Here is a 57,671-nt window from a genome sequence, read left to right on the forward strand (position 1 = left end):
CTAAAAACGTACAGCAACGTATTCGTAACGTGTTCCCGCATAATGGTTTTAAGTCTAAAGGCTCAAAGAAAGCGTAATCGTTGAGAGTTACGCGTTAGCTGGTCAATTCTCATACTAAGTTAATCCTTCATTTCTCTTAAATCTCCGCATACTGTTCTCACCCTCAACAAAGAGAGAGCAGTATGAGATATCTAGTATTACTATTGTGTTTTTTATCCCCAGTCGCTTTTCCCGACGATGCATTGGTTAATCCTGTAGCTAAAAAGATAAAAGTCACCGTCATGAAAAGGCTCAACAAGAGTAATGTTGATTTCGAGGGTTATTGCGATCTGATGATTGAGATGAAGCACTCTAAAGGTTATGCAAGAATCAAAAAGGTGAGAACGTCTGGAGATAGTAAAGTTTGCAAGCAGGCGAAAAAACACCTACCGACGAAGAAAAGGTTCAAATACAGCTTTCCAGAAAAGTATATCCGGCTACATATCACACACTAGCCACTCTCAACGCACTATAACTAAATATCCTTAATTTTATTGAAACAATTTCGTGAACCAATCTCTAATTTCTATTAATATTAGTTTTGTTATAAAGGCAGGATATGCCGATACAAGAGCATTTACGGCAAAGGAAAGTCACGGTTGTTGTTAGCAAATAAAAGTTATACCCCTGAAGTAGTTGAGATCTCAAGGAAGGTCTCAATCAATGTTGAAGCTCGCTTTAATCGATGGTTAATCTCACCTGAATATAAGCTCGCACAATCTACAGTAGACACGTTACTAAGTTTGGAAAATAGGTATTGTGATAGTGTCATATTTGATGAATCTGACCGCATATCTCACCATCAACGTATTTTATTGCGCTGCGAGCAGGATAGAGTCAATGCTCATCGTGAAAAAGTCGACGCGAAGCAACAAACCTTACGATACGTTATCGATGATGTCAGCAATGCCGCTTCTGCGCTAATGCTTGAGAAGCTTCAAGGTACCTTAATAAGTTCGTTGTTTTCAGACTTACCCGATTACAATCAGTTCGCTAGTGTTGCGTATTCGCCATCTTTAAACTTTTCCAAACTCCATGAAATATCCGCGAAAAGTAGGCCATTGAGCTCAAGTTTAATCGAGTTTGTTTCCAATCAAGAGTTTGCAGATAAATATGGAAAGAAATCTAAGGTAATTCTCGATCCAAAAGTTGCAGCACGACAAATAGGAATAGAAAATTGTCGTTTATTGTTCCCATTGTTAATGAGTCAACAGCTGATTAAGTGGAATGATGGCAACATTAAACACATCACACCTAAGGTTTGGCAACACTTGGTCGTGACGTCAAATGCGACTCGAATTCGACTTCAAGAAACGTCGGTTAAAGATCCTAACGTAGGCATTTTACTTGGTGTGTTGAGAGTTCTGCCTTTGTTTTTAATTTGTAACCACTTTTCTTCAACGTTTGAAGACGCATTGGTAAAAACGATGCTTGGTTATCGTGAAGCAAGTGACAAGCATGACGAATATTATGCTTGTACTGAGGTGATGCCAAACACACAGTTTCTTGAATCAATGGTCGAGCAGCTAGAGCTTAAGCTACTAAAAAACCTCGTTGAATTTATAGATTGGAGCCCTGGAAATCAGTTCATCAAGAGGGCACTTCTAGAGGAAGTGAATGACATTCCAGTACTTGAGCGAACGGTTTATGGTGCAGCTTTGGCTCAAGGTAGAAAATATTCTGTTTTCGAGGCGTTAGATAATAGTGAACTATTTAACGTTAAGCACCGACCTTATTGGTTTTCAACTGTTCAAATGTCTATCGCGACGATTGAGCAGATGCAAGATAAAGTACTGGGAAAGCTTACGGTGAACATGTAATAAAAAGAGAGAGTCTCATTAATGTCGCTCTCTTTTTTGTTGCGCTGTAACTTTATGTGAATGTCTTGTTTTGGCGCTAAACAGTAGGATTACACTCTACTTAACTGACCACTTCGAAGGTAAACGACTCTTGCTTTGCTATTGCGTGTTTAACAGGGATACCAAGGCGCTGGCAAGTCATCAGAACTTTCAATTTCCTGTCGGCAGGAGCGTGCTCTGACAGAATCACCGAGCTTAGGCACTCTCTATTAAGGTAGAGTTTATTTCCGATCATCTCGTCATCAGGTAATACCCAGCGGTATTCCTTTTCATAACGCCAATTAGAATGCTTAATTTTGAATATCTCAGCTCCCAGTCTTGATGTTTGTAAACCTCTTAGCGATGCCGGGCGGAACATATTCGGTTCGTCTTCATACTGGACTTCAAAACAGTTGAGATTGGCCTCACCGTTATAGCAGTTGAGATCATACTCGATACACATGCCTTTAAAGTTGTCACCATACTGCGACCATAGTATTGGGTGGTCGCTCGACTGAGAGAAACACATGATCTTAAAGTTTTGTTGAAGCTCTTTGTTGAATACGTGGTTAGATTCAAAAGGGTTATTAAAAGTTTTAGCGTAATCAAACCACAACGAACACTCGGAAATAGATTGTATGTTTCTGTCGTGGAGCGATCTGAACTTATAAAGTTTAGGCAACATATCAAACACCTAGTTTACAAAATTGCCTGATGTTAACACTTTAATTTATTTTTAAGGATTGAATGCATAGCACTTGATTGCTTAATCACCAAATTTATTCATATAACTGTTTGATAGATCAAAATTTAAACACGAAGTAGTAGCCTGTTAAAGTGGTTTATTTTGCGTTAGGACAAAGCTTTCAAGTTGTAACTTTTTACAGAAGATACAACGTAACTTTATTTATGGTTGAATTGAATTGTCAAAGTAGAGGTCGAGTAGGGAAATAGGTGATCAAAATTAAAGCCGAGCTTTAAAAGGACGGCTTTAGTAGTATTGAGCCTACGAGTGAATCAAGTTTAGAAGTGGTACCTTGCACCTAGGTAAGCGGTTTGAGGTGACACATCGATGGATTCAATTTCAACGTTTGCATAGCGGTAACCAATATGGATATCGATGTTGTCTGTTACCATCGCACCAAGCTCAGCACCAACTTGGTAGGCTGCTTCAGACTTAGAGTCTGATACTCCAAAAGCTTTCGCTTCCATATCCATAGAGCCAACACCGGCTAATAAAGATACATACAGATCTAATACGTCACCTTCAACAATAAACTTTGGTTTAATGTTTACGAAGAAAGCATGGCCTTCAATATCCATTAAGTCGTTATAGCTAACTTTTCCGATTTTTCGGTACTCGGCTTCTAGCCCCAGTTTGACGACATCATGTGTATTGAATTCGTAGCCTCCAACCAAGTTATAGCTAAAGTCTGATAGATCAGATGAATCTTCAATGGCGCTGCCACGATATTCTAATTCAGTTTCATTATAAAAGCCGATATCAACACCAGCATAAAAATGACCATGCTCTCTAGGTGAGTTTTCGTTTTCACTAGCAAGCGCCTGCGAGCTGATGCCAAAAAAAGCGGTGAATAGCGATAGGGCGATTGTACTGATTTTCATGTAAAGCCTTCTAAGATAATAAGTTATTCTGTTCCAGAATATGTTAACAAACAAAAGATACTCTAACTAATTGAGAACTAGCCTAAAGATCTGATTTTAAAGACTTGTTGGTAATAGAAGTGTCATTATCGCAGTTATGAGACAAGTTAATATAGTCCAGACAGAGGTTAATAGAATTTATGTTGCACTGTAACTTACGATTAGCCAAGTCGTTTATAGAAGTTCGTTTTGGATGGCAACGCAGTTTGGTAACAATGACCGTTGGGCATCAGAAAATTCAAAGTTAGTGGTTTGAAAAACGAGTACGGATGTTACTGATGACGTTGATAGTTGATTCAATTTGGTGAAGAACAAGCCAACATAGGTAAACAAGACTAGATGATTCGGGAGTTCGCTTGGTCTTTTGGGACCGTTAAATCTAGCGAACAAGAGTAACCAAGTCTTTTCAGTTTATTGGTAGTACGGACAATAGACCGAGAGTTAGTGGAAGCGTTAATCATCTAGGTTCTTTTGGTAAGCAAAATCAGGGTAATAGCTTTTAACACTCAACCAGCAGAGACTCTGGACTAACTTTGGAGAGGCATCCGTAATTAGAAGTCTTAATTAAGTTTGAGCAGACATGTGATAAAGCCATCACGATTTAATCCAATTAACGCGGAGTCAAAGCCAGCCAGTAATTAAATAGATAGATTCATGCGGCGCTATACGTAAAATTACGCGAGTAACAGGCCCTGAAACCTCTCAGATTTCAATCTCCTTTTTTGGTGCGTATTATGTATATTATGTTAAATGGTGTTTGGTATTTATAAGGCAGGTATCTTTGTGCGATGTCCTGCCTCTTGTTTATCTACCAAATCGATGTTCTATTTAACAGTAAGGCTATTTACCATAAAATACCTAATAAACATATTTCCTAATCTTCGATTAAGAATACGTTTATTAGACTTCAAACATTAATCGATCAATTGCTTCTGTGATCTCTTTAGTTCTTACTGGCTTGGTCACGAAATCATTCATGCCGACATCTAAGCACGAACATTTGTCTTCTACTGATGTGTGTGCTGTTAGCGCAACGATTGGTGTTTTGATGTTTGCGTCTCTCATGTATTTGGTTGTGGTTAATCCATCCATGACCGGCATCGACACATCCATTAAGATAATGTCTATTGATTCGTTGCCTCTTTCAATAAAGCCAATCGCTTCTTCACCATTACTTGCGATGAAAACCTCGTGGCCTTGTCTTGTAAGGATTAACTTTATCACCATTTGATTCGTTGGATTGTCTTCGACAACTAACACGGAATAACGGCTTCTTAACTCTCGTGAAGATTCGTCTTCTTTGTTAGCCAGATTATTCGTAACTCTAGTAAGCACTGGCAACTGTACTTCGAATTTGGAGCCTTTTCCAGGCTCACTCTTTACCGATATGCGCCCGCGCATCAGTTCAACCAGTCTTTTAGTGATGGCCAAGCCTAAACCTGTGCCACCAAATCTACGTGTGATTGTGCTATCAGCTTGCACAAATGGACTGAACAGCGACGAAAGTTGTTGCGAGCTAATGCCAATCCCTGTGTCTTCCACCGTTATATAGAAAGAGCTCTGCTGGTACTTTATAGAAACATGGACATGCCCACGCTCAGTGAACTTAATCGCGTTACCGATCAAATTAAATAGGATCTGTGCCAAGCGACTTGGGTCGATGTAATGAAGTTCACCTTCAGGGATATCGCTAGTTACTGTTAGCGGCAAACCTTTATCGTCTGCTGTCTTCTTTTGTTCAGATAATACAAAAGTTACAGTGTCTCTTACGTTGCTCCATTGAGGAGCCAACGAGAAACACCCAGATTCAATCTTAGAAAAATCCAATACGTCACTGATAATTGCCAGCAATAGCTCAGATGATGTGCTCATATTAAGCAGTATAGACTGTTGTTCTTCGTTCAATGATGTGGATTTTAGGGCGTCTATTAGGCCAATTATGGCATTTAGCGGTGTTCTTAATTCATGACTCATCATCGCGAGGAATTCAGACTTGGCCTTGTTGGCTCTTTCTGCGTCTTTTCTTGCTGTGACAAGCTCTGCGGTACGTTCTCGAACGGTTGCTTCAAGCTTTTCTTTGTTCTCAATATCGAAAACAGCACGCTCTATCAACGGTCGAAAACGGTTTAGTGTGGCCTTAGTTTCAATACTAAAGTGCTTGGTATTCGAGTGGATAAAGATGATGACGGATTGTGTTAGTCCGCTATCGATACCAGTAATTAGAACAGAGTTGATTTGATCGAGGATAATGGGATGTAAGGAATTGAATTCACCCAGAGACTTGGGTTCAAAAAGGATGGCGCATTCTCCATTGATCACTCGAGATAACTTGCCACAATCACTCCAATTCATCTGTTCGAAGACTTTGTTATTGCTTAGCAGGGTTTTGAAACTGCCTTCGTTCCCTACCCTTGATACCACGATAAAGTCATCAAACTTAATGTATTTTTTGAGCACGAACTCGAGACTGGAGAATATCTCAGATATGTTACTTGCCTTACTGATCGCAGAGATGGTTGATAAGATCACCCTGTTCTCTTCAGCCAGCTTTCGCTCACGGGCTTTTAGTTTTTGCAGTTCAATACGTGCTTCTTGCAGCGCTTCTTGACCTTCAGAACCCATTACTTTTTCAACCTATAAAACGTTGCAGACGATACCATTAAATTCCCGTGTGCATTCTCGCCACCAGAGAGCCTGCCTTGTTCACCAAACGTAAATGGACATATGTATGGGAGCCCATTAAGTGCTTGATTTATTTGGTCACAAACCTCATCCATATCTTGTTTAAGGTTCAACATTGGGCCTGCACAAAAGATATTGATCGCCCCTAGTTTCTCTTCAAGATCCATGTCGTTGTAGTATGAGGAGTGAATGATATTCGCGGCGCGGCTAATCAACTGCTGCTTAGACCCTTGCATCAGGTAGATGGTGTCGCCTTCACTGATGTCTGTGAACAGCTCAATCCCATTACACTCCGTCTCTCTGATCGAATGAGACAATTTGAAATATGGGTAATCGTAAGAAGAGCCGACTTTCCTGCCTAATGGGTAGACTGACGACTTTTCGAATATGTAGCCATCATCACTGCCATCTAAGTGGAAATTAGTCCATTCGTTGTAAACGGTGACGGCTGGCCTGTGGTCTATCTCCAACAAAATTCGGTTTCTTACTTTGGTCACGGTGCCTGAATACCGCGTAGGCGTATGACCCGCGCTGAAAGAGGAATAGATGGACTGAGACGCAAACACTACCGTTAAAGACACACCATTTATAGACAGCGACTCTTCGGTGAAGATACTCCAATTTCCGGAAACCTGATTGTCTGCAGCACTGCCACCAATAATTGGCACTTCAGTACCAAATTTCTTATCGATAGCCGCCATCACCTTTTCTTCGTTACCCGGTGTGGAATGCAGCAAGATAAGATCAGGAATTTCACCTTCTCGGTTGGCGTTCTTGAGTGCTTTGTCTATCGCGCTGAAGGTACTGCGGTCTATGGAGTCGCTGAAATGTTCGATTCCCGTACCATAGGCGTTGATCCCCGAGTCATGAATAATGAGGACGCCAATGACTGGACCAGAATGAAAACCAGTTTCGGTCATAATGCCGTGACAAGTAGTACAGCCATGTATGGGAGTGTTCGGGAGAGCATCTACGAAATATCTCTGCACAGCGAGTGTCGAATACTCTTCTGTGCAGTAGCAAATAAGACAAGCAATATCGTCAGGGTTTTCCACCCCGCTGAGCAACTCATCTACTGCGATTTTATCGTCTAGGGAGTAAGAGACTTTTGATAGAAATTTCATAGATTCTGGGTAACTTTATTAATGCTCTCTTTATAACACTTTAATGCATTGTGTTTCACTGATTTGGTACATGTTTCTATCAAAAGAACCGAGGTGTGCCCCAGTTTCTCTCTGTTACTCCTTAGAAAGGTTTACAGAAAACGTGCTCACCTGTTGTGGAAATGTAACCGTTATTGAGGAGGTCTTATCACTAGTTTGTAACAGCCAATTTGATGGTCCTTTTTCTTCCAGAATTCCGCTTTCATTATAGCTAATGATAAATTTGCCAGTTTTAGATGTTTCGATCGAATACCCTAGGTTATTGCTTGAAACTGAAACATTATGATTATCAATACCAAATTTACAAGGTTTTGAAATTATACAGTTTACTGTTTCGTTATTATCGTATGTTACTGTTCTCCAAGTAAATGCAGCTATTAAAATAACCAACATGACGATAATTTGAACAAGCCTGCCTTTTGTTAGCTTTTGTGCCGCCATTATAATCTTTACTCCTTGTTACAAAGTTCAAAGTTTTTAAATAAAAATCCAATTCCAGACCAAGCGTAAGGTTACTACTCTGTCATTGATTTGTTAATTCAAGTATAGTGTCGCGTTGAAAATGCCACTTTTTTTTAAAATCAGCAAGTGGAAATAAAGCCCTGAATAGGCTGAATTTCCTTTTCTAATTTGGGTGGCATTACGACGTGAGTCGTGTTGGAAGTAAAGTGTAGTAAATAAGAAATTGGAAGCATGCAAATGAGCCAAGAAAAGCAGCTTGAACAAAACTACAACTATACGGTCGTCCGTCAATTTACCCTAGTTACAATTTTGTGGGGTATTGTCGGTATGGGCGTTGGTGTTTTGATTGCCGCTCAATTAGTTTGGCCACAGCTAAACTTTGATACGCCGTGGTTGACGTACAGTCGTTTACGTCCCCTGCATACTAATGCGGTTATTTTTGCGTTCGGTACAAGTGCGCTGTTTGCAACATCATATTATGTTGTACAACGTACCTGTCAGACGCGTCTCTTTGGTGGCCCTCTCGTAGCCTTTACCTTTTGGGGTTGGCAAGCGATTATCCTGTCCGCTGCAATTACTTTACCGTTAGGTTTAACCTCTGGTAAAGAATACGCAGAACTTGAATGGCCAATCGATATTGCTATTACTCTTGTGTGGGTAGCTTATGCGGTCGTGTTCTTCGGAACCATGATTAAACGTAAGACATCGCACATTTACGTAGCAAACTGGTTCTTCGGAGCCTTCATTATCACGGTTGCCGTGTTGCACATCGTTAACAGCCTAGCTGTTCCTGTCTCTGCGTTTAAATCGTACTCGATTTATTCCGGAGCGATCGATGCAATGGTGCAATGGTGGTACGGACACAATGCGGTAGGCTTCCTATTGACAGCTGGTTTCCTAGGCATGATGTACTACTTCGTTCCTAAACAAGCTGGTCGCCCTGTTTACTCTTACCGTTTGTCGATTGTTCACTTCTGGGCTCTCGTGTCTCTGTATATCTGGGCTGGTCCTCACCACCTACACTACACTGCACTTCCTGACTGGACTCAATCTCTAGGTATGGTTATGTCTTTGGTTCTGTTTGCTCCATCTTGGGGTGGCATGATCAACGGTATTATGACTCTATCTGGTGCGTGGCATAAGCTTCGCTACGACCCAATCCTACGTTTCCTAATCGTTTCTCTATCATTCTACGGCATGTCGACTTTCGAAGGCCCAATGATGGCAATCAAAACGGTTAACGCACTATCTCACTACACGGACTGGACTATCGGTCACGTTCACTCTGGTGCGTTAGGTTGGGTTGCAATGGTTTCTATCGGTTCGGTTTACCACTTAGTTCCTAAACTATTTGGTCAAGAGCGTATGTACTCTGTATCCCTAATCAATGTTCACTTCTGGTTAGCAACGATTGGTACGGTTTTCTACATTGTAGCAATGTGGATCTCTGGCGTGATGCAAGGTCTGATGTGGCGTGCAGTTAACTCTGACGGTACATTAACTTACAGCTTCGTTGAATCTGTAGAAGCGTCTTACCCGTTCTACTTTGTACGTTTCTTAGGTGGTTTCATCTTCCTATCTGGTATGTTCTTAATGGCATACAACACGTACAAAACTGTTTCTGCACCTAAAGATAGCCTTAAAGCTATCCCTCAACCGGCTTAAGGAGATTTAGAATGAGCTCAAATTCAAATAATCGCCATGAGTTGGTAGAGAAGAATGTTGGCCTACTAGCGATTCTTATCGTTATTGCTATCAGTTTTGGTGCTTTAGTAGAAATTACCCCACTTATTTTCCAAAAGCAGACTACTGAACCTGTAGAAAATCTACGTGTTTACTCTGCTCTGGAAATGGAAGGTCGTGATATCTACATTCGCGAAGGTTGTAACGTATGTCACAGCCAAATGATTCGTCCTTTCCGCTCTGAAACTGAACGTTACGGTCACTACTCTGTAGCTGGCGAAAGCGTTTGGGAACACCCATTCCTATGGGGTTCTAAGCGTACTGGTCCTGATTTAGCGCGTGTTGGTGATCGTTACTCTGATGAGTGGCACCGCGTTCACCTTATCGACCCTCGCGAACTTGTTCCTGAATCAAACATGCCTGGTTTCCCATGGCTTGCTGAGAATGTACTTGATGGCAAATTGACTAAACAGAAGCTTGAAATCTTCCGTAATCAATTTGGTGTTCCTTACACAGACGAACAAATTGCTAACGCTAAACAAGATGTTGAAGGAAAAACAGAGATGGATGCAATCATCGCTTACCTTCAATCGCTTGGCCACGCAATGAAATAAGGAATAATTATGGACATTATTACATTTCAAAGTGTTTGGACTGTTACTGTTTTTGCTTGTTTCATCGGCATCGTTTGGTGGGCTTTCGGTAAAAATCGTAAGTCGCGCTTCGACGAAGATGCAAACCTAGTGTTCGCTGATGAAGCACCTGCGAAAGATAAAAATCAAGGAGTGACGAAGTAATGAGTACATTCTGGAGTATTTGGGTAACAGTAATCACAATCGGTACATTGATTGGCTGTGCAGCCTTACTTCGTTGGTGTTCCAACGATAAAACAGGTGTAGAAGAAGGTCAGGATATGGGCCATGAATACGATGGTATTCGTGAGCTTAATAACCCGCTACCTAAATGGTGGACATACCTTTTCGTTAGCACAATTGTGTTTGCAGCTGTTTATCTAGCTCTATACCCAGGCCTTGGCAACTTTAAAGGTCTACTAGGTTGGACGAGTTCAAACCAAACAGTTCGTAGCGTAGAAGAGTCTCGCTCTGCAATCGCTGCTGCGCAAGCAAACAAACAGTTAGACGCATACGCGAAAGAACTTGATGATGCTGACACCTACTTTGGTGAAGCTTTCAGAAAGCTAGCTCACGACGAAAACGGTCTACGTTCTGTCCCTGACATTGCATCAGATGCCGATGCAATCAAAGTGGGCCAACGTTTGTTCCTACAAAACTGTTCTCAGTGTCACGGCTCTGATGCACGTGGTCAGAAAGGTTTCCCGAACCTAACTGATGACGCATGGCTATATGGTGGTGAACCACAAGCTATCGTTACTACCATCATGCATGGTCGTGTCGGTCAAATGCCAGGTTGGAAAGACGCTCTTGGCGAAGAAGGCGTAAAAGAAGTAGTTAGCTACACGCTTAGCCTTTCTGGTCGTAGCGTAAACGCACGTGAAGCAGAGGCTGGTAAAGCGCGCTTTGTAGTGTGTGCAGCCTGTCACGGTACTGATGGTAAGGGTAACCCTGCTGTTGGCGCACCTGACTTGACTGACCGCGACTGGCTATTTGGCGATTCTCGCGCTGATGTGACGGAAACAGTCATGTACGGACGTTCTGGTGTAATGCCGGCTTGGAAGGACATCCTCGGTGAGGATAAGGTTCAGCTCGTCTCTGCCTACGTCTGGAGCCTCAGCAACTCAGATAAAGAGTAACATAATAATAACAGCCCCTTCTTAAGGGGCTGTCTTTCTTTTACAGTTATAACCTTAAGTGTTTGTAAAAATTAGTTTTATTTCATTGTATATATTGAGAATAATAATATGGAACAACCTTGGTATAAGCAGTTTTGGCCGTGGTTTTTGATCTTCCTAACCGTTGGCGTTTCTATGCTAACATTGGTTCGAGTCGCGATACTTACCAACCATTCAGTTAACGTTGTCACTGAAGATTACTATAAAAAAGGTAAAGGTATTAATGTCGACATTTCGAAAGTAAATGTTGCTAAAGAGCTTGGCTTATCAGCTTCAGTTAGCGAGAAAGGTAACTCAGTTATCATTACTCTCGACAAAGGCAAACTAGACCACTTCCCTGCTATTAGCGCAATGTTCGTGCACCGAACGCTGCCTGACCGTGATTTTACTCAGCTACTGACCGCTGATGCGAGAGGCAACTACACGTTGACTCTGGATCATGAAATGCAAGGTCCATGGTTTATCGAGCTTTCTCCGCATGATTCTGAATGGTTAGTGCAAGGTCGCATGAACTTCCCTATTGATACTCCTACTCAACTAACGAACTAAATCTTATGTGTGAATCCTGTTATCACTGCGGTGAAGATGTACCAGCGGAAACGGATTTTAAAGTAGAAATCTTAGGATCGGTGCGACCTATGTGTTGTCCGGGTTGCGAAACCGTAGCCCAGACAATCGTTGATAGCGGTCTGGTCTCTTACTACCAATATCGTACCGCTCCAGCTGAAAAAGCGGATCTCGTGCCAGAGCAACTTCTGGCACTCAGTCATTACGACAACGAAGATGTTCAATTGGAGTTCGTCCGTAACTCTGAAAACACCTCTGAAGTGACATTGTCACTAGAAGGTGTCTCTTGTGCTGCTTGTGCTTGGCTTATTGAAAAGCAAGTCTCTTCAGAGTTAGGGGTTGTTAGTATTCGTGTTAATACCACGACTAACCGCGCCCTGCTCAGTTGGGACAACACTCAGACGAAACTGAGCGAGCTGTTGTCTGCAATCCATACCTTAGGCTACAAAGCCGCACCTTTTGAGGCTGATCAACAAGAAGCCGCCTATCATCGATCGATGAAGAATTATCTCTATCGTCTTGGCATTGCTGGTTTAGCAACCATGCAGGTCATGATGCTGGCTGTTGCGCTTTATCTTGAAGTCTTTGGTAACCTTGAGCCCGAATTCAAAAGCTACTTCCGTTGGGTGAGCTTAATCTTTGCAACACCGGTTCTGCTCTACTCTGCATTGCCTTTCTATATCAACGCGTGGCGTAGCCTCAAAGGTCGAACATTGGGTATGGATGTACCTGTGTCGATCGCTCTTTTGTTTGCCTACGTTGCAAGTTTGGTCGCAACGGTGACAGAGAAAGGTGAAGTATTCTTCGAATCTATCTCGATGTTTACCTTCTTCCTACTGCTTGGTCGTTTCCTTGAAATGCGCGCTCGTCGTAAAGCCGCCGCTGCTAGTGGTAACCTGCTTAAGCTCGTTCCTGCTATGGCAACAACGTTAGATGGCGAACAAGTTCCAGTCAAAACCTTAAAAGTTGGCGACCAAATTCGCGTTCTACCGGGTGAGCACATTCCTGCCGATGGCAAAGTATTGTCTGGCAGAGTTCATATCGATGAATCGATGCTGACTGGCGAATCTATCCATGTGGTCAAAAACGAAGGCGATACCGTCTTTGCTGGTACATTGAATGGTGATGAATCATTTGAATTGGAAGTAATGACGTCAAAAGCGGATTCGGTTATTTCCAATATCGTTCGCCTGCAAGACGAAGCGCAATTGTCTAAACCCCGCATTGCAGAAATTGCTGATGTTGTGGCTCGATACTTTGTTGCGGTGATCTTAATCATCTCATTCGGTACTTGGTTTTACTGGCACCAAACACGACCAGAAGACGCTTTCTGGATCATGCTTTCGGTATTGGTCGCAACGTGCCCTTGTGCTCTGTCACTTGCAACACCGACGGCGATTACTTGCTCAACGTCTCGCATGGGTAACTTCGGTATTTTGCTGCGCAAAGGCCACGTATTCGAAACCTTGTGCAAAGTAAATCACTTGATCATCGATAAAACAGGTACATTGACTGAGGGTGATATTCGTATCAGCCAAGTTGAAACCTTCGCTGAACTTGATAAAGACACTTGTCTCAAAGTAGCGGCGAGCCTGGAACAACACGCTAACCACCCTATCGCTAAAGCGTTCAAGACTCATCTTTCTGATGAGATCGAAGTAGAGTCAGTTAATAACGTGATTGGTTCAGGTATCACTGGTGAGTGGGATGGCCAAGAAGTTGCGATTGGTAGTAGTGAATTCATTCTAGGTGAAGCTCAACCATCGGAAAGCAACGGCATTTACTTGTCGATGGCGGGTCGTCATATCGCTACATTTACTTATGAAGATCCAATCCGTAAAGAAAGCATCGAGTTTATTAAGCAATTTAAAGAAGCGGGCATCAAAACAACTCTGCTTACTGGCGATTCTTTGATTAACGCGAAGCCTGTTGCTGAAGAGATTGGTATTACTGATATTGTTGCTAACGCGAAACCTGAAGATAAACTTGCTTACCTGAACTCTCGAGATGCAAGTGACATTACCATGATGGTTGGCGATGGCATTAACGATGCCCCTATTCTTGCAGGTGCCCACCTTTCTGTCGCTATGGGCGGCGGTACAGACGTGGCGAAAGCTTCTGCGGATATGGTGTTACTGGGTGATAAGCTCGATAGATTACTTAAGTCGCGTACTTTGGCGTTAAAAACACGTAAGATAATTCGTGAAAACCTAGCTTGGTCATTAGGATATAACTTACTTATCCTTCCATTGGCTGTCGCGGGTTTGGTTGCTCCATACATTGCCGTTGTGGGCATGTCTGCCAGCTCTATTATTGTTGTGTCTAACTCGTTAAGGCTTTTAAAAGAGCAAGGTAAATAATGGAAAGTTTATACATCCTGATCCCCATTGCGATTGTACTGGTGTGCATCGCTGTTGGTATTTTTCTATGGGCGGTGAAGAGCGAACAGTTTGAAGACCTAGAACGTCAAGGTCACAATATACTGTTTGATGAAGACGAAAAGGCTCACAACCATTCTGATAGTAAACCTGTCAAGAATGAGAAAGCTAACAGCGAAAGCCAAACTAACGTAGACAAAAAGAACGATGACGCCTGATTGGATCGGAGCCTTTGTTGTTGGATTGATCGGCGCAGGCCATTGCATGGGAATGTGTGGTGGTATTGCGTCGCTTCTTTCGATTGGCAACAGTAAACCTTCCCCTGTTATTCCCCTACTTTATAACCTAGGGCGCTTGCTAAGTTATGCCGTGATTGGTGGTGTGATTGGCGGTGCAATCTCTTCGATAGGTCAGCTAAGCGATTTTAACGCTCTGCTAGGTTGGCTGCGATTATTTGCAGCTGGCTTTATGATCGTCTTAGGTTTGTATATCGGTAAATGGTGGTTCGGCTTGTTGTTCTTTGAAAAAGTCGGGCAGAAACTATGGCGCTATATCTCTCCTTTAGGTAAATCATTTCTACCCTTGAAGCACTCTAGCCATGCTTTGCCGTTTGGCTTTATTTGGGGTTGGCTACCATGTGGCTTAGTTTACTCAATGCTTACGTGGGCGGCCGTATCAGGAAGTTGGTACAACGGTGCCGGTATCATGCTTGCTTTCGGTTTAGGTACGCTTCCAGCAATGCTCACAGTAGGCATGGGCGCTAATTTCCTCAAAAAACTGCAACAAGCTTACTTATTTCGCCAACTAGGCGCAATTTTAATCCTCATTTACGGTTTCTATACCGGTTATATGGCACTACAGCACATTATTTATACCGTATAGCCATTCTTTAAATCCGGTTTTTTTACTACCCAACTGGATAAAGGAATGCTAAAATATTGACGTATATCAAATAGTGAAAGATTGTTATGATTTCTGAAAAGCCTGTGACGAAACGTGTTCAGTCTGGTGGCTGTGCGATCCATTGCCAGGATTGTAGTATTAGCCAGCTCTGTATTCCGTTTACTTTGAATGAATCTGAACTCGATCAACTTGATCAGATCATTGAGAGAAAAAAGCCTATTCAAAAAGGCCAAGAGTTATTTAAAGCCGGTGACGAGCTTAAATCTCTATATGCTATTCGCTCTGGAACGATCAAGAGCTACACGATTACCGAGCAAGGTGATGAGCAGATTACTGCATTCCACCTAGCGGGCGATCTTGTTGGCTTCGATGCGATTACTGGTGACCAACACCCTAGTTTCGCACAAGCGCTAGAAACTTCTATGGTATGTGAAATCCCATATGAGATTCTTGATGACCTATCAGGAAAAATGCCTAAATTGCGTCAGCAAATTATGCGCCTGATGAGTAACGAGATTAAAGGTGACCAAGAAATGATTCTGCTTCTTTCTAAGAAGAACGCGGAAGAGCGCCTTGCTGCATTCCTTTACAACCTTTCTACTCGCTTCTCTCAACGTGGCTTCAGCCCGCGTGAGTTCCGCCTAACGATGACTCGTGGTGATATTGGTAACTACCTTGGTTTGACTGTTGAAACAATCAGCCGTCTTCTAGGTCGTTTCCAAAAAGCAGACATCTTGAGCGTTAAAGGCAAATATATCACTATCGAAGATCACGATGCGTTGATGGAACTTGCTGGCGTTTCAAAAGAATAGTCTAGATATCAATGATGTAGTTCAATAATGAGCTACATCATGTTTCTCTCTTAAAACCTCTTATATTTCTCTTAATCTCTCCATAACTACGCTACATTATTTATATGTTCGGTCTGAAAAGTAGGCTTAGTTATGAGTATCTATAACAAAATTTTAGTTGTCGCAGACATTAATCACGATGAGCAGCCTGCTCTATTTCGTGCTATCCAACTTGCTAAGAAAAGCACCTCAACAAGCCACATCACTTTCTTTTTGTCGATATACGACTTCTCGTATGAAATGACATCTATGCTCTCTATCGATGAAAGAGACGCAATGCGCAAAGGCGTAATTCATCAACGCGAAATTTGGATGAATAAAGTCGCAGAACCTTACCTAGATGATTCTATTGAATTTAATGTACAAGTGGTTTGGCACAACCGCCCATACGAAGCGATCATTGCCGAGGTTTACAGTGGTGAGCACGACATCTTAATCAAAGGCACGCGTAAGCACGATACCTTGGAATCTGTCATCTTTACTCCAACCGATTGGCATTTATTGAGAAAGTGCCCTAGCCCAGTGCTATTGGTTAAAAACGATTTCTGGCCAGATCACGCGAAGATTTTTGCTTCAGTTCATGTAGGTTCTGAAACAGAAGCTCATTTAGAGCTTAACGATACGATGGTCGACAGATTGCTAGAGATCACCGGTCGTTTGGATGCGGAACCGTTCTTGGTGAATGCCTACCCTGTGACACCTGCGAATATTACCATTGAACTGCCAGAGTTTGATCCAACGTCTTATACCGATGCGGTTCGTGGCCATCACTTAACGGCAATGAAAGCATTGCGCCAGAAGCACGGTATGTGTGAAGAACAAACTGTGGTTGAACAAGGCTTGCCAGAAGATGTTATTCCTCGCGTCGCTTCTGAAAATAACGCTGCGATGGTGATTCTGGGTACAACGGGTCGTACTGGCTTGTCTGCCGTGTTTATTGGTAATACCGCGGAACATGTTATCGATAAGATTAACTGTGATGTGTTGGCTCTTAAACCGTCTGGTTACGTCAGCCCACTAGACCCTAACCTTTCGAAAGGTTAGGTCAGGGATAGTTTAACTTATAAAAAAACGCCTCAAGCATTGCTTGAGGCGTTTTTGTTTGTCTGTTGTAGGCGCATCTATTGCTCTACAACGATTATTCTTATTATACGTTCGTTACGTCGATGAACATTGACTCATCGATGTTAGAAGATGAAATTTCAGCTTCTTCGAATTCGTATGCTTTGCGGTCTTCACTACGGTCCAGTGGAAGGTTCACGAAGTCAAACAGCTCGCGGTCAGCCAGTTGGCTTGGACTTACGTTCTGGATTGACTTGAAGATCTTCTCAACACGACCTGGCGTTTTCTTATCCCAATCAATTAGCATCGCTTTAATGTTCTGACGCTGTAGATTCTCTTGAGAGCCACATAGGTTACAAGGAATGATTGGGAACTCTTTATGTTCTGCGTATTTGATTAGGTCCGTTTCACGACAGTAAGTCAGTGGACGAATAACAACGTTACGACCATCATCTGAACGAAGCTTTGGTGGCATAGCCTTTAAGCGCGCACCGTGGAACATGTTTAGGAACATGGTCTCAACGATGTCGTCTAGGTGGTGACCCAGAGCGATCTTAGTTGCACCAATCTTCTCTGCGAATGAGTACAAAGTACCACGACGAAGACGAGAACATAGGCCACACGTTGTTTTACCTTCTGGCACTTTCTCTTTAACCACTGAATACGTGTCTTTATCTACGATGTAGTAAGGAATGTTCAGCGTTTCAAAGTACTCAGGAAGAATGTGTTCAGGGAACCCAGGTTGTTTTTGATCTAGGTTTACTGCCACAACATCAAATTTGATCGGTGCTGCTTCACGTAAACGTAGCAAAATATCTAACATCGCAAATGAATCTTTACCGCCACTAATACATGCCATTACTACGTCATTCTCTTCGATCATGTTGTAGTCGATGATGGCATTTCCAACATTTCTTCTCAGACGTTTCTGAAGTTTGTTGAATTCAAGTGTTTCTTTTCTATTATCGTTTTGGTTCATTGCGACTCTCACACCGTCGTATTACCGACTGTAGATTGCTAGTGGGACTGTTTTAGGGCGTGGATTATACGGATTTTTATTTAATGTTGAAATAGTAACGGCAGGATAAACAAGCTGAGTAATAGAAAGATTCTGCTTTTATTGTTCGATAAGCTCCCTAGCTGGTAGAGAAACGCGGTTTCACATGCTCTCGGTTGGTATCGCAGATAAAGAAAAGCAGCCTGATCTAATTCGATGAGGCTGCTTTAAGATATGTCGTAAAAGCTTAGGGGAATGATTCCGCTAAGCTTTTACTTCACTAACAATGATTCCGTTAAAAACTATTGCGCGGGAATGTACGGTAATACGCGAACTGTTGGTTCTGGTAACGTGATGCTGTCACTTCCATGAAGTTCTTCTAAGGTGAATTTCGCTCGCCCTTCTTTGATTGGTAGTTGCTTACCATTTGAAAGCTCGATGTTGCCTTCCAGCTTATTAGCGAACTCTAGCGTTAACCCTTGGATATCTGGCGTGAACCAACCAGAGAACATGCCGCTGACGTCTTCAAGCATCGCCTGCATCTGTGGCAATAGATTTTCTATCTGTGTAACTTCAACAGTTCCAACTAAAGGCTCTTGAGTCATCACGACCAAAGAATACGCACATTCTTGTTCTTGAGTTTGTACAAAGATAAGAGGGTTTGCTGAACGAAGGTTTTGATCTACCGGTAGAAGCAGTTCATTGGCTGGAGAGACTTTTAGCTCTTCGTAGTGCTCTTCTTTTTCCATCCAAGCTTTGCTGATGTGACAGGTTTGCTGAGCTTGTTGATCAACAAAGAAGACCGCAACTTTGACATCATCATGCCCTTCTTTGGTGTTGTTTTTCAGCTGAGTATAAAGCTTAGAATACGTGAACATGTATTCTTGCGCTGTAGCAGGAAGAGAAACCCCAAGGCTTAATGAGGCTAATAAAGCGAGTGCTGTCTTTTTCATTATTATAATCTTGTCGAAGTTGAGCGTTTATAAATAGAAAGAGCAGCCAATGAGCTGCTCTTTTTGTGATATTACTTGGTATAAGCCGACTATCGAAGGCAACCAAGTTGGTATCAAAATGAGTTACTTTTTCCAGTATACCTCGTTGTGACGGATCATAGCTTGTAAATCAGTCACATAGTCGGAACCTCGCTCAGAATATTTTAACAAGCCATTGGTGAGCTCTGTCGCCGTTGCGGTTGTTAAAAGATCATCACCTTGGGCAGCAAGTTTTGCACGAATCGCTCTTAGATCGGCGTAAGCACGATTACGATTAAGGTTCATGAAGTAACGATGTACGGATTCTTGGCTTGAAGAGAATGTGGCGACTTCATGCGAGCTACCTTCGTTACGTTGTAGCGGAACAAGGCCACAACCTTTGGTATAACACCAATGTCCAAAATAGTTGTTCGCTTTGGTGGCGAAACGCGATGTTCCCCAAGCCGACTCATTCGCAGCTTGTGTCAGTACAAGTGCCTCTGGCAGCACATTCACGCGGTTAAGCATCTCTGTCAGCCATACTTGATCTAAACCTTCACTAGGTACAGGCAAGCTGTATAACTTCCCTAACCTTTTCGCATAAGACGCGTCTTCAGAATCAATACTGCTTAAACCGGACTCAGAGAGCTTAGTTAAAAACGCGCGTTCTTTGGTGATACGTTTGTTTTCGATATTGATACTTGGACGTAGGAACGAAAAGAACGTGTCCTTTTTCTCATTCACATCTTCGATGGCCGCAAAGTTCGGTGTGCTCGAAGAAACCGTCAAGTCACCAAACTGGTCAGTTGAGTTGGAGCTCTGCTCTGTCGTTCGTCGACGTTCTTCTTCTTGGTAAATATAAGGACCAATCATTGAAATAGAGCCAACAAGAGCCAGTGCCGTCACTTTAAGCGCAAGTGATTTGCTTGTGCTTGCCTGTGTGTCTTTATGCATCGAACACCTGTGGGTTTTTGTTATTGTCGTCGTTATTGCTATCGTTGTTATCGTCATCGCTCTTTGGACGATCTGAAGCAATCAGTTTCAACTTGATGCCAAACATTTCACGGTAAAGAATCCCTTTCACGTGGAAGAAGAAAGGTAAAACGAAGATAAGGCCAATGCCGTACATCATTGCCGCGACGATGAACATCAGCATTACTAATAGGTAGATAGAAGCAACGGTGAAGATTTTTTTGTTGACAGCACGCAGAGAAAGCAGCAGCGATTGCATTGGCGGCACTTTCTTATCACAAATCAGCAGAATCGAATGGCTGAACGCCAGTGAGAAGTAGATAGACAAGAACGGCAGAATCATACCTGCGATGCCTTGAAGCATTAGGCTAAACAAAGTCACTAGAATAACCGGAACCGTAAACTGCAAACCTTTACCGATGTGGCGTACTTTGGTTTGTAGGCCAGCGGCGTGACTCATTGCCATTAAACAGATACCCGCATAGATAGGCGCACTGATCACTTCATAGCTAAAGTTCGCGATAAAAATCGATTCAACGATTTGTGGCGTAAACGACTCTGGGTCGATAACTGCATCTAAGATAACCGCGGGATCACCAAGCTGTAGTTTTAGTGCGATATAAAAGATAGCGAGTTGCACAAACATCAAAGCAATAATCGCTGGGGAAAACGAAAGAAAGTGACTTATCGTATGTTTCCAAGCTTCTTGGAATACAGCCGTTGCTTTGAGCTCATAATCGCCAGAAAGTGCACGGTTGATACTACCGCCCAAATTAAAATCTTTTTCGATGTCGTTGTTCATATTGATACCTAGGTGTGCCGATTAAGCGAAGCCACCTAACTTATTGATAAAAAATTACCTTCATTATACTCATATGTCGGATACAAACTAAAATATGAATCTGTAACAAGGCTTGCTTTTGCGTCTTGATGGTTAATAATTAGACACTTGTTAGGGTGTAAACCCAGTAAATAACAGTATGGTAAAGGATGTTTACTTTTACCTGCGAAATTTTTTATCTTCGAAAGGTAAAAAATGCTTTGAATTCACGTTTTTGGTGATTATGATGCGCGCCTTAAAGGTGTATAGCAACAGGTCTCAAATAGAACCAAGGTGGAGAAAAACAGACGTTGAACGCTAAAAAATCAGTAGGAAAGCCAGTAGTACAGCTAACTGGCATCAGTAAAAGTTTCGATGGTAAGGAAGTCATCGGCAATCTGGATTTAAACGTAAATCATGGTGAGTTTCTCACGATTTTAGGCCCATCAGGTTGTGGTAAAACAACCGTGCTAAGAATGATTGCGGGTTTTGAAACGGCAGATAGTGGTCAAATACTATTAGCTGAACAAAACGTAACCCAAGTTCCTGCTGAACAAAGGCATGTAAACACTGTATTCCAAAGCTATGCCCTATTCCCGCATATGACCGTTTTCGACAATGTGGCATTTGGCTTACGCATGCAGAAAGTTCCAAACAGCGAGATTGAACCTCGTGTAATGGATGCTTTGAAAATGGTGCGCCTAGAACAAATGGCACAACGAAAGCCACACCAGCTATCTGGTGGCCAACAGCAACGTATCGCAATCGCTCGTGCTGTCGTTAATAAGCCTAAAGTTCTTTTGTTGGATGAATCTCTATCTGCTCTGGATTACAAACTACGTAAACAGATGCAAATCGAGCTGAAACAATTACAACGCCAACTTGGTATCACGTTCATTTTTGTAACGCATGACCAAGAAGAGGCGCTGTCTATGTCTGACCGTATTATTGTTATGCGTGATGGCGTGATTGAACAAGACGGAACACCAAGAGAGATCTACGAAGAGCCTAAGAACCTATTTGTAGCGCGTTTCATTGGTGAAATTAACGTATTCGAAGCGACAGCGAAATCTCGTCAAGATGAAAAACGCATTGTTGCGACAATCGAAGGTGAAGAGTCCATTATCTATCACGATAAAGACGTCACACCGGGTCAAAAACTGCAAGTATTGCTTCGCCCTGAAGATCTTCGTATCGAAGAAATTAAAGAGTCTGAGCAACGCGGTATTGTTGGCCATATTGTCGAGCGAACCTATAAAGGCATGACATTAGATTCAGTCGTAGAACTTGAATCTGGTATGCGTGTCATGGTTAGCGAATTCTTCAACGAAGATGACCCTGATGTTGATCACTCACTGGGCCAAAAAGTTGCAGTAACTTGGGTTGAGAGCTGGGAAGTGGTATTAGAAGATGAGCAAGAAGTTTAATTTACAAAACGCAATTGTTGCTTTAATCACAGGTTGGTTAGTGCTGTTCGTGATGATTCCAAACATCATGATTATCGGTACTAGCTTCTTAACTCGTGATGAAGCGAACTTGATCGAGATGACCTTCACTCTCGATAACTACGTGCGTTTGGCTGACCCGCTGTATTTTAAAGTGTTGATGCACTCTTTCTATATGGCAATTGTCGCAACCCTACTTTGTTTGATTATTGGTTACCCGTTCGCTTACATCGTGGCAAAAATGCCTGCGAAGTGGCGTCCAATCATGTTGTTCCTAGTGATAGTGCCATTCTGGACTAACTCTTTGATTCGTACATACGGATTGAAAATTGTACTGGGTACGCAAGGTGTCTTGAACAAAAGCTTGTTAGCGCTCGATATCATTGATAAACCGCTACGTATCATGTACTCAGAAACCGCAGTAATGATCGGTTTAGTGTACATCCTACTTCCGTTTATGATTCTGCCGCTGTATTCAGCGATTGAAAAACTGGACGATACGTACTTAGAAGCGGCTAAAGATTTAGGTGCGAACAAACTGCAAACGCTATTGAAAGTTGTACTGCCCCTAACAATGCCGGGCATTATCGGCGGCTGTTTATTAGTACTACTGCCAGCGTTAGGTATGTTCTACATCTCTGACTTATTAGGCGGAGCTAAGAACCTATTGATTGGTAACGTGATTAAGAGCCAAGTGCTCAACGCTCGAGACTGGCCGTTTGGTGCAGCGACGAGTATCGCACTGACCATGGCAATGGCTGTGATGCTGTATGCCTACTACCGAGCAGGTAAGCTATTGAATAAGAAAGTGGAGCTAGACTAATGGGGCGCACAGTTAAGTTCAGCTTTATGGCGCTGGTATACGCCTTTCTATACCTACCTATTATCGTATTGATTGCTAACTCGTTTAATGCCAATAAGTTTGGTATGAAATGGGGTGGCTTCACGACTAAATGGTATGACGCGCTTATTAACAACGACAGCCTAATGCAGGCTGCGTGGCACTCGATCAATGTAGCGGTGTTCTCAGCAACAGCCGCAACGATTGTCGGTAGCCTTACAGCAGTAGCCCTATTCCGTTACCAATTTAAAGGTAAAGGCATCGTAAATGGCATGCTGTTCATCGTAATGATGTCTCCAGATATCGTAATGGCGATTTCGCTTCTTGCGCTATTCTTGGTAATGGGTGTTCAACTTGGGTTCTTTACCCTACTTGCTGCTCACATTACCTTCTGTCTACCGTTTGTTGTAGTAACGGTATACAGTCGCTTGAATGGCTTTGATGTGAAGATGCTAGAAGCAGCAAAAGACTTAGGTGCAAGTGAATGGACGATTCTAAAACAGATCATTCTGCCTCTTGCTAAGCCAGCGGTTGCTGCGGGTTGGTTATTGAGCTTCACTCTGTCTTTGGACGATGTAATCATTAGCTCTTTCGTAACCGGCCCAACGTATGAAATCTTACCACTGAAGATTTACTCAATGGTTAAAGTGGGTATCTCTCCTGAGGTAAACGCCCTAGCAACAGTGATGTTAGTGGTGTCGTTAATACTGGTGATCATTTCTCAGTCATTAGCGAGAGAAAAAATCAAGTAAGTCTCCTACTCTATATAGAGACTGGCTTGATTAAGAAGTTAAGAGACTTCAAGTTCAAAAAAAGTGTTAATCATAAACAGAATGGTAAATTGCCATTCTGTTTTTCTATCTACTGCCTTCGGGCAACGTTTAGTTTGGAGCTAACGTCAATGAAAAAATGGGCTACTCTATTAGCTGGTAGTGCATGTGCGCTTTCAATGTTATCTGCACCATCATTTGCAAAAGATAACAAAGAATTGGTATTCATGAATTGGGGACCTTACATCAACAGTGAGATTCTAGAACAGTTCACTGATGAAACTGGTATCAAGGTGATCTACTCGACTTACGAGTCGAACGAAACCCTGTACGCAAAGCTAAAAACACACAACAAAGGCTATGACCTAGTTGTGCCGTCGACTTACTTCGTATCTAAGATGCGTGACGAAGGTATGCTACAAAAGATCGACAAAACTAAGCTGAACAACTTCAAGAATCTAGATACTAACTATCTAGATAAGCCGTACGACCCAAGCAACGACTACTCTATTCCACACGTAGTTGCGATCACAGGTCTTGCTGTTAACACTGACATGTACGATCCAGAAGATTTCCAAAGCTGGGCTGATCTATGGAAGCCAGAGCTTGAAGGTCAACTGATGATGATGGACGACACTCGTGAAGTGTTCCACATCGCACTGCGTAAGTTAGGTTACTCTGGTAACACAACCAACGAAAAAGAGATCGACGAAGCGTACGCTGAGCTACAAAAGCTTATGCCAAACGTTCTAGTATTTAACTCAGACAACCCAGGCGCGCCTTACATGTCTGGTGAAGTGGGTCTTGGTATGCTGTGGAACGGTTCTGCTGCTGCAGCGCAAAACGAAGGTCTACCAATCAAACTGGTTTTCCCTAAAGAAGGCGGTATCGGTTGGGTTGATAACTTTGCGATTAGCTCTGGTGCGGTAAACGTAGAAGCAGCTCATAAGATGATTGATTTCCTACTTCGCCCTGAAATTGCTGAGCAAATTTCTCGTGACACAGGCTACCTAACGGCCGTTAAAGCGTCTAACGAGAAGTTCAAAGATAGCCCTGCGCTATTCCCATCGCAAGAAGACCTTGCTCGTGTTGAATGGCAAGCTGCGGTTGGCGATAAGACAGTGAAGTACGAAGATTACTTCATGAAACTTAAAGCAGGTCAGTAATTTAGCTTATTATCTAACTGTGGCTAAGTAACCAGTTTACTTAACAGGTCAACGTAGATAATCAATAAGTTAAAAATAAGAATATCAATGAATAGGCAGCTTAGGCTGCCTATTTTATTATATCGCTGCTATAATATAGCGCGATTTTTCGAAATCCTTTACCTTGGGTTCACTACCCAGCTCCAAATCAAACAAATGAACGGAACAGTAATGAAAAAAACACTGTATACCGGCGCATTGTGTGCTGCTACTTTACTTTCTACACCCTCTTTCGCAGCTGACCAAGAACTGTATTTTTACAACTGGTCTGAATATATTCCAAATGAAGTACTAGAAGACTTCACAGAAGAGACGGGCATTAAAGTCTACTACTCAACTTATGAGTCTAACGAAAGCATGTACGCTAAGTTAAAAACTCAAGGTACGGGTTACGACTTAGTGGTTCCTTCTACTTACTTCGTTTCTAAGATGCGTAAAGAAGGCATGCTTCAAGAGCTTGATAAAACCAAGTTAAGCCACTTTGCAGATTTGGATCCAAATTACTTAGATAAGCCATTTGACCCAAATAACAACTACTCAATCCCATACATCTGGGGTGCGACGGGTATTGGTATCAACTCAGACATGCTAGACAAGTCTTCAGTTAAAAACTGGGGCGATCTGTGGGATACGCAGTGGGAAGGTCAACTGATGATGATGGATGACTCTCGTGAGGTTTTCCATATCGCTCTATCTAAACTGGGCTACTCTCCAAACACGACTAACCCTGAAGAAATCAAAGAAGCCTACGAAGAACTTCGTAAGCTAATGCCAAACGTATTGGTATTTAACTCAGATTTCCCAGCGAACCCTTACCTAGCAGGTGAAGTGTCTCTTGGTATGCTTTGGAATGGTTCTGCTTACATGGCACGCCAAGAAGGCGCAACGATTGACATTATCTGGCCAGAAAAAGGCGCTATCTTCTGGATGGACAGCCTAGCAATTCCAGCAGGCGCTAAGAACACTGAAGCGGCTCATAAGATGATCGACTTCCTTCTTCGCCCAGAGAACGCTGCGAAAATTGCTCTAGAGATCGGTTACCCGACACCAGTTAAAACCGCTTACCCTCTTCTTCCTAAAGAATTTGCTGAAGACAAGAACGTTTTCCCACCACAATCAGTGATGGATAACGGTGTGTGGCAAGATGAAGTTGGTGAAGCGAGCGTTATTTATGACGAGTACTTCCAAAAACTTAAAGTAAACAACTAAGTTATTGTTAGTTAAGAAGTTAAGTAAATAAAGCGGCGTAAGCCGCTTTATTTTTTCAGATTCAGAAACTGATGTGTGTTATTAAAGACAAGGCTTAGGCCGTTAAAGAACCTTTCTCTGTACATAATAACTCGCCAACCAGTTTAGGCACCTCGATACTCGCCTTGCCGTAGCGCTTCTCTTCAAATTCACTTTCAACCGCACTTGGTTCGAGGTTTATCTCGATAGTATGTGCACCATGCATTTTCGCATCGTGAACAAAGCCTGCCGCTGGATAAACAACACCTGAAGTTCCGATAGAGATAAACAGATCCGCTTCTTCCAGTGCGGAATAAATGTCGCCCATTCTTAGTGGCATTTCGCCAAACCAAACAATATGTGGACGCATTTGTGCAGGGATTTGGCAGCAATGACAAAGTTCACCCGTTTCAATATCGCCTTTGTGCTCTACAACTTGATTGGATTCACTGCAACGCGCTTTTAAAAGTTCACCATGCATGTGAATAATGTTGTTGCTACCGCCTCTCTCGTGCAAATTGTCGATGTTTTGAGTAATGATGGTAACTTTGCCATCAAGCTTGTCTTCTAGCTCTCCTAGCGCCTTGTGGGCTGAATTGGGCTGAATGCTCTCACTTTGCAGGCCGTGACGACGCTTGTTATAGAAGGCTTGTACCAAGTCAGGATCTTTTGCGAACCCTTCAGGCGTCGCTACATCTTCGATTTTGTGGTTTTCCCATAGCCCGTCTTGTGCTCGGAATGTTTGTATCCCCGACTCTGCAGAGATGCCAGCGCCAGTAAGAATTACGATATTTCGATATGGGAAATGCATATAACGTCCTTTTAGATATGTCACTTTGTAACAGCTTAGCACTGTTCAAATTCCAACAATAGTTTTGGGGATTAGACCATAGTCTTAGGCAACTGAATTCATTGGCTATTTGTGACATAACTCGCTTGATAGTTGTGGTTGTTGTTACTCAAATTCTCTGTTTTGCTATCCATAGAAACAAAAAAGCGACCGAAGCCGCTTAGTTCTGTTCAACAGTTGTCTACTTGATGTGCTTTACCCCACCAAGTGAACAACGTTAGTCTTCGTTGATAGAAGAGATCTTATGGATAGAAAGATCCGCACCGTTGAATTCATCTTCTTCACTTAAGCGTAGGCCTGTTAGTTTGCTCAACACACCGTATACGATTAACGCGCCGACGAAAGCAACAGCAACACCTGCGACTGTACCAATCAACTGAGAAGCAAAGCTCACGCCGCCTAGACCCCAGAAAGCTTGTTGGCCGAAGATACCAGCAGCAACGCCACCCCAGGCACCACATACGCCGTGTAGAGGCCATACACCCAGTACATCATCGATCTGTGTTTTGTTTTGCATATAAGTAAATAGGTAAACAAACAGCGCACCTGCCACACCGCCCGTCACCAAAGCGCCAAGTGGGTGCATCAAATCTGAGCCCGCACAGATAGCGACGAGACCAGCCAAAGGACCATTGTGGATGAAGCCCGGGTCATTTTTACCTGCAATTAGAGCCGCAAGAATACCGCCAACCATGGCCATGAGTGAGTTCATTGCCACTAGGCCGCTGATGCCGTTGATTGCTTGAGCTGACATCACGTTAAAGCCAAACCAACCGACACATAAGATCCAAGAGCCTAGTGCTAAGAATGGGATATTCGATGGCGCGAAGTTGGTGTGTTTGCCTGCACGGATTCGACCTTTACGCATCCCTAAGAAGTAAACCGCAACCAAAGCAATCCAACCACCTACGCCGTGAACCACTACAGAGCCTGCGAAGTCATGGAACCCATAACCAAACTGGCCTTCTAGCCAATCTTGGAATCCAAAGTTGCCGTTCCAAATGATGCCTTCAAAAAATGGATAGATGAAACCAACCGTAAACAGTGTCGCAATCAAAATTGGGTAGAAACGTGCACGCTCTGCGATACCACCTGAAACGATCGCTGGGATTGCCGCAGCGAATGTCATTAGGAAGAAGAACTTAACCAGTTCATATCCGTTGCCTTGCGAAAGTGTTTCTGCGTCTGCAAAAAAGTGTGCACCGTAAGCAACCCAGTAACCGATAAAGAAGTAAGCAATGGCGGACACACCAAAATCCGACAGGATCTTAACGAGCGCGTTTACTTGGTTCTTCTTTCGAACGGTACCGACTTCTAGAAAAGCAAAGCCAGCGTGCATCAAGAAAACCATGATGGCACCGAGTAATAGGAATAAAGTATCTGAACTTTGGGTAAGGGTTTGTACTGCACTATGAACTTGAGTCACCGTTTCACTCATTAAAGCATTCTCCTTCGCTTTATCTGATTTGCACTGATATCGTGCGATTCAATGTTGTAATTAATTAAAGACTCAACAGTGAACGCAAGATGCGTTCCAAGTGTGAAGGGTAATTTTCGTGCAACAGGTTTTACTTTTAAATTATTGATTAATAGCGCATAAATTTATTAGTGCACTTTCTTGGTTCTTAATAAGCGTAAAAATTGAAACAAGAATTGCACCAATTAAGGGAGTTGCACCATATTGAAGCGGTCAATACCATGCTTCATTCAGTTTTGTTGCTGATTAGAAACAAAAAGCCCAATGACCGAAATCATTGGGCTTTCAAAAGGACTATTGTGCTAGATAATTCGCACCTAGTAAGTCTATGCTCGACTACAAGTTTGGACCTGTTGTCGGGTTTTGCGGTAGGTTTTGACTTAAACGCTGCATACCTTGATACATACGAATAAACCAAACCACAATCGCAACACCACCAAACAACATGCCTACATACGGGATGTAGTAAGCGATGTCATCGATAATGTGGTTTTGATACCAGTAATCGTTAACACCGATCAACACGCCATTAGAGGTCGCTACTGTCACGATAAGTACAACAAAGAACGTCAAGTTCAAGAAGAACGAGCGAATCAGGCCGTAGTAATGGGTATCCACTACTTCGCCGTCTTCGCCTTTATCTAAACGATAGCCCGCGTAGATGATGGCAACCACACCAGAGAGAAGACAAGTAAATGGCGTAAAGCAGCTTAGTATGTAAGCGACCCAAATACCTTTATGAGGTTTGTTCATTCTTATTCACCCCTTCCGTTTTCTCTGTTGCTGCGTTAGCGCTTTGTTCAACGCCGTTTTTCTCTTGTTCCATCACTTCTTTGTACCAAAGATCATGGTGCTCTTTAGCCCAAGTTTCATCAACTTCGCCTGTTACCATGCCTTCTAGTGCCCCTTCCATACCGAACAAGCCGATGTAGATGTGGAACACAAAGCCACAGATAAGGATCAAAGCAGCCAACATGTGGACTAGGTTTGAAAGCTCCATATCACGACGTGTTTGACCGAAGATTGGGAAGTCTAAAACCAAGCCACTGATCGCAGCCACACTACCCATTACAATCAATAGCCAGAACAGCGCTTTCTCACCCGCGTTCGAAAACTCTGCAGATGGATGAGAACCTTTATGTTTCCCGACCATACCACCTAGTTTCATGAACCACTGGATATCGACCATCTTGAAGATAGACTTACGCCACCACTTGATAAGAACAGCCATCAACAGCACATAGAAAATTGGGCCGATGTAGTTATGGTATTGCTTAGCCAGTAGAACGATGAAGCCCCATAGATCCGTTGGGATATAAGGTTTCAAGAAGTGCTTACCGTAAACCAACATCAAACCACTGAACGCCAGTGTTAAGAAGGTAAACGCCATACTCCAGTGCAAGGCACGATCTAGTCGCGACCAACGTTTTATCTTACGACCCGTTCTTGGCGCGCTTAGCATTAGCGGGCCAATCACAACGTACATCAAAGTCACGAAAGCAATACTGCCAAAGATAGCGACGGCACCGGCTGGTGACATCCACTTCTCTTTCAATATGTACCACGTTTGACCCGGAGTACTGATCAACACACCGTGCTCAGCAGATTGAGATGTGGTGTAACCTTCTTCACCGTTTCTTACTTGTCGCCAAAAATCAGCGCCAGCAAGTTGTGTGATTTCTCGTTGAGCAGAGCTCGATTGAGTTTGTGATGAGTTCGTCTCAGATGCATGACTCATAGGAGAAAGCATTGTTAGTGCTGCCAACATTGGCAGCACAACAAGGAAGAGACGCTTAAACATTGTAAGCATATGTCTCTCCTACTTAGCTCTTAGTCGCATCGTAAGAAAGGTCATTGCCGTCTGTCCAACCTGCACCTTTCGCACCACGCTCAACAACACGCTGACGGAAAACATCAGAAACTTTCTCCGCGTCACCCGCTAGCAGTGCCTTAGTTGAACAAAGCGAAGCACACATTGGCAGTTTGCCTTCAGCGATACGGTTCGCACCGTATTTTTGACGCTCTTCAACAGAACCTGGCTCTGTTTCTGGGCCGCCAGCACAGAAGGTACACTTGTCCATCTTACCGCGCTCACCAAACGCTTCCTGTTTAGGGAATTGAGGTGCGCCAAACGGACAAGCAAACAAGCAGTAACCACAACCGATACACAGATCTTTATTGTGAAGTACGATGCCGTCTTCTGTATGTTCAAAACAGTCTGCAGGACAAACGGCCATACATGGCGCATCAGTACAGTGCATACACGCTACTGAGATTGAGTTTTCACCTGGTTCGCCATCGTTCAGTGTTACAACGCGACGACGTTGAATACCCCATTCCAGAGCATCATCATTTTCATTCTTACATGCAGTGACACAACCGTTACATTCGATACAACGCTTGGTGTCACAAAGAAATTTCATTCTAGCCATTTTAAGACTCCTTACGCTTTACGAATATTACAAAGGGTTACTTTCGTTTCCTGCATCAACGTGACAGGGTCGTAACCATATGTGGTTGCTGTGTTAGCAGCTTCACCAATAACGTAAGGATCAGTGCCTTCTGGATACTTAGAACGCAAATCTTCGCCTTGGAACTTACCACCGAAGTGGAATGGGATGAACGCCAGACCCGGTTTCACACGACGAGTTACCATCGCTTTCACCTTAATTCGGCCCTTCTCAGCACCTTCAACCCAAACGTCATCGCCATCTTTAAAGCCAATGTCGTTTGCGTCTTTCGGGTTCACTTCAACAAACATCTCTTGTTGAAGCTCTGCTAGCCAAGGGTTAGAACGAGTCTCTTCACCACCACCTTCGTACTCAACCAGACGACCAGAAGTAAGAATAATCGGGTATTCACCAGACTTGTCTTGCTCTTGAATCGACTTGTAAAGCGTAGGAACACGGAAGATAGCTTCTTTGTCGTCCCACGTTGGGTAATCAGCAACTAGGTCGCGACGTGGCGTGTAAAGTGGCTCACGGTGCAGTGGTACACGGTCTGGGAATGTCCAAACAATCGCACGCGCTTTCGCGTTACCAAAAGGAATACAACCGTGTTTGATAGCCACGCGTTGAATGCCGCCAGAAACGTCAGTCTTCCAGTTTTTACCTTCAGCAGAGGCTTTCTCTTCTGCTGTTAGGTCATCCCACCACCCCAGTTGTTTCAGTAGTTTGTCACTGAACTCTGGGTAGCCATCTTTGATTTCGCTGCCTTTTGAGTAGCTGTCTTCAGCCAATAGGCTTTGACCTTCAAACTCGACACCGAAACGAGTACGGAAGTTACCACCACCTTCAGCGACAGGTTTAGACGTATCGTAAAGGATATGTGTACCTGGGTGTTTCATCTCTGGGTTGCCCCAACATGGCCAAGGAAGACCGTAAGTCTCGCCATTCGCTGGACCGCCTTCTGCAGCAAGCGTGGTTTTGTGGAACGTGTGCCAGTTTTGTTGGTGCTCTTTCAAACGTTCTGGGCTTTGACCTGTGTAACCGATCGTCCACATACCTTTGTTGAATTCACGTGTGATGTCTTCAATCAATGGTTGGTTGTTCTCAACACGGATGTTTTTGAACAGCTGCTCAGAGAAACCAAGCTTCTTAGAAAGAAGGTACATGATTTCGTGGTCAGGCTTAGATTCGAACAGAGGATCAACAACCTTGTCACGCCACTGTAGAGAACGGTTTGATGCCGTTACACTGCCGTAGGTTTCAAACTGAGTAGTCGCTGGAAGCAAGTAAACGCCGTCAGTACGATCGTTCATTACTGCTGCAACTGTTGGGTATGGGTCAACGATAACCATCATATCCAGCTTCTGCATCGCCTTCTTCATCTCTGGACCACGAGTCTGAGAGTTCACCGCGTGACCCCAGTAGAACATGGCACGGATGTTTTCGCGCTGACGAATCTTGTCTTTGTCTTCAAGTACGCCATCAACCCAACGAGAGACAGGAATACCTGCACTGTTCATTGGTTTTTGACCGCCGTATGCGTTGTCGTCGAAACGACCTTTAATCCAGTCAAAGTCTACGTCCCAAACTTTCGACCAGTGGCGCCAAGAACCTTCAGACAAGCCGTAGTAACCTGGAAGCGTGTCTGACAGTACGCCAAGGTCAGTTGCGCCTTGTACGTTATCGTGACCACGGAAAATGTTTGCACCGCCGCCTGATTTACCGATGTTACCTAGCGCAAGCTCAAGTACACAGTAAGCTCGTGTGTTGTTGTTACCTGTCGTGTGCTGAGTACCACCCATACACCAAACGATACAACCTGGACGGTTTTCAGAAAGCAGTTTAGCTGTTTGGTAAACGTCTTCTTCGCTTACGCCTGTTACACGTTCAACTTCAGCTGGGCTCCACTTCGCGACTTCTTCACGGATCTCGTCCATGCCGAATACACGTTGGCGGATGAATTCTTGGTCTTCCCATTTGTTAGCAAAGACATGCCATAGCACACCCCAAATAAACGCAACGTCAGAGCCTGGGCGAAGTGATACATAGTGATCAGATTTCGCAGCAGTACGCGTACGACGAGGATCCGCAACAACGATCTTACAATTGTTCTTCTCTTTCGCGATTAAGATGTGTTGCATCGCTACTGGGTGAGCTTCTGCAGGGTTCGAACCAATGAACAGCATCGACTTACAGTTGTGCATGTCATTGAACGAGTTTGTCATTGCACCGTAACCCCAAGTGTTTGCAACACCGGCTACTGTGGTTGAGTGACAAATACGCGCTTGGTGGTCAACGTTGTTGGTACCCCAAAGCGACGCCATCTTACGGAATGCGTAAGCTTGTTCGTTACTGTGTTTCGCACTACCTAGGAAGTAAACCGAATCAGGGCCTGACTCTTTACGAAGTTCTAGCGCTTTGTTACCGATCTCTTCAATCGCTTGTTCCCAAGAAAGCTTCTTCCACTTACCGCCTTCCAATTTCATTGGGTACTTAAGACGACGTTCACCGTGGCCGTGCTCACGAAGTGCTGCACCTTTCGCACAGTGTCCACCAGCGTTGAATGGGTGATCGAATGCAGGCTCTTGACCTGTCCATACGCCATTTTGAACTTCAGCGTAGATACCACAACCCACAGAACAGTGAGAACAGATAGTACGTTTCACTTCTGTTTTCGCTTCTGGATCGACTGATTTAGCCTGTGCTTTCTTCATCATACCTGGTGCAAATAGACTTGCGCCTACCACTGCGCCACCAGCAGCTAATGAAGTGTTTTTCATGAAGGCACGTCGAGACACACCTAGCTGATTGGTTTCTTTGCTCACACTATCGGAGCGTTTGACAAGTTTCATCCGTTATCTCCTAAAGTGTGTCGTAGTAATCGCGAATGTGTTGCGTCTCACGATACCCTGTCTTCTTCACGTCTTCTTTCGAAATTTCAACAGTTTCTGAAGCGGTTGCCACTTTAGTTGTACCAGCGACAACGGCACCAGCAACGGCTGCAGTCGTCAAGCCTTTGAGTAGATCCCTACGGCTTGTATTTATATCTTTATTATCTTTCATCATTGCTTCCTTACCTTACGGTAGATCTTTTTTTGGAGGCTTAATGCCCCTCTATCGATATAATCGCGTACTGCTCGATTACTCGTAATCAGTGACGTTTTTCACATCAATCTTTAATTTGTGCTTACTGCTTTTTGTATTCACGCTAAAACGCACTTGTTCTAACGTTAAGAATGCTTCACACAGTTGAGCGGCCGATTTGTAGAAGTTCGCGCTTTCTGCCCCTTCAAGCTGACGCGTGAAAGAGTTAAACCAAGGGCCAAGGTGCTTATTGAATACCGCCTGTTGCAGTGCTTCTTCTTCAGCCGTTAGCATCGCCATCACTTCACACAGTGCTGCGATATGATCTTCCGGCTCTTTCACTTGATCGTCACGCTCAATGCCTAAAAGCTCTAAGTCATGACGAATCTCTGCCAATGGTTTTTCCATCATGGCGCCAGTTCTATGCCAAGAACCAAATGGAACAATCTCTCCACGGCCAATGCCAATGAACAGGTCTTGATATTCGTCTTCTAATGCTTCGCGATTTGATTCCGTTGCCGCTTGTTGAATGGCAATCCAAGCTTTTTGCATTGCGCTCTCAGACGCTTCAATGTCTAGCGTCTTTAGGAAATCAATCACCTCTTCAGAAGGTGCGCTACGAAACAAAGCAGAAAGAACCAAATAGATTTCAGTTCTTAGTGTCTGTTCTTGATCTAAATTCGTTTCCAATGCCAACTCCTAGTATTTCAGTTGTTTCAATGGGTCTTGAGCCATCGAATCAAACATATCTATCACACGGCAGTCTTCACACATCGCAATACGGTTGATTGCTGATTCGTCTGAAAAATGAGAGTGACCGCGTAACTTATTTTGTAACATGTCAATCATAGACTGCGGTGCGAATGGCTTATGACAACGAATACATTCCGCTGCTTTCTCTTCATGAATCACAACAGCCTTTTGACGTTCTTCTTTCACCCAGTTCATACGAGGCGTTAGAGTCAGAACATTTTCAGGACACGCTTTTTCACACAGACCACATTGAATACAGTCTTGTTCTACAAACTTAAGTGATGGAGACGCGCCATCGGTATGAAGAGCACGTGTAGGACAAACCGCCACACAACTCATACACAAAGTACAATCTTTGCTTTCACATGAAACCGTGCCATATGGCGCATTCGAAGGAAGCTCAACAATGTTTTCAACAGGAATTCGAGATGAAGACATAGCATCAAGTGCTGTGAACAGGCGTTGACGTTTATTGCCTTGAAGATCACCAAGTGCAAGATCGAATGAATCAACGCAAAGTGTTGGAGGACCTTCACGTAGAGATTCTAAATACAGGATATCGATGGTTTCTTTTGGAACACCGATTTGGTCTAGTAACTCTTGAGCGATCCCTACTTCGTTATTCAGAACACGAATGATGGTTTCTGGCATAAAACGAGAAGCAGCAAACAGAACTTGAGTTGCGCCATTCACTAGCGCTGCAAACCAAGTATCGATACCAATAGAAGGCAGTTCTTCAACTACGATTGGAATTACGTTATCTGGCAGTGCTTTTAGCGCCATCACATTGTAAGTCTCATGACGAGAGCTACAGATAAGTATGATTGGATCCAGACCGCCCGCTTGCTCATAGTTAGCTAGCGTACGTTCAATGAATTTTTGAGTATCGTCAGGGTTAGGCAAAGCGTAAGAGATAGCTTCTGTCGGACAGCTCGTTGCACAAGTACCCACGCCTTGACATAGGTAAGGGTTAATCTCGATCTTATGACCCGTCTTATCTGAGCCTTCACTTGAAAGTGCGCCAGCAGGACAAGCATCAACACAACGCTCACAACCTTTAACACCACGAGAACTGTGTGCACATAGGTCTGTGTCCAAACGGAAGAACTTAGGCTTATCAAACGTGCCCATTAACGTAGGAATTTCTTCTAACGCTTCAGCCAGTTTTGGATAACCACGACCTACTGGGTAATAACCAGGAACAGGCACTTCTTCAGTCATGCAGCTATTCAGACATAAGTCCAAAACCACATCAAAACAGTCATGATTGATTGCTACTTTTGCAAGGTTATTGGTTCGGCCTTTGTTTTCGATTAGAACTTCGAACGTACCAAGGAACCCTGAAACCTGAACAGCATTTGCGTAGTAAAGCTCTGACTCAGTATTCGTTGCCTTCACACCATCTGTCGAAAGCAGTGTTAGGCTTGTTAACTGAGGTAATTGCGCCGCAGCACTTTCAATGATCGCAGTTGGACCAATAACAAGTGTATTACCGCCGCTTTCGTAGCTAACAGTAGGTGGAATCAGATTTGTTAACTCAACTGTATTTTCAAATGCATACAGTCTTGCTTTAGCGTTATTTGAATTTGCTTGTTCTAATAATTGTTTAAGCATTGCTCAGTTCCATCTTTGGACATGGATAATCTGTTCAACCTTTATTGTAGTAAGCGAGAGAGAACTTGCTGAGTAATCCGTTAACAACTAACCCTTTAGCCAGTGTGTCGTTCGTCAGACCGTGAACTCATCTATCTACAAAAAAGTTGATAATGAACGTTATTTTGCAAATGCCATGCCAATTTAATATGCCTTATATTTCAGTGATTTAATCCTATATAACGTTTATTGTGCGTATAAAAAAACCGCTTGGGACATTTTGTCGCAAGCGGTTCATTGAGTGTTTAGTCAAAATGTACCTATTCTTTGTGTGGTATATTTTGTCCCACCTCTTTCAGGTCTGCTTCGTCTGACATTGTAGCGTTATTATCCGATACTGTTTTTTTATACAGTTCTTTTTCTTGTTCGGTTATTTCGGCACTTTCTGACGTTTCAAGTTTATTATCAGATACCTCAAGATCGCTTTCAGAATTTTCTAAAACTTCACCTTCGTCTTTATTATCAATGATTTGCTCTTCTTCTGGCGCAGTTTCTTCTTCCGTTTTGTCTTTAACCCAATCACGCAAGGTTTCCGCAACCCCTTCAGAAAGAGACTTCAAATTACTGTAATCGTCGTCGTAATCATCTAAACCATCACGAACGTTGAATTCTTCTGAGAGGAATAATTTACGCAATGCCGCTTTTTTTACGCTTTCTGAAGCTTCTGACACCAATAATTGAGCAACAGACAAGTCTTCAGTCGTTTCTGATGCTATCTCCTGAGAGTCAATAGTTTGAGAATCGACAGCGTGTTCTGGAGACTCTTTTTCCAAAGTTCCACGTTCTAGTGACTCCGATGTTTCTGCGTCTATAGATGAAGCAGCAGACGAAGCCTCAGTGGAAGTAAGCTCAGTTTCCTCAAGCGTTTGTTGCGCTTCTAAAGGTTGGTCGGTTGATTCATCAAGCTTTCGTTGAGACCAACGGCTAAAAAAGTTAGTTGCCATTTGATCGACCCGCGCCTTTACGTTTCTTACGTCTTGCTTCTAATAATTCACCATGACGACCGATAAAGGCTTCCATCCACGCTTGTACAGGTAAAGGCATGTCGTATGACAATACTTGGTTATCTCCGTCCATGTATTGGCCTGCGACTGTTTGTGATGCTGTCAGTAATTGAATAATAGGTTTACCGGAGTCAACATTATCCATAACTAAGAATAGCTTAGGTTGCTGAGAGCTTAGATTGAAGCGGTAGTCGGTACGTTCGTCTTTGTGTAACTGAAGCAAACATACGTCTGGGGTTTCATGTTCAGGTGATAATTCAAAACCGATGAGTTCCCATTGAGTTGTTACCCAAATGCCAGTTTTGATCTCTTTCTCTATTCTTTGGACACCTATTGGCCAAGCTGATTCTGTTTTTTCGTAGTGTTCTTGGAATTCTTTTATCTCAGACATACTGCACCCAATTGATTTTCTTTATTCTGATCGTACGTAGGACATTTTGTACTTCGCATAATCATATACCCTCTACAAAGCAATAAACACGCCAATACATTTTAAGTCCTGCTCCGTCTTTAGTGCGTTTGTCGTAAAGTTACCCCTATAACGTTAGTCGATCGCGCTGGTTTGAGACAGTTAGTCTCGGTGAACTCTCATATTTTGCGCTATTTTAATCGAATGCTTCATGTTTTCTCGAATAGCCGCTATTTTGGAATGAGAATTGCTAAATGCTTGAGTTAAAGCTAAGACTGACTAAGTGACAGAGAACGCATGTATTCTAAAGAGTCGTATGATGACTCTTGCCTAACTTCTTCTCCCTTATAATCGCTATCTCATTAAGTAGGACGTGACTGTGGTAAAACCAAACATAATAAAAACCAGTGAAAACCCACTTCAGACCATCGAAGTTGAAGTGTTTGATGAATATGGCGAAAAGCTAACGAAACAAATTGCGTGCGAGCGCCCTCTTACCGTTATGTTGAACTGGAAAGAGATCGTAACTCTAATGACATTGGGTTCACGCCCGGAAGCATTAGTCTTGGGTTATTTGAAAAACCAAAGCTTCCTTTCTGATCCAGAAGCCGTTGAATCAATCATCATCGACTGGGAAACCAGCTCAGCAGCGGTTATCACCAAAGAAGATACGAGCCAACTTGAGCAAGCGCTTAAGAAGAAGACAGTTACCTCTGGCTGTGGCCAAGGTACCATGTATGGCAACGTGATGAAGCAATTGGAAGATTACCAAGTGCCTCAAACCAAGATTAAGCAATCTGAAATCTATACGGCTCTAGAAGCGCTGACTCATTATAACGACACCTACAAGAAAGCGGGTGCGGTTCATGGCTGTGCTGTTTGCAAAGACGATCAGGTGTTGTCGTTTGTGGAAGATGTAGGCCGTCACAATGCGGTTGATACCCTAGCGGGTGAGATGTGGCTTAACAAAGAAGATGGCGGAGATAAGATCTTCTACACCACAGGCCGCCTAACCTCTGAAATGGTGATTAAGGTAGCGCAGATGGGAATCCCTGTTCTACTGTCACGCTCTGGCGTTACACAAATGGGCTTAGATTTAGCGCAGAAGTTCGGCATCACTACGATTGCTCGCGCTAAAGGTTTACGCTTCCAAGTGTTCACGGGTGCAGACAAGATTGACTTTGATGTGAAAGGTGAATAATCAGCAGTCGGAAAAAAGCGTAGGTTTGATTGGTGATTCACTAACCGCTTCTAATTGTAAAGTTCTGATGTAAATAGTTAGTGACCCATCAAGGATAAATACATAGAAACTTAGCTAGATACAAAAACGCCGTCATGCTTTTTAGTATGACGGCGTTTTTAATTTTCAATTTATAGCTTAATTTCCAACGCATAGAGTTGAAAACTAAGGCTAACTTAAAGCTTAGCCGCGTGCTTTCAAGAACTCAGCGTAAGTACCGCGGAAATCGTTGATCTTGCCATCTTTGATTTCAAGGATACGAGTTGCAAGCGAGTCTACGAATACACGGTCGTGAGATACGAAGAACAATGTGCCTTTGTAGTTCTCAAGAGCCAAGTTAAGCGCTTCGATAGATTCCATATCCATGTGGTTTGTTGGCTCATCCATTAGCAGGATGTTTGGTTTATGCATCATGATCTTACCAAGAAGCATACGACCTTGCTCACCACCAGAGATAACCTTTACAGATTTCTTAATGTCGTCTTGACCAAATAGCATACGACCTAGGAAGCCACGAACAACTTGCTCGTCTTCGCCTTCTTGGCGCCATTGGCTCATCCAATCAAACAAGTTCATGTCTGTCTCGAAATCGTGTGCGTGATCTTGAGCGTAGTAACCGATGTTTGAGTTTTCAGACCACTTGTACTCACCTGTGCGAGGCTCAAGAGCGCCAGCTAGTGTGTTAAGTAGTGTTGTTTTACCCACACCGTTCTCACCGATGATAGCAACACGCTCACCTACTTCGAAAATACCGTCGAACTTGTTGTATAGGTCTTCTTCAAAACCTTGAGATAGGTTTTCAACCACAAGTGCGTTACGGAATAGCTCTTTAGACTGTTCGAAACGGATGAATGGGTTTTGACGGCTAGACGCTTTAACTTCGTCTAGTTGGATCTTATCGATCTGCTTAGCACGTGACGTTGCTTGCTTCGCTTTAGATGCGTTAGCAGAGAAACGAGATACGAACGTTTGAAGTTCAGCAATTTGTGCTTTCTTCTTAGCGTTGTCAGACAGTAGACGCTCACGAGCTTGAGTCGCAGCCGTCATGTACTCATCGTAGTTACCTGGGAATAGACGAAGTTCGCCGTAATCAAGGTCAGCCATGTGTGTACAAACAGAGTTTAGGAAGTGACGGTCGTGCGAAATGATGATCATTGTGCAGTTACGTTGGTTTAGCGTGTCTTCCAACCACTTGATGGTGTCCATGTCCAGGTTGTTCGTTGGTTCGTCAAGAAGCATGATATGCGGGTCTGCAAACAGTACTTGAGACAATAGAACACGAAGTTTCCAACCCGGTGCTACTTCGCTCATCAGACCGAAGTGCATTGATTCTTCAATACCTACCGCTAGAAGAAGCTCACCAGCTTTAGCTTCTGCCATGTAACCGTCCATTTCAGCGAACTGAACTTCAAGGTCAGCCACTTTCATGCCGTCTTCTTCGCTCATTTCTGGCAAAGAGTAAATGCGGTCACGCTCTTGCTTAATAGCCCAAAGCTCTTTGTGACCCATGATAACCGTGTCGATTACCGTGAATTCTTCGTAAGCAAACTGGTCTTGGTTTAGCTTAGCAACGCGCTCGTTTGGATCGTAGCTTACGTTACCAGCACTTGGCTCAAGTTCACCAGATAGGATCTTCATGAACGTCGATTTACCACAGCCATTCGCGCCGATTAAACCGTAGCGGTTGCCTTCGCCGAACTTAACTGAAATATTTTCGAAAAGTGGCTTAGCGCCGAATTGTTGGGTGATATTTGCTGTGGAGATCAATGCCATTACCTTTTTAATGTGAAAAACGCCGCAACGTTACTTGTTCAGGGCTTTAACTGCAAGTATTGATTGCAATTACTGGCCATTAAGTGAGTGATAACCTAGCCAAATCATAGTTTGAACTGACTCACATTTTTGGTTTTCTATTTATCGCCGTAAAACCGTCGATTTTAAGGAAAAACAAAATATCGAACAGCGCACCATAATGGGCGGTATATAACGTCCCAAATCATGCCAACCATTGAATATATCGTATGCTGATTGGTCACAGTAAAAGCCAACCCGATCAACGCAACAGAAGACATAATAAAGATGCTCAAATACTAGCCTAATCCCTGACAATTTCATGACAAAATCGCTCGAAACAGGAATAAAGTACTCACCCCCGACACGGGGTTGGATTTCACAAAGTCAGATTATCTAACTATAGTAATCCTAACCTCATAATTCTAAGAGACTTTTATGCGTTCACTATCGCGCTTCTTAATCCTCACTTTGGCCATTCTCTCTTGGCCTAGTCATGCCAACTTGGAATATGACTTACAATCTCAGCCGCAGGTATCCGATTCTGCTGTTGATCTCGATGATCGAATTGATTCGTTACCCGACCCCCTCTTTATGGAACCGTCGGACAGACGCCAAGTCAATATATTGCTCGCTGAAGTGCTACAAGTTCAAAAGCAGGAAATCAAAACCTTCGAGCAACAGATAAAAGCCTACAGAGCGAACAACGACGCCGATCAATGGTTTGCCGTTCAAACCAGTTACGTCACTTTGAATAGCTTGAATGTGAGCAAGCAACACCTGTTAGAGCAGACGAATTCCGCTAATAAAGAGCGCCTAACGGGTTTTGGCCCCTACGGTGTAACTCAATTTAAGCAAGAGTGGGAATTAACCAAGCTCAACATTGAGTATCTTGTTTACTTCCAAATTCGTAGCTTTAAAGCGCTCGTTAAAGACATCTTTATTTCGCCAGTGCCTGTGATTGGTGCATCGTTAAAAGTGTTGTTTATCTATTTTGGTTTAGCGTGGTGGCTTGCCAATAGCACTCGTTTGATTGAGTTGTTCAGAATTAATTTTCTTGAAGCGAAAACGAACCCTCCATTTTTAGTACGTGTGATCTGGTACATCAGCCGCGCTGATCGTGCGATTGCTTGGTTAATTGCGATTACGCTTTCTCTAAGAGTGCTCTCCAGCATCCCTAGCCTGCAACACCTGATTTTCCTTGAGATCTTCACTTGGTGGATTCTAGGTGGTTCGATTGCTATCAGCTTTATTTTGGAATTTGCGTATCGTTTGGGCCGCACATCCAATCAAGAAGTGATTGCGCTGCGCCTATCGACCATTCGCCGTTATGTTTGGAGCTTCATTGTTGCGGGTGTGACTTTGCAAATATCGAGTATCACGCTAGGCAAAGGCACTATCTATAGCTGGATCTTCAGCGCCCTATTTTTCTGGTTTGTACTGGTTACCATTTCAGTGCTTAGATTATGGCGTGCGAAAGTCTTCGATACGCTGCAACACATCTCTGATCGTCCGGTATGGGTGAACTGGGCAGCAAACCGCAAGGATACCTTCTTACTTAATATATTGGCGACGGCCATTGGCATCGTATGGTTGAGTGTTTACAACTTCCAACACCGCATCATGGCCTTACTGTCTAATTACACACTGTTTAGCCAAGCTTTGGCGTACCTGTTTAGAATTGAAGTGGCTAAGCAGTCTGACCTTGACAAGAATCAGCAAAACTTGGTTCGAATCAAAGGCGATCAAACCTATGAATACATTCTTCCGGGTAATATCGACAGCACGCTGATTGATTACGCCGGTGATGAGGTTAAGCAACTGTCTCGCTACTTGATGTCAGACAGCCCTGCTATCTGTATTGTTTCAGGTGAACGTGGTGTGGGCGCAACAACGCTGCTTTATACCCTGCTGCACAAAGTCTCTAACGCTGAACCTGTCTACGTAAGTTGCCCTTACGCTGGTTATCAAGAGCTGTTAGCGCATCTAGCGGTGAGCATCGGCTTGGAAGAGAAAGCGACTGAGATTCAGATCTTGGCTCACCTTCGTAAAAGCAAGACCACGTACTTGATTGCGATCGATAATGCACAACGTCTAGTTAAGCCAATGGTTGGCGGCTTGTCTGATCTGATACGTTTAACCAATCTACTGCGTCGTTCTAAAAAGAACCACCGTGTCGTGATATCGATCGCCAAATCAAGCTGGCGGTTTGTCGATCGAGCGCGTGGCGAACGTTTGCTGTTTGACTTGGTGTGTTTCCTTCCGCGTTGGACAGAGAAACAAGTCGGTGAGCTTCTAAATAGCCGTATTAATACGGAGCTTGAGAAGCCGTTATCGTTTGATGGTTTGGTGGTGCCTAAACAGTGGGACCAAGATGACATGAGCGAGGAAGATCGCGCACGCCAAGGCTTCTACCGAATCTTGTGGCATTACTCTGATGGTAACCCTACCGTTGCGTTGCGCTTCTTCCGACTCTCATTGAATCGAAACAAAGATACCGATCAAGCCGTGGTGCGCTTGTTCCATGTACCAGAAGCACAAGAACTAGAAAACATGCCAAAACCTATGCTGGCTGTGCTTCGTTCTATCGTGCAGTTGGAAATCGCGTCTCCGGAAGTCTTGTCTGATTGTACGCAGCTAAGCACGGCTGAGATAACCGGCATTCTGCGTTACTTTGAAAGCCGTGGTTATATTGGTTGGCATGAAGAAAAGGCTCGAATTTCCGAGCACTGGTTCCGCCACATTACTAACGTTCTCGACCGTCAACATCTACTGGTGAAGTAAAATGAAGAAGTTATTTATCCTACTATTTGTTGGCTTGGCAAGTGCTGTCAGTTTCCCGATCTTTGCGACGGAAGAGTTAGCCAATGTAGAAAACATCTCAAAGATAGCGAGTCTAGTGCGATGGAGCGGCGTGTTCTTCTCCATGATCGTTATTGCTGCGATGTGGTTACTGCTTAAGTTTATCAACTCGATGGTGACCAGTTTTGGTAGCCAATTCGTGCAATACCGAATGCTGCTACAGAAACTGCAGTCGTTTACTCAGTTCTTTATCTATGTGAGCACAGGTCTTATCGTGTTCATGATGAGCTTTAGAATCAACGACCAAATACTGGCTTTGATTGGTGGTACCCTCGCCGTGTCAGTCGGCTTTGCGCTTAAAGATTTGGCAGCTTCATTCATCGCGGGCATCACGGTAATGATTGATAGGCCCTTTCAAGTTGGTGACCGCGTCACGTTCGAAGGCAACTACGGTGATATCATTACCATTGGTTTGCGTTCAGTGCGAATGAGAACCCTGAACGATGACATCATTACCATTCCGAACAACAAGTTCTTAAATGAAGTGACCACCAGTGGTAACTACGGTGCGTTGGACATGCAGGTGGTGATTCCGTTTTACGTTGGTATGGATGAAGACATCACCCTAGCCCGCGATCTGATTCAAGAAGCGGCGTCTTCAAGTCGTTATATCCACTTGCCGAAACCTGTAACGGTTTTGGTTAAACAGACGATTACCGATAACTACCTAGCAATACAGCTAACTTGTAAGGCTTACGTTGTGGATACTGCGTATGAGAAGCTGTTTGAAACCGACATTACTTTGCGTGTGATGAAAGAGTTTAAGAAGCACAACATCAACCCACCGAAAATTTCAGTAGCGGCGCATTAGGCTTGATGCTTTAGACGTTTGTTGCTTATAGCAAATGACTAGCCATAAATAAAAACACCTCCGAACTTATCGCAAGTGCGGAGGTGTTTTTTATGAGCTTTTTATCTTTAAGCTAATAGTCCTATTGATGCTAAACCTTAAAGTATTTCAATTGCTCAGTAAGGTGTTCTGTAGTGTTCGCCATTTTCTGACTGTCTTCTGCGAGCGATTGTGAGGCTTGGAGTACCTCATTTGCAGCGAGATGAATCCCAGTAACACTTTCACTCATTTCAGTGGCTACCGTGCTTTGCTGCTCCGAGGCTGCGGCAATTTGTGCCACCATGTCATTGGCGTTATGCAGTTCATTCACAATCACATCGAGTTGTTGACGGGTTTCGTTAGACGCGACAACACTGTGATCAACCTTCTCGTTACTGCTTTGCATTGCCTTAAAGGTCCCTTCTGCTTGTTGAGTCAGTTTCTCAATCGTGGATTGCACTTCGTTAGTTGAATTTTGAGTGCGGCTAGCAAGATTTCGAACTTCATCAGCAACCACTGCGAATCCTCTGCCTTGCTCTCCTGCACGTGCCGCTTCTATTGCTGCGTTGAGCGCTAACAAGTTCGTTTGTTCTGATACATCACGAATCACACCAACGACTTGGCTTATTTCAGTCACGCCTGATTGCAGATCTCTGACTAAGTTATTCGCGTTACTTAATTTCATAGCTGACTGACTTTATTATTTGTTTTGATTATGTATTTTCGGTCAAGGTATCAAAATTTCGTACAGTTCAGATGATATGCACTTTGTTACATAACCAAAAAGAGGTGCTCGTCAAACCGAAAGAGGTTGAGATTTGGTTTGCGATAGATTAGTAGTGCAGAATTTTCGTGCTTGGGCTAAAACGTTCGTGTAATAGCCCAAGCGCGTTAGAAATATTATCAGATGATAATATCAGTGAATGAGTTCTTAGAACTTATAGGTTTGATACAAGCAATTGAGGTGTCGCTTTCTGTTGAAGATAGATACTAAAGCAACTTCCCTTACCTACCTCAGATTCAACTCGGATCTCGCCGCCAGTTTGGCTCAAGATACTCTGAGATACTGACAACCCTAAGCCCGTGCCATCTCGTTTGGTGGTATAGAAAGGCGAGAAGATACGTTTCAGTTGTTCTTCCTTAATACCGCAGCCTTCATCTTGAACATGAACGATAGCGCCATGAGACACACCATTTTCAACCCAGTCTTCACTCGAAATGGTTAACGTGCCCTGACCGTCCATTGCATGAATAGCGTTCATTTGTAGGTTAACCAGAATCTGCAGTAATTGGTTTCGGTTCACTTCGACTGAAGTTTTAGCGTTCAGCTGTGATACGTACACAATGCCTTTCTTCTTCGCGCCTGTTTTTACGAGCGTAATACTTTCATCGACAATTGGATTGATATGTTGCCACGTAATTTCGTCTTGTACGCCGCCGTGACGGCTGTATTGAAGCAGGCTTCGTGTGATATTTCGAATTCGGTCAATTTGCTCCATGATCGCGTGGACTTCTTCGTCTACACGACTCACTTCATCGCCCAGTTCAAACTTCATCAATTCAACGTTGCCAAGAATCACGGCGGTTGGGTTATTGATCTCATGAGCAATACCCGCCGTTAATTCACCTAACGCGGCCAGCTTTTCATTGACCACCAGCTTATCTCTGGCTTGATTGAGCAGTTTGATGTGCAGTTCAAGTTCTTCGGTTTTCTCTTTCAAACTCGCGGTACGAGAATGCACTTTGCACTCAAGTTCAGACGCCGCTTGTTGAATCTCTTGATTACGCTCGTGCAGTAGATCCAACATCTTATCGAACTGTTTAGCGAGCAGTGTCAGTTCGTGTTGATCATCCAAACCTAGCGTACCAATTCGCTTGTCTTGCCCCATCTGGACTAGTTTAACGACCTTATGAATGCGTTCAATTGGATTGAAAAGATCACGCGCGCCACGGTGAACGATCAAACCGGATGCCAACAACAGCAACACAATGGTAATGCTAATTTCGCCAAGGTTGGTCAAGTAGGTTTCTATCAACGGCCAAATCAAATAACCGGTGTAAAGCATACCAATCACATTATTAAACTGGTCATGGATTGGTTGGTAAGCTGTGATGTACCAAGCATCGTAAACATACGCTCGATCTAGCCACTCTTTACCTTCATTCAAGACTTTCGAGTGAACCTCGTGAGAAACACGTGTACCAATGGCGCGCCCTACACTGTCTTCACTGCTCAAAGGCACGTTGGTGCTAACACGAAGATCATCAAGGAAAACCGTGACCGTTCCTATATGACGATTAAAACCTTCTCGTTGTGGATAGATAAGGTTACTGATTTGGTCAACAAGTTGAGTACTGTTATTCAGTAAGATCCCACCATCCAGAAAACCAATCACATGATCATGTTCATCTTTGATGGATACAACGGTTCGGCTTACCAATCCGCGAGTCTCGACCTCTTGCCCGTTGAGCATCGGAACTTCCGCTTTTTTAGCGAGGTCACGATCGAGATAATTGAGTTCATTACGGCTTAAGACACTGAAAAATGAAGGCTTGTGAGTTAAGTTTAGATATTCGAGTTTCTTTTCCATGCTCTCGACACTGCGCCAGCGCAGAAAATCGAGCTCATAGCGAGATTTGTTCTCAGACACCCAGCGAGTTAGCTCTTCGTGTGAAAGATCACTCGCGAGTTTGGTTCGAAAGTTATAAGACTCGGCGAACGCACGAACGTTGTATGCTTGCTGATTTTGGATCAGGTGAATACTGTTATCGGCAACATCCAAGCGTTCATCAACATCAATCAGAGCGCCCTGCCACGTGTAATGTATTGACCAATACAGTGTGATAGCCACAAGCGCGCACAAGGTCAGAATGATCGGAGCTGATGTTAGGAATAATAATCGGTAGCGAACCATGGTTTTGAATCGGAACGCCCACTTTGACCACCAACGACGTCTAATCGGCATATTCAGAGCCTTCTGTGTTCCAATCTTTGTACTTACGCTCTAGCGTTTTACGTGCGACGCCAAGATCTCTTGCAGCTGCCGATTTATTGCCATCATGAAAACTAACCAGCTGTTCTATATGAGATTTTTCTACTTCTTTGAGTGTCCAAGTGTTTGGATAACCCTCGGCAGCGTCTGCATTATTCAAGTTTGGCATTTCCGCACCATGTGACACCGTCACTGAAATGCTAGCAGGAACAGGATCACCATTAATCTCGCGCCAATAGTGTGCTGGTGGCTTGTCTAAAAGAATGCATCGTTCGACTAAGTTTTTAAGTTCACGAATATTTCCCGGCCATTCGTATTCGTTCAACGCCAAGATGTCTTCATGTGCCCAATTTGGAACTGGCATGCCAAGCTCGCTCGATAAAAGACGAGTAAAGTATGGAACAAGTTCAATCAGGTCTGACGGGCGCTCTCTCAATGGCACCACATCAATCTTAAGTACATTGAGTCGGTAGAACAGATCGCGGCGGAAGTGCCCTTTATCGACCTCTTCTTGAAGATTTCGGTTGGTCGCCGCCACCACTCGTACGTCAACGGAAATTTCCTTCTCGCTACCGACTGGACGAATGGTTCTTTGCTCTAACACGCGTAACAATGCAGCTTGCATTGGCAGTGGCATTTCACCAATTTCATCAAGGAACAAGGTGCCACCACTTGCGACTCGGAAAAGACCTTCACGGTTTTTCTTCGCACCAGTAAATGCGCCTGATGTATGTCCAAACAGTTCACTTTCTAGAAGCTCTGGAGCAATCGCACCACAGTTGATTGGCACAAATGGACCTGTGCGTTTACTGGCTTCATGTACACCACGAGCAACCAGCTCTTTGCCGGTACCCGACTCACCTTCTATCAAGACGGACGCTCGAGACGGTGCAAATTGACTGATCAGCAATTTAAGTTGTTTGGTCTTGTCTGAATTGCCAATCAGTTCAGTCTTGATATGACGACTCACATCACGCTTCAACGCGTACTGCATTCTTTGGTCGAGTCGCTTATCCATACAACGCAGAACCGCTTGTATCATCTGTTCGAGGTTGAATGGCTTAAGAATAAAATCTGAAGCACCAAGCTTAAGCGCAGATATCGTCATCTCTAAATCAGCATAACCTGTCATGAAAATCACATCGGCACGTTTGTCGTTGTCGTTAAACGCCTCTTCCCACTCAATACCAGACCGACCTGGCAGATTGATATCAAGAACAATGAGATCAAAATGCTCGCTCGAACGCAGTATTTCGGCTTCTTCAACCGACCCCGCACTCGATACCTTGCCAAAGAACTTACCCAGTGCTTTCTTTAAAATAGCCTGCATACCCATTTCATCATCCACAACCAAGACGGAAAACGCTTGATATTGAGTCAATGTGTTCGGGTTGAGGTTGGGTGCAGATGAACTAGGTAAAGACATAATGATTAGCCGGTGGGGAAAGTTGGGACAGAGTGTACCAATTAACCTTTTGTGCAACAGGGACAATGTGCGACATTTTGTCCTAGCTCATGTTTTGATTCATTTTAGAGGGCTAAATGACGCAGTTTTGTCCGAAATAACAGCAATTTAATGAGATCTGATGCATGATTTATTGGCATTAAGATTGCTTATAAGGTGTAGATTTCTAATTACAACAATTAGCGTCTTATGCACATGCCCTTTTTTGAGCCCTTTAAAACTGAAGGCATGTCATTCATTTATAACAGAATGGACATAATAATAATGAAAGCAATTCCCCTAACTATTGCAGCTCTATCTATCGTCAGTTATACGGCTAGCAGCGCGGAAGACACCATCCATATCAAATTGGCAACAACCACAAGTACCTATCACTCTGGTCTACTTGACTACTTATTACCTGAGTTCGAAAAAGATTCTGGTATCAAAGTTGATGTTCTAGCGGCGGGTACAGGTAAATCACTTCGTATGGGTGAGAATGGCGATGTAGACCTAGTGATGACTCACGCACCAAAGGCTGAAGCGAATTTCGTTGAACAAGGTTACGGGGTTCTACCTCGCAAGCTGATGTACAACGACTTTGTCATTGTTGGTCCTCAAAGCGATCCGGCGAAGATTGAATCTCAAAAAGCAGTGACTGATGTGTTCAAAGCAATCGCGAACAATAACGTGACCTTCGTTTCTCGTGGTGACGATTCTGGTACTCATAAGAAAGAGATGGGTATTTGGGCACAAACTAAAATGGAACCAAACTTCGGTGGTTATCGCAGTGTTGGTCAAGGCATGGGCCCTACTCTGAACATGGCGTCAGAGATGCAAGGCTACACCATGACAGACCGTGGTACTTGGTTGGCTTACCAAAACAAATTGGATCTTAAAATCCTTTTCCAAGGTGACAAGAACCTGTTTAACCCTTACCAAGTGATTCTTGTTAATCCAGAACGCTACCCGAGCATTAACTACCAAGCAGCGAAAGTATTCAGTGATTGGCTGGTTAACCCTAAAGGTCAGAAACTGATTAACGACTTTAAACTGCACGGTAAACAGCTGTTTGTTGCGAGCGCAGAATAGTTTGTTGCGAGCGCATAACAGTTGATTGTAAGCAATGAGTCGTTGGTTGTAAGTAAAGCGTAGCGTTGAAGGTGTAGTCAAAACCAACAAGCACTACACTTAGCTAAACAGTTAACGAAGCACTCTTAAAAACAATAGCTGACCAATTCAAGCTCAAATAGTTTGTGTCAGCTATGATTAACATCAGTCATTACCGATAAAGACCCATTATCGATTCACACGAGATACTTCATGACCCTATGGCAAACAACGATTGATGCAATGAACCTACTAGTGAGTTTTGACCACGAATTGTGGAAAATCGTCGCGGTATCTTTCAGCGTATCTTTGTCCGCCATCTCATTAGTGATTGTTCCTGCAATCCTTATGGCTTTCTTATTGGCTTATACCGAGTTCCCCGGGAAATGGGCTCTGCTTTCAGTGATCAACACCCTGCAAGCGATCCCTACTGTGGTTATCGGTTTGTTGATGTACATGATGCTTTCTCGCTCTGGCCCGTTAGGTGATTGGCAATTGCTGTTCACCCAAAAGGCGATGATTCTAGGTCAAATGGTGATCTGTTTCCCTATCCTAGTTGCGATGATGCATGGCGCTCTGCAGGCCAGTGACCGCCGTGCGGTAGAAACAGCGCGCACACTTGGCGTATCAACAACACGCGTGGCGTGTACCTTGATTTGGGAAACGCGTTTTCCTCTGTTGGCTGCAACCATTGCTGCCTTCTCTCGTATCGTGACAGAGGTAGGTTGTTCAATGATGGTAGGTGGCAACATTATGGGGATGACAAGAAACATCCCAACAGCTATTGCCATGGAAAGCCACAAAGGCGCATTTGCTCAAGGCGTCGCCCTCGGTATGGTGTTATTAGCATTGGCATTAGCCCTTAACTTTTTCCTTTCCAGTGTGAGAGGAAAAGGCTATTTAAGAACTTAGGAACGCTGTCATGAGTATAAAAATAACAACGCAGCAAATTTCAATGCGCTACAAAGAGCGTGTTTTGTTCCATATTCCCGAATTGTCGATCGGCCCCAACGATGCCATTTATCTCAAAGGAGATAATGGTGTGGGTAAAACGACCCTACTTAAAATATTGTCTGGATTGATTCAGCCCAGCTCTGGCCGCATTCAGTCTCCGACACAAAGCTGGCAGCAGATCTTATTCCCTAGGCTCAAGTTCAAAGACATTATCTACCTGCATCAAACCCCCTATCTTTTTGATGGTTCGGTGTACCAAAATGTCGCTTATGGCATTCGCTTTAACAAAGAGAGCCAAAAAGATAAGCGAGCTCAAATAATTAATGCATTGAGAATGGTAGGTTTAGAAACCTTGGCAGATGAACACATTTCTGTGTTGTCTGGTGGTGAGCGTCAACGCGTTGCAATGGCACGAGCCTGGATTCTTAAGCCGTCAATCTTGCTTATGGATGAACCAAGTGCCTCTTTAGACAAAGAATCTATTGAAAGATTGGTGATAATGGCCGAAGATCTTCTTCAAAGAGGCGCGAGTTTAGTCATCACTAGTCACCAAACTAACGCGTTAACCGACTTATGTAAGAAGCAATGGTGGATCAAAGACAATACTTTGACCGAATCGCCGCTTCTGCAAGTTATTCAGAAAGATAAAGCACAAGAGAATATTTATGCTGCTTCCAACGCAAACTAGTTGGGTTATTTTGGCTGGCGGACAGGCCAGCCGCATGGGCGGAAAAGATAAAGGACTTGTTGAGCTCAACGGTTCTCCGCTTATTCAATACGTTATAAACAAGCTGTCACAGCAAGATGTCAGCATCACTATCAATGCCAACCGTAACTTAGACAGTTACCAAGCATTTGCTCCGGTTGTTTCCGATTCCTTCCCTGACTATCCAGGTCCATTGGGCGGCATTCATGCTGGCCTTAAAAACGCGAGTACAGACTGGGTCGGCTTTGTCCCTTGCGACAGCCCACAAATCAGTGACGACCTTGTTGAGCGTTTTTGTTCTGCAGTTAAAGAAGACAGCGACATTCTTGTCGCGCATGATGGCGAATTTAAGCAACCTGTATTCACCCTATTCCACAAACGTGTTCTACCAAAGTTAGAAGCGTTTTTGGAACGTGGTGATCGTAAAATCATCTTGCTATACAAAGAGTGTGTTACCGAATACGTTGATTTCAGCGATTCTCCTAACTGCTTTGTTAATCTCAACACGCCAGAAGAACTCACCCAATTCGGAACGCTTCAATAATGAAAGATTCTAAACAACGCCCTAATCTTCCTTTATTGGGCTTTGCTGCTTATAGCGGTACAGGCAAAACGACCGTACTTGAAGCCCTGCTTCCTCTGTTGACTGATGCGGGTTTAAAAGTTGGCGTGTTAAAACATGCTCACCACGATTTTGATGTCGATAAGCCGGGTAAAGACAGTTACCGCTTACGTAAAGCGGGCGCGAACCAAATGTTGATTGCTTCTCGTAATCGTCACGTGATGATGACAGAAACACCAGAAGCCGAAGCAGATTTTTATTACCTACTGACTCGATTTGATACCAACACGCTTGATCTGATTTTGGTTGAAGGCTGTAAGAACATCGCCTTCCCTAAAATTGAACTGCACCGAGATGAAGTGGGCAAACCTTGGTTATATCCAAACGATAACAACATTATTGCTATCGCGGCAGACAGCCAAGTTGAATCAGAGCTGCCACAAATGGCGATCAGCGACTTAGAAGCGATTCGTGATTTCATCATCGATTACGCGCAGTCCTTTGACCTTGTCTCTACAACAGGCAGAGCCGTGTCATGCTCACCTTCAAAAGACGCAGCGCCAGCTGTTTGTTGTGATTCGTTCTCTCCTGCAGGTTTAACCGTTACTCAAGGCCAACAAAAGATTGTTGATAGCATTGACGCACTCGATCTCACAGAGAGTGTTGAATTACTGCAAGGCTACGGCCGCGTGCTGGCTGAAGATGTGATTTCGCCAATCAACGTTCCTCAGAATACCAACTCTGCAATGGACGGTTATGCAATTCGTAGTGAAGATCTAGAATTGGACAGTTACAACATCGTTGCTGAAGTCATGGCGGGTCACAGCTACGAGCAAATCGTGCAACAAGGTGAAGCCGTTAAAATCATGACCGGCGCACCAATGCCAGAAGGCGTTGATGTTGTCGTGATGCGTGAACAAGCCGTCCAAGATGGCGATAAAGTTAGCTTCCCTGATGCTAAAATCTCGGTTGGACAAAATGTCCGTATGGCAGGTGAAGATTTAGAAATCGGCCAACCTGTCTTTACACGTGGCACACGCATTGAAGCGCCAGAAATGGGCATGATGGCGTCGTTAGGTTTTGGTACCTGCCCTGTTCTGCGTAAAGTGAAAGTGGGTGTGTTCTCTACGGGTGATGAAGTTCAAGCGCCGGGTCACGAGCAAAAACCAAACTCTATCTATGACTCAAATCGTTTTACTATTATCGGCATGCTTCAAAAGCTCGGCTGTGACATCGTCGATTACGGCATCATTGAAGATGATGAGCAGAAGATGATGGATGTGCTGCATTCTGCGTCGCTTGAAACCGATATGGTTTTGACTTCTGGTGGTGTGTCTGTTGGTGATGCGGATTACATCAAGCTTGCGTTGGATAAGCTCGGTCAAATCAACTTCTGGCGTATCAACATGCGTCCAGGTCGCCCACTGGCTTACGGTAAAATTGAAAACAAACCGTTCTTTGGTTTGCCGGGTAACCCAGTTGCAGTAATGGTGTCGTTCATTAACTTTGTTGAGCCTGCGATCCGCAAGCTTCAAGGTCAAACGAACTGGACGCCAGTGAAAGCAAATGCTGTAGCAACTGAACAACTGCGCTCACGCCAAGGCCGTACTGAATTTAGCCGTGGTGTGTTCTCGATGAATGAATCTGGCGTGCTTGAAGTGAAAACAACGGGCAAGCAAGGTTCAGGTATTCTGCGTTCAATGAGTGAAGCGAACTGCTTAATCGAAATATCTCCAGCAGTTGATACTGTGAAAGTTGGCGAGACAGTGACGATCATTCCTCTGCAAGGTCGCGTTTGATTCAAAGCTCAAACACTTAAATTGACTTAGCTGCTTTTTAATTGATTTAGAAGCTTTTAAGTGATTTGGAAGATCTTCGCCAAGACATAGACGAAGCCCCTTCTATCGAGCTTTCGATGTTAAGGGGCTTTTTGTTCTTTTCGTTTCGAGAAAAACAACCTGTTCGTTTCCTAAAAGACAAATAGCTTAAATTACGCTAAACGTTTAGAACGATAATCTTAAGATTTCTTACCATTACCTTGAGCCACGTACGGTTTTTATGTAGAGTGCGCGCAAAGTAATAATTCTATTGGAGAGCACCATGGCTCGTACCATTCTGTACACTTACAAAGACGAAGACAAAGAGTTACTGTTTTCAAAACAAGAACACCGCACGATCCAAGAAGCTGTTGCTGCAGCTGAAGGCATCGATATCTCTGAGTATCTAAAAACTGAGCAACAGCTTGAGTTTATTTCTGATACTAAAGCGGTTCGTAACTACCAAGACAACTACTTCCGCAAGCTTGGCTTTACTAAGCTTACGTTGAAGCAAAAAGACAATCTTGGTGTTGGTAAAAAGAAGAAGTAAGCCCTCTTGGCTCTTTTCTTGATATGTCGTTTCTAGCTTTTCGTTTGTAGTTAACAGCTAACAGCTAAAGAAACGAAAGCACCGAACAATAAAAAATGCCGCAACCTCTTTCGAGATTGCGGCATTTTTATTTGTACTTTTTAACTATCTAACCTTAGCTAGCTTAACTTAAGTCACGATTACTTAATGTTAAGGAATGCAGCACCACGAACGCCGCCTGAATCACCATGCTTCGCTTTGATGATCTTTGGACATTTCGCTACAGACAGTAGGTATTTAGGGATACGCTTTGGCATCTCTTCGTAGATAAGTTCGAAGTTTGAAAGACCGCCACCCAATGCAACTACGTGTGGATCAAGACCGGTAAACAGGTTCGCGAAACAGATAGCCAATAGCTCCATGAAACGATCAACGTGCTCAGCCGCTTTTGCTTCACCTTCGTTGTACGCTTGAATGATCTCGATTGCTTTCTTCTTCTCGCCGAAGTAGTGCTCGTAAATCAATTCAAAGCCACGACCTGATAGGTAGCTGTCTAGACAACCTTTCTTGCCACAACCACAACCGAGTAACGGTGCGTTGTCGCCAAGGTGGAACCAAGCATCAATAGGAAGACGCATATGGCCCAGTTCACCAGCAACGTGGTTACGACCAGAGAACACTTTGCCTTCGTAAACTAACCCGCCACCAAAACCAGTACCTAGAATTAGGCCTGCTACTGATGGTTCGTCTTTAAGCTCGTCATCCCACGCTTCTGAAAGCGCAAAGCAATTCGCATCATTTTCAATTTTCACACTACGACCAATAAGTGCTTCTAGGTCTTTACGTAGTGGTTTCCCCGTTGAAGCTGGCACGTTAACAACCAGCATTGTGCCGTCGTCAGCATCTTCCATACCAGGAAGACCAAGACCAATTTTACCTTCGCAAGAAAATTCACTGTCGTACTTCTTCACCAAACCGGCAATCGTATCAAGTAGCAGTTGATAATCTTCAGTAGGCGTTGGTACGCGTTCTGTTGCTACTCGCTCAAGTTTTTCATTGAACGCACCAAATTCAATTTTTGTGCCGCCAACATCGAAGCCGTAATACATGAAATCTCTCCAATTTTTCCCTAAATTCGGGCAAATAAATTTTTCAAATTAAACATCTAGGACGCATTATCCATAACACTCCCCCTACAAACCGTGATGGATAACAAACTTATCTCGTGTTCGAATCTGTTTGAACAACAAGTCAGCACAAAGCGGTTAAAGGTTAGAGTGACGTCTCATTTTTAGTGTGCTCTATGAAAGCGTTCAGGCTTGGTTTGGTTGGATCGGACTTATAACGCGTCTTACTTAGCATGTAGCTTTCACGAAATGTCTCAAACCACAGCTGTAAAGTCTTTGCGCCCTGCTCTTCACCAGCCTGTTTCAAAACCAAGCTCGCTACTTCTGCAGTCGAGAGATGTTGTTCGTTGTCTGACTTACGCATCATGTATTGCGAAACCGATTCTGGTTCGATCGACAACACCGGTAAGTCTTGCAGATACTCTGAACGACGGAAAATACGTCGTGCTTCACGCCAACTACCATCAATAAAGATCAGCAGCAACGTCTTGTTCGAATCTCGCATTTCAGCAAGATCTGCAACCACACGCGATTTGTCATCGGTATAATCTTCAGGAAAGACCACGACTGGCTGATATTTATCGTCTTTCAGCACATCAAGCATCTCTTGATTCGGTTCAGTGCGGTGCCAAAGGTAGGCATAGCTGTCTTTAACGGTATCAAGGATTAAACGGCCGGTATTACTTGGTTTGAGTATTTCGTTGTCCGATAAGATCAACATGGTCGCGACGTTCGTATTTACGTCTGGTTGATGTTCACAGATACAGCTGTCTTGTTTGATTTTACAGAACTGACATCGAACCACTTTACACCCGCGCGCGTTAAACGGCTTGGTAGAAAGAGACAAACGGTGTTGATATAAACGGTGAAAAGCGTGGATTCTCATGGACAATAACGATAAATCTAGAAAAGTGGCACGATTGTACTTACAGTGTCCCTAGAATGATAGAAGGAATTCCCATGCAAGACCCATCACTGCTTCGCCTTGTTTGTTTTATTGTCGTTTTCGGACTGTGTGCGCTTTGGGAATACCGTTTTCCACGTAAAGCACTGACTCAAAGCAAATGGTTTCGCTGGGGAAACAACTTTGCGTTAGTCGCTTTGAACAGCTTTCTATTGGCCACTATAATTCCTATCGCAGCATTTCAAGCGGCGGTTATCGCACAAGAAAACCAATGGGGTCTGTTCAATACCCTGTCACTTCCGAAAGAATTGACCATTCTGATCTGTGTATTGCTCTTGGATTGTGCCATTTACCTACAGCACTTGGTGTTTCACCGTGTTCCTTGGTTGTGGAAGCTACATCGAGTTCACCATGCGGATCTAGATATCGATGTCACAACCGGAACGCGCTTTCACCCTATTGAGATGATTCTTTCAATGCTCATCAAGATGAGTTTGGTGATCGCACTTGGTGTGCCTGTCATTGCTGTCGTGATCTTTGAAATTGTTCTTAATGCGAGCGCGATGTTTAACCATAGCAATGCACGTCTTCCGCTATGGTTCGATAAACGATTGAGAAAAGTGATTGTGACACCAGACATGCACCGCGTTCATCACTCGGTCATTGTTAAGGAAACGCACTCAAACTTTGGCTTCTTTTTATCAGTGTGGGACATCTGGTTTAAGACTTACCGCGCCCAACCCAAGCTTGGTCATGACAAGGTGCATATTGGTGT

Annotated in this window: 53 protein-coding genes and 1 pseudogene (2 of these 54 cut by a window edge); 28 read left to right on the top strand and 26 right to left on the bottom strand. The window is 43.7% G+C overall.

Features of this window, described 5'->3' with window-relative positions; all coding sequences use genetic code 11:
- From AB4507_RS04895 to AB4507_RS04905, 3 genes are all read left to right on the top strand, one after another.
- On the top strand, positions 1-77 hold the 3' end of the coding sequence (locus AB4507_RS04895; protein WP_017059672.1) for a DUF3634 family protein. It extends 232 nt beyond the left edge of the window; 77 of the gene's 309 nt are visible here — the last part of the coding sequence; its start codon lies beyond the left edge, outside the window; it ends in the stop codon at positions 75-77.
- A gap of 105 nt (positions 78-182) precedes the next feature.
- Positions 183-494, top strand: coding sequence for a hypothetical protein (locus tag AB4507_RS04900; RefSeq protein ID WP_372051784.1), 312 nt, complete (start codon positions 183-185; stop codon positions 492-494).
- A gap of 144 nt (positions 495-638) precedes the next feature.
- Positions 639-1,859, top strand: coding sequence for a hypothetical protein (locus tag AB4507_RS04905; RefSeq protein WP_372182320.1), 1,221 nt, complete (start codon positions 639-641; stop codon positions 1,857-1,859).
- A gap of 100 nt (positions 1,860-1,959) precedes the next feature.
- On the opposite strand, the gene AB4507_RS04910 is transcribed toward AB4507_RS04905, so the two are convergent.
- The 5 genes from AB4507_RS04910 to AB4507_RS04930 form a co-directional block, all read right to left on the bottom strand.
- Positions 1,960-2,562, bottom strand: coding sequence for a DUF2971 domain-containing protein (locus tag AB4507_RS04910; protein WP_136982178.1), 603 nt, complete (start codon positions 2,560-2,562; stop codon positions 1,960-1,962).
- 338 nt (positions 2,563-2,900) lie between these two features.
- Positions 2,901-3,503, bottom strand: coding sequence for a porin family protein (locus tag AB4507_RS04915; RefSeq protein ID WP_017059668.1), 603 nt, complete (start codon positions 3,501-3,503; stop codon positions 2,901-2,903).
- 939 nt (positions 3,504-4,442) lie between these two features.
- The gene (locus tag AB4507_RS04920; protein ID WP_372182321.1) at positions 4,443-6,164 is read right to left on the bottom strand and encodes an ATP-binding protein; all 1,722 of its coding nucleotides are present in this window, start codon (positions 6,162-6,164) and stop codon (positions 4,443-4,445) included.
- Complete coding sequence (locus AB4507_RS04925; RefSeq protein ID WP_017063855.1) at positions 6,164-7,348, bottom strand: FIST signal transduction protein; 1,185 nt, start codon at positions 7,346-7,348, stop codon at positions 6,164-6,166. Before AB4507_RS04925 ends, AB4507_RS04920 begins: the two co-directional genes overlap by 1 nt.
- A gap of 114 nt (positions 7,349-7,462) precedes the next feature.
- Positions 7,463-7,828 carry a hypothetical protein gene (locus AB4507_RS04930; protein ID WP_372182323.1) on the bottom strand — a complete coding sequence of 122 codons (366 nt, stop codon included), beginning with the start codon at positions 7,826-7,828 and terminating at the stop codon, positions 7,463-7,465.
- Between the two features lie 252 nt (positions 7,829-8,080).
- On the opposite strand from AB4507_RS04930, the gene ccoN reads away from it, so the two are divergent.
- From ccoN to uspE, 10 genes are all read left to right on the top strand, one after another.
- A complete protein-coding gene (ccoN, locus tag AB4507_RS04935) occupies positions 8,081-9,514 on the top strand; it encodes a cytochrome-c oxidase, cbb3-type subunit I (RefSeq protein WP_009846707.1) in 1,434 nt (477 codons plus the stop codon).
- A gap of 11 nt (positions 9,515-9,525) precedes the next feature.
- On the top strand, positions 9,526-10,146 hold the full coding sequence (gene ccoO, locus AB4507_RS04940; protein WP_017059643.1) for a cytochrome-c oxidase, cbb3-type subunit II: 621 nt from the start codon (positions 9,526-9,528) through the stop codon (positions 10,144-10,146).
- Between the two features lie 9 nt (positions 10,147-10,155).
- Positions 10,156-10,329, top strand: a complete 174-nt coding sequence (locus AB4507_RS04945) for a CcoQ/FixQ family Cbb3-type cytochrome c oxidase assembly chaperone (protein WP_004733679.1) — start codon at positions 10,156-10,158, stop codon at positions 10,327-10,329.
- Positions 10,329-11,303 (top strand): cytochrome-c oxidase, cbb3-type subunit III, encoded by a 975-nt coding sequence (ccoP, locus tag AB4507_RS04950; RefSeq protein WP_017063857.1) that lies wholly within the window; start codon positions 10,329-10,331, stop codon positions 11,301-11,303. Before AB4507_RS04945 ends, ccoP begins: the two co-directional genes overlap by 1 nt.
- Before the next feature lie 108 nt (positions 11,304-11,411).
- Entirely contained in the window at positions 11,412-11,891 is a 480-nt protein-coding gene (locus tag AB4507_RS04955) for a FixH family protein (protein WP_017059641.1), read from the top strand.
- 5 nt (positions 11,892-11,896) lie between these two features.
- Positions 11,897-14,269, top strand: coding sequence for a heavy metal translocating P-type ATPase (locus AB4507_RS04960; protein WP_372182324.1), 2,373 nt, complete (start codon positions 11,897-11,899; stop codon positions 14,267-14,269).
- Positions 14,269-14,505, top strand: a complete 237-nt coding sequence (ccoS, locus tag AB4507_RS04965; protein WP_017059639.1) for a cbb3-type cytochrome oxidase assembly protein CcoS — start codon at positions 14,269-14,271, stop codon at positions 14,503-14,505. Before AB4507_RS04960 ends, ccoS begins: the two co-directional genes overlap by 1 nt.
- Positions 14,495-15,169, top strand: a complete 675-nt coding sequence (locus AB4507_RS04970) for a sulfite exporter TauE/SafE family protein (protein WP_372182325.1) — start codon at positions 14,495-14,497, stop codon at positions 15,167-15,169. Before ccoS ends, AB4507_RS04970 begins: the two co-directional genes overlap by 11 nt.
- A gap of 86 nt (positions 15,170-15,255) precedes the next feature.
- Complete coding sequence (locus tag AB4507_RS04975) at positions 15,256-16,002, top strand: FNR family transcription factor (protein ID WP_017059637.1); 747 nt, start codon at positions 15,256-15,258, stop codon at positions 16,000-16,002.
- A 132-nt stretch (positions 16,003-16,134) separates the two neighbouring features.
- On the top strand, positions 16,135-17,085 hold the full coding sequence (gene uspE / locus AB4507_RS04980; protein WP_017066876.1) for a universal stress protein UspE: 951 nt from the start codon (positions 16,135-16,137) through the stop codon (positions 17,083-17,085).
- A gap of 103 nt (positions 17,086-17,188) precedes the next feature.
- Here the strand turns inward: uspE and ttcA are convergent, their stop codons facing one another.
- The 4 genes from ttcA to AB4507_RS05000 all read right to left on the bottom strand — a co-directional run bounded on the left by ttcA (position 17,189) and on the right by AB4507_RS05000 (position 20,845).
- Complete coding sequence (ttcA, locus tag AB4507_RS04985; RefSeq protein ID WP_017059635.1) at positions 17,189-18,082, bottom strand: tRNA 2-thiocytidine(32) synthetase TtcA; 894 nt, start codon at positions 18,080-18,082, stop codon at positions 17,189-17,191.
- A 320-nt stretch (positions 18,083-18,402) separates the two neighbouring features.
- The gene (locus tag AB4507_RS04990) at positions 18,403-19,053 is read right to left on the bottom strand and encodes a DUF2987 domain-containing protein (RefSeq protein ID WP_136974288.1); all 651 of its coding nucleotides are present in this window, start codon (positions 19,051-19,053) and stop codon (positions 18,403-18,405) included.
- 123 nt (positions 19,054-19,176) lie between these two features.
- Positions 19,177-20,025, bottom strand: a complete 849-nt coding sequence (locus AB4507_RS04995) for a glucosaminidase domain-containing protein (RefSeq protein WP_372098691.1) — start codon at positions 20,023-20,025, stop codon at positions 19,177-19,179.
- On the bottom strand, positions 20,018-20,845 hold the full coding sequence (locus tag AB4507_RS05000; protein WP_017059632.1) for a hypothetical protein: 828 nt from the start codon (positions 20,843-20,845) through the stop codon (positions 20,018-20,020). The genes AB4507_RS04995 and AB4507_RS05000 overlap by 8 nt, the downstream gene beginning before the upstream one ends.
- A 329-nt stretch (positions 20,846-21,174) precedes the next feature.
- Here AB4507_RS05000 and potA point away from each other — a divergent pair, with 329 nt between their 5' ends.
- The 5 genes from potA (at position 21,175) to AB4507_RS05025 (ending at position 26,333) form a co-directional block, all read left to right on the top strand.
- The gene (gene potA / locus AB4507_RS05005; protein WP_017059631.1) at positions 21,175-22,290 is read left to right on the top strand and encodes a spermidine/putrescine ABC transporter ATP-binding protein PotA; all 1,116 of its coding nucleotides are present in this window, start codon (positions 21,175-21,177) and stop codon (positions 22,288-22,290) included.
- Entirely contained in the window at positions 22,274-23,131 is an 858-nt protein-coding gene (gene potB, locus AB4507_RS05010; protein ID WP_017059630.1) for a spermidine/putrescine ABC transporter permease PotB, read from the top strand. The genes potA and potB overlap by 17 nt, the downstream gene beginning before the upstream one ends.
- Positions 23,131-23,901, top strand: coding sequence for a spermidine/putrescine ABC transporter permease PotC (gene potC / locus AB4507_RS05015; protein ID WP_017059629.1), 771 nt, complete (start codon positions 23,131-23,133; stop codon positions 23,899-23,901). Before potB ends, potC begins: the two co-directional genes overlap by 1 nt.
- 149 nt (positions 23,902-24,050) lie before the next feature.
- Positions 24,051-25,085, top strand: coding sequence for an extracellular solute-binding protein (locus tag AB4507_RS05020; RefSeq protein WP_372182326.1), 1,035 nt, complete (start codon positions 24,051-24,053; stop codon positions 25,083-25,085).
- Positions 25,086-25,295: 210 nt separating this feature from the next.
- Positions 25,296-26,333, top strand: coding sequence for an extracellular solute-binding protein (locus AB4507_RS05025; RefSeq protein WP_017059627.1), 1,038 nt, complete (start codon positions 25,296-25,298; stop codon positions 26,331-26,333).
- 94 nt (positions 26,334-26,427) lie between these two features.
- Here AB4507_RS05025 and cobB read toward each other — a convergent pair whose 3' ends face one another.
- From cobB to AB4507_RS05080, 11 genes are all read right to left on the bottom strand, one after another.
- Positions 26,428-27,162 carry a Sir2 family NAD+-dependent deacetylase gene (cobB, locus tag AB4507_RS05030; protein ID WP_017063867.1) on the bottom strand — a complete coding sequence of 245 codons (735 nt, stop codon included), beginning with the start codon at positions 27,160-27,162 and terminating at the stop codon, positions 26,428-26,430.
- 256 nt (positions 27,163-27,418) lie between these two features.
- The gene (locus AB4507_RS05035; protein WP_102427718.1) at positions 27,419-28,639 is read right to left on the bottom strand and encodes an ammonium transporter; all 1,221 of its coding nucleotides are present in this window, start codon (positions 28,637-28,639) and stop codon (positions 27,419-27,421) included.
- Between the two features lie 375 nt (positions 28,640-29,014).
- On the bottom strand, positions 29,015-29,431 hold the full coding sequence (locus AB4507_RS05040) for a hypothetical protein (RefSeq protein WP_017059624.1): 417 nt from the start codon (positions 29,429-29,431) through the stop codon (positions 29,015-29,017).
- Entirely contained in the window at positions 29,415-30,488 is a 1,074-nt protein-coding gene (locus AB4507_RS05045) for a formate dehydrogenase subunit gamma (protein ID WP_012603931.1), read from the bottom strand. The genes AB4507_RS05040 and AB4507_RS05045 overlap by 17 nt, the downstream gene beginning before the upstream one ends.
- Before the next feature lie 13 nt (positions 30,489-30,501).
- The gene (fdh3B, locus tag AB4507_RS05050; RefSeq protein WP_004742271.1) at positions 30,502-31,110 is read right to left on the bottom strand and encodes a formate dehydrogenase FDH3 subunit beta; all 609 of its coding nucleotides are present in this window, start codon (positions 31,108-31,110) and stop codon (positions 30,502-30,504) included.
- A gap of 11 nt (positions 31,111-31,121) precedes the next feature.
- A complete protein-coding gene (locus tag AB4507_RS05055; RefSeq protein ID WP_372182327.1) occupies positions 31,122-33,977 on the bottom strand; it encodes a formate dehydrogenase subunit alpha in 2,856 nt (951 codons plus the stop codon).
- A 10-nt stretch (positions 33,978-33,987) separates the two neighbouring features.
- The gene (locus AB4507_RS05060) at positions 33,988-34,188 is read right to left on the bottom strand and encodes a twin-arginine translocation signal domain-containing protein (protein ID WP_008217926.1); all 201 of its coding nucleotides are present in this window, start codon (positions 34,186-34,188) and stop codon (positions 33,988-33,990) included.
- A 78-nt stretch (positions 34,189-34,266) separates the two neighbouring features.
- Positions 34,267-34,899 carry a molecular chaperone gene (locus AB4507_RS05065; RefSeq protein WP_372182328.1) on the bottom strand — a complete coding sequence of 211 codons (633 nt, stop codon included), beginning with the start codon at positions 34,897-34,899 and terminating at the stop codon, positions 34,267-34,269.
- 9 nt (positions 34,900-34,908) lie between these two features.
- Positions 34,909-36,576: a 4Fe-4S dicluster domain-containing protein gene (locus AB4507_RS05070; RefSeq protein WP_372182329.1), complete on the bottom strand. Its 1,668-nt coding sequence runs from the start codon at positions 36,574-36,576 to the stop codon at positions 34,909-34,911.
- A 299-nt stretch (positions 36,577-36,875) separates the two neighbouring features.
- Positions 36,876-37,559: a DUF3306 domain-containing protein gene (locus AB4507_RS05075; protein WP_229647976.1), complete on the bottom strand. Its 684-nt coding sequence runs from the start codon at positions 37,557-37,559 to the stop codon at positions 36,876-36,878.
- A complete protein-coding gene (locus tag AB4507_RS05080) occupies positions 37,549-38,010 on the bottom strand; it encodes a DUF3305 domain-containing protein (protein ID WP_061034050.1) in 462 nt (153 codons plus the stop codon). The genes AB4507_RS05075 and AB4507_RS05080 overlap by 11 nt, the downstream gene beginning before the upstream one ends.
- A gap of 397 nt (positions 38,011-38,407) precedes the next feature.
- On the opposite strand from AB4507_RS05080, the gene AB4507_RS05085 reads away from it, so the two are divergent.
- Complete coding sequence (locus AB4507_RS05085) at positions 38,408-39,229, top strand: formate dehydrogenase accessory sulfurtransferase FdhD (RefSeq protein ID WP_372103347.1); 822 nt, start codon at positions 38,408-38,410, stop codon at positions 39,227-39,229.
- A gap of 222 nt (positions 39,230-39,451) precedes the next feature.
- On the opposite strand, the gene AB4507_RS05090 is transcribed toward AB4507_RS05085, so the two are convergent.
- Positions 39,452-41,035 (bottom strand): ABC-F family ATPase, encoded by a 1,584-nt coding sequence (locus AB4507_RS05090; RefSeq protein WP_009846736.1) that lies wholly within the window; start codon positions 41,033-41,035, stop codon positions 39,452-39,454.
- Between the two features lie 462 nt (positions 41,036-41,497).
- On the opposite strand from AB4507_RS05090, the gene AB4507_RS05095 reads away from it, so the two are divergent.
- Positions 41,498-43,843 (top strand): ATP-binding protein, encoded by a 2,346-nt coding sequence (locus tag AB4507_RS05095; protein ID WP_372182330.1) that lies wholly within the window; start codon positions 41,498-41,500, stop codon positions 43,841-43,843.
- Between the two features lies 1 nt (position 43,844).
- Positions 43,845-44,732 carry a mechanosensitive ion channel family protein gene (locus tag AB4507_RS05100; protein ID WP_017059614.1) on the top strand — a complete coding sequence of 296 codons (888 nt, stop codon included), beginning with the start codon at positions 43,845-43,847 and terminating at the stop codon, positions 44,730-44,732.
- 130 nt (positions 44,733-44,862) lie between these two features.
- On the opposite strand, the pseudogene AB4507_RS05105 reads toward AB4507_RS05100, so the two are convergent.
- From AB4507_RS05105 to AB4507_RS05115, 3 genes and pseudogenes are all read right to left on the bottom strand, one after another.
- A pseudogene (locus AB4507_RS05105) lies at positions 44,863-45,426 on the bottom strand (methyl-accepting chemotaxis protein); the annotation flags it as partial.
- A gap of 262 nt (positions 45,427-45,688) precedes the next feature.
- A complete protein-coding gene (locus AB4507_RS05110) occupies positions 45,689-47,716 on the bottom strand; it encodes a cache domain-containing protein (RefSeq protein WP_017059613.1) in 2,028 nt (675 codons plus the stop codon).
- Positions 47,706-49,169, bottom strand: a complete 1,464-nt coding sequence (locus tag AB4507_RS05115; protein WP_102393729.1) for a sigma-54 dependent transcriptional regulator — start codon at positions 49,167-49,169, stop codon at positions 47,706-47,708. Before AB4507_RS05115 ends, AB4507_RS05110 begins: the two co-directional genes overlap by 11 nt.
- 303 nt (positions 49,170-49,472) lie before the next feature.
- On the opposite strand from AB4507_RS05115, the gene AB4507_RS05120 reads away from it, so the two are divergent.
- The 6 genes from AB4507_RS05120 (at position 49,473) to AB4507_RS05145 (ending at position 54,886) form a co-directional block, all read left to right on the top strand.
- Positions 49,473-50,279, top strand: a complete 807-nt coding sequence (locus tag AB4507_RS05120) for a substrate-binding domain-containing protein (RefSeq protein ID WP_102393728.1) — start codon at positions 49,473-49,475, stop codon at positions 50,277-50,279.
- Between the two features lie 231 nt (positions 50,280-50,510).
- Complete coding sequence (locus tag AB4507_RS05125; protein ID WP_017067174.1) at positions 50,511-51,209, top strand: ABC transporter permease; 699 nt, start codon at positions 50,511-50,513, stop codon at positions 51,207-51,209.
- Positions 51,210-51,219: 10 nt separating this feature from the next.
- Positions 51,220-51,939, top strand: a complete 720-nt coding sequence (locus tag AB4507_RS05130) for an energy-coupling factor ABC transporter ATP-binding protein (protein WP_004733775.1) — start codon at positions 51,220-51,222, stop codon at positions 51,937-51,939.
- A complete protein-coding gene (gene mobA, locus AB4507_RS05135) occupies positions 51,917-52,501 on the top strand; it encodes a molybdenum cofactor guanylyltransferase MobA (protein ID WP_004733776.1) in 585 nt (194 codons plus the stop codon). The genes AB4507_RS05130 and mobA overlap by 23 nt, the downstream gene beginning before the upstream one ends.
- Positions 52,501-54,318, top strand: a complete 1,818-nt coding sequence (locus tag AB4507_RS05140) for a bifunctional molybdopterin-guanine dinucleotide biosynthesis adaptor protein MobB/molybdopterin molybdotransferase MoeA (protein ID WP_372136964.1) — start codon at positions 52,501-52,503, stop codon at positions 54,316-54,318. Before mobA ends, AB4507_RS05140 begins: the two co-directional genes overlap by 1 nt.
- Before the next feature lie 301 nt (positions 54,319-54,619).
- The gene (locus AB4507_RS05145; RefSeq protein ID WP_102393726.1) at positions 54,620-54,886 is read left to right on the top strand and encodes a DUF2960 family protein; all 267 of its coding nucleotides are present in this window, start codon (positions 54,620-54,622) and stop codon (positions 54,884-54,886) included.
- 179 nt (positions 54,887-55,065) lie between these two features.
- Here AB4507_RS05145 and nagK read toward each other — a convergent pair whose 3' ends face one another.
- On the bottom strand, positions 55,066-55,974 hold the full coding sequence (gene nagK / locus AB4507_RS05150; protein WP_017068179.1) for an N-acetylglucosamine kinase: 909 nt from the start codon (positions 55,972-55,974) through the stop codon (positions 55,066-55,068).
- Between the two features lie 163 nt (positions 55,975-56,137).
- On the bottom strand, positions 56,138-56,884 hold the full coding sequence (locus AB4507_RS05155; protein WP_080582212.1) for a tRNA-uridine aminocarboxypropyltransferase: 747 nt from the start codon (positions 56,882-56,884) through the stop codon (positions 56,138-56,140).
- Between the two features lie 68 nt (positions 56,885-56,952).
- Between AB4507_RS05155 and AB4507_RS05160 the strand changes: the two genes are divergently transcribed.
- A protein-coding gene (locus AB4507_RS05160) for a sterol desaturase family protein (RefSeq protein ID WP_372182331.1) crosses the window boundary here: on the top strand, positions 56,953-57,671 show its 5' portion. It continues 91 nt past the right edge of the window; only the first 719 of its 810 coding nucleotides appear in the window; it begins with the start codon at positions 56,953-56,955; its stop codon lies off the right edge, out of view.

Source organism: Vibrio sp. 10N.222.54.A3 (assembly GCF_041474095.1).
In the GTDB taxonomy this organism is placed as follows: Bacteria; Pseudomonadota; Gammaproteobacteria; order Enterobacterales; family Vibrionaceae; genus Vibrio; species Vibrio crassostreae_C.

Excerpts from the sequence above, each read along its gene's own strand:
- AB4507_RS04970 (WP_372182325.1), top strand. The coding sequence starts at position 14,495 with ATGACGCCTGATTGGATCGGAGCCTTTGTTGTTGGATTGATCGGCGCA.
- potB (WP_017059630.1), top strand. The coding sequence starts at position 22,274 with ATGAGCAAGAAGTTTAATTTACAAAACGCAATTGTTGCTTTAATCACA.
- mobA (WP_004733776.1), top strand. The coding sequence starts at position 51,917 with ATGCTGCTTCCAACGCAAACTAGTTGGGTTATTTTGGCTGGCGGACAG.
- AB4507_RS05125 (WP_017067174.1), top strand. The coding sequence starts at position 50,511 with ATGACCCTATGGCAAACAACGATTGATGCAATGAACCTACTAGTGAGT.
- potC (WP_017059629.1), top strand. The coding sequence starts at position 23,131 with ATGGGGCGCACAGTTAAGTTCAGCTTTATGGCGCTGGTATACGCCTTT.
- AB4507_RS04910 (WP_136982178.1), bottom strand. The coding sequence starts at position 2,562 with ATGTTGCCTAAACTTTATAAGTTCAGATCGCTCCACGACAGAAACATA.
- ccoP (WP_017063857.1), top strand. The coding sequence starts at position 10,329 with ATGAGTACATTCTGGAGTATTTGGGTAACAGTAATCACAATCGGTACA.
- ttcA (WP_017059635.1), bottom strand. The coding sequence starts at position 18,082 with ATGAACCAAAACGATAATAGAAAAGAAACACTTGAATTCAACAAACTT.
- AB4507_RS05020 (WP_372182326.1), top strand. The coding sequence starts at position 24,051 with ATGAAAAAATGGGCTACTCTATTAGCTGGTAGTGCATGTGCGCTTTCA.
- AB4507_RS05110 (WP_017059613.1), bottom strand. The coding sequence starts at position 47,716 with ATGCCGATTAGACGTCGTTGGTGGTCAAAGTGGGCGTTCCGATTCAAA.
- AB4507_RS05035 (WP_102427718.1), bottom strand. The coding sequence starts at position 28,639 with ATGAGTGAAACGGTGACTCAAGTTCATAGTGCAGTACAAACCCTTACC.
- ccoO (WP_017059643.1), top strand. The coding sequence starts at position 9,526 with ATGAGCTCAAATTCAAATAATCGCCATGAGTTGGTAGAGAAGAATGTT.
- AB4507_RS04930 (WP_372182323.1), bottom strand. The coding sequence starts at position 7,828 with ATGGCGGCACAAAAGCTAACAAAAGGCAGGCTTGTTCAAATTATCGTC.
- AB4507_RS05095 (WP_372182330.1), top strand. The coding sequence starts at position 41,498 with ATGCGTTCACTATCGCGCTTCTTAATCCTCACTTTGGCCATTCTCTCT.
- uspE (WP_017066876.1), top strand. The coding sequence starts at position 16,135 with ATGAGTATCTATAACAAAATTTTAGTTGTCGCAGACATTAATCACGAT.
- AB4507_RS04955 (WP_017059641.1), top strand. The coding sequence starts at position 11,412 with ATGGAACAACCTTGGTATAAGCAGTTTTGGCCGTGGTTTTTGATCTTC.
- AB4507_RS05055 (WP_372182327.1), bottom strand. The coding sequence starts at position 33,977 with ATGAAACTTGTCAAACGCTCCGATAGTGTGAGCAAAGAAACCAATCAG.
- AB4507_RS04915 (WP_017059668.1), bottom strand. The coding sequence starts at position 3,503 with ATGAAAATCAGTACAATCGCCCTATCGCTATTCACCGCTTTTTTTGGC.
- AB4507_RS05120 (WP_102393728.1), top strand. The coding sequence starts at position 49,473 with ATGAAAGCAATTCCCCTAACTATTGCAGCTCTATCTATCGTCAGTTAT.
- AB4507_RS05080 (WP_061034050.1), bottom strand. The coding sequence starts at position 38,010 with ATGTCTGAGATAAAAGAATTCCAAGAACACTACGAAAAAACAGAATCA.
- AB4507_RS04995 (WP_372098691.1), bottom strand. The coding sequence starts at position 20,025 with ATGCATAAAGACACACAGGCAAGCACAAGCAAATCACTTGCGCTTAAA.
- AB4507_RS04990 (WP_136974288.1), bottom strand. The coding sequence starts at position 19,053 with ATGAAAAAGACAGCACTCGCTTTATTAGCCTCATTAAGCCTTGGGGTT.
- AB4507_RS05070 (WP_372182329.1), bottom strand. The coding sequence starts at position 36,576 with ATGCTTAAACAATTATTAGAACAAGCAAATTCAAATAACGCTAAAGCA.
- nagK (WP_017068179.1), bottom strand. The coding sequence starts at position 55,974 with ATGTATTACGGCTTCGATGTTGGCGGCACAAAAATTGAATTTGGTGCG.
- AB4507_RS05045 (WP_012603931.1), bottom strand. The coding sequence starts at position 30,488 with ATGCTTACAATGTTTAAGCGTCTCTTCCTTGTTGTGCTGCCAATGTTG.
- AB4507_RS04960 (WP_372182324.1), top strand. The coding sequence starts at position 11,897 with ATGTGTGAATCCTGTTATCACTGCGGTGAAGATGTACCAGCGGAAACG.
- ccoN (WP_009846707.1), top strand. The coding sequence starts at position 8,081 with ATGCAAATGAGCCAAGAAAAGCAGCTTGAACAAAACTACAACTATACG.
- AB4507_RS05000 (WP_017059632.1), bottom strand. The coding sequence starts at position 20,845 with ATGAACAACGACATCGAAAAAGATTTTAATTTGGGCGGTAGTATCAAC.
- AB4507_RS05025 (WP_017059627.1), top strand. The coding sequence starts at position 25,296 with ATGAAAAAAACACTGTATACCGGCGCATTGTGTGCTGCTACTTTACTT.
- ccoS (WP_017059639.1), top strand. The coding sequence starts at position 14,269 with ATGGAAAGTTTATACATCCTGATCCCCATTGCGATTGTACTGGTGTGC.
- AB4507_RS04945 (WP_004733679.1), top strand. The coding sequence starts at position 10,156 with ATGGACATTATTACATTTCAAAGTGTTTGGACTGTTACTGTTTTTGCT.
- AB4507_RS04975 (WP_017059637.1), top strand. The coding sequence starts at position 15,256 with ATGATTTCTGAAAAGCCTGTGACGAAACGTGTTCAGTCTGGTGGCTGT.
- AB4507_RS05130 (WP_004733775.1), top strand. The coding sequence starts at position 51,220 with ATGAGTATAAAAATAACAACGCAGCAAATTTCAATGCGCTACAAAGAG.
- AB4507_RS04925 (WP_017063855.1), bottom strand. The coding sequence starts at position 7,348 with ATGAAATTTCTATCAAAAGTCTCTTACTCCCTAGACGATAAAATCGCA.
- fdh3B (WP_004742271.1), bottom strand. The coding sequence starts at position 31,110 with ATGGCTAGAATGAAATTTCTTTGTGACACCAAGCGTTGTATCGAATGT.
- AB4507_RS05040 (WP_017059624.1), bottom strand. The coding sequence starts at position 29,431 with ATGAACAAACCTCATAAAGGTATTTGGGTCGCTTACATACTAAGCTGC.
- AB4507_RS05140 (WP_372136964.1), top strand. The coding sequence starts at position 52,501 with ATGAAAGATTCTAAACAACGCCCTAATCTTCCTTTATTGGGCTTTGCT.
- AB4507_RS05115 (WP_102393729.1), bottom strand. The coding sequence starts at position 49,169 with ATGTCTTTACCTAGTTCATCTGCACCCAACCTCAACCCGAACACATTG.
- AB4507_RS04900 (WP_372051784.1), top strand. The coding sequence starts at position 183 with ATGAGATATCTAGTATTACTATTGTGTTTTTTATCCCCAGTCGCTTTT.
- cobB (WP_017063867.1), bottom strand. The coding sequence starts at position 27,162 with ATGCATTTCCCATATCGAAATATCGTAATTCTTACTGGCGCTGGCATC.
- AB4507_RS04920 (WP_372182321.1), bottom strand. The coding sequence starts at position 6,164 with ATGGGTTCTGAAGGTCAAGAAGCGCTGCAAGAAGCACGTATTGAACTG.
- AB4507_RS05060 (WP_008217926.1), bottom strand. The coding sequence starts at position 34,188 with ATGAAAGATAATAAAGATATAAATACAAGCCGTAGGGATCTACTCAAA.
- AB4507_RS05100 (WP_017059614.1), top strand. The coding sequence starts at position 43,845 with ATGAAGAAGTTATTTATCCTACTATTTGTTGGCTTGGCAAGTGCTGTC.
- AB4507_RS05075 (WP_229647976.1), bottom strand. The coding sequence starts at position 37,559 with ATGGCAACTAACTTTTTTAGCCGTTGGTCTCAACGAAAGCTTGATGAA.
- AB4507_RS05145 (WP_102393726.1), top strand. The coding sequence starts at position 54,620 with ATGGCTCGTACCATTCTGTACACTTACAAAGACGAAGACAAAGAGTTA.